The following is a 57,671-nucleotide window of genomic DNA, read 5'->3' as shown; positions in this document are numbered from 1 at the left end:
ACCGCCTTCTGCGGTCCGATCGGATTCCTCGGCCTCGCCGTCCCGCACCTGTCCCGCCTCGCCGTCGGCACCTCGGACCATCGGTCGCTGATGCCGACCGTGATCCTCATGGGATCGGCCGTGGCCCTCGCGTGCGGCATCGTCAGCCAGGTCCCCGGCAGCGACGCAGTTCTTCCGCTCAACGCGGTCACCGCCCTGATCGGCGCACCCATCGTCGTGACGATCCTCGTCCGCAGCCGCCGCGGCGTAGGAGGGGCACTGTGAACGACGCCGTCCTGGACCTCTCCGACGTCGCCGTCGGCTATCACGCCCGACGCGCACTGCGCCCGACCACCACCCGGATCGTCGCGTCGAACATCGACGCCGTCGCACGCCGCGGAGAACTGACCGTGCTACTCGGCCCCAACGGCAGCGGCAAGTCCACGCTGCTGCGTACCCTGTGCGGCCTCCAACCCGCCCTCGGCGGCTCGATCACACTGTCCGGCAACGACCTGCACGCCATGCCCGCCGACGAGCTAGCCCGCACGATCGCCGTCGTACTCACCGACCGCGTCGATCCCGGCATGCTGTCGGCCCGCGAACTGGCCGGACTCGGCCGCACCCCACACCTCGGACTCGGCGGCCGAATGCGCGCCCGCGACCACGCCATCGTCGCGTGGGCACTCGACGCGGTCGGCGCCACCCCTCTGGCCGACCGGCCCGCCAGCGAACTGTCCGACGGCGAACGCCAACGTGTGCTCACCGCGCGGGCCCTCGCACAGGAGCCGACACTGCTGGTCCTCGACGAACCCACCGCGTTCCTCGACGTCCCGTCCCGTGTCGCGCTCGTCGAACTGCTCCGCACCGCGGCGCGGGAACATCATCTCGCCGTGGTGATGTCGACACACGACCTCGAGCTGGCGCTACGCGTCGCCGACCACGTCTGGCTCGTCGATCGCACGGGCCGACTGCGCACCGGAACACCCGAGCGCCTCGCACTCGACGGCCGGATCGCAGAGGTCTTCGATTCGCAGTCACTGCGATTCGACATCGGCTCCGGAGTGTTCATACTCACCCCTGCGCACGAGTCTGCGCTCCAGGCGCGTGTGCGGGCACCGGAACCGCCGGCGTCGGCGATCGGGCGATTACTCGGCCGCGAAAGCGTAGTGGTGGTCGCCGACGACCAGCCGGCCGATCTGCTCATCGACACCGGCGACAGCCTCACGGTTCTCCACGCCGGAAAGGCGCATCCCGTGGACGGCCTCGATGCTCTCCCTCACGTCCTGCGTGACCTGCCGCGCACCGATCTATACCTACCCCCAGGCAGTGCGGTCACCTCGACACTCGAAGCCCTGGCCGGCATCAGCCCGTACTTCACCGCCACGACGGGCGATCCCGGCCCGGGCAGGTGGCGTCCGGTGCGCGACCTCTACGACGACGCCGACACGCTCGCCGCCACCGTCGGACACATCGGCGCCCGGATCGGCACCACCGAATACCGAGTGGCGGCGTCGACGCTGCACCTCGGCTACGCCGCCCGCCTGTGGTCACTCACGCTCGGCGGCATCGTCCGCACCGGAATCCTGCCCGACATCGAATGCCTGCTGTGGCGTGACGTGGACGGCCGGATCGATCTACACCTGCCCGAAGCCGTCGGCTGGGCGTGCGACGATCTAAACGAGCTGGTCGAGGTCGCGCAGGAGACGGTCCTGGGCCGCCACCTGGAACCGATGATCGCAGCAATCCGCGCCGCCGAGCCCATGTCGGATCGCCTGCTGTGGGGCAACGCCGCGTCGGCGCTCATCGGCGCAGCCCGAGTACTTGACGGCGAGGCCGGAACAGTCGCCGTGAAACTCGCGGAGACGATCCTCCTCGACCAGCGACTGGTTGACACAGTCGACCGGGAGGGCACCGGGTTCCGGCGCCGCAGCTGCTGCCTGTTCTATCGCACGCCCGCCTCCGGATACTGCGGGGACTGCGTACTCACCCGCCCGAACGCACCCGAGGAGAAGGAGGAATCGGCATGACCACCGCACAACCCGAAGAGGTCCAGCCCCCGATCATCGTCACCGAAAGCGGAGGGCGCGAACAGCGCTGGCCCATCCCCGCGGATGAAGAATCGCTTCTGAAGCTGATCCACATCCTGTTCGACGAATACTGGGACGACATCTGGTTCGGCATCATCATGGAGGGCGCCGCATGGGAGGTCGCCGCACCCAACGCCCCCACACGCATCTCAATGTTCGACGGCTACGCCACGATCGACTTCGGCCGCTGGCACTTCCACCTGTGCATCGGCGAACACAACGACAGCGGACCGGAACTCGGCCGGATCCGCCGCTGCTCGCGCGCTGAGCTGTACCGCAGCCTCAGCTCCGACGGCACCCCACACTCGTGGGGCATCCGCATGTTCAACGGCCGCGACGAACAGATGATGACCGCGATGCTGCCCAACCCGTTCCTGACCAAGACCCAGCAGATCCGCGACGAACTCGACTTCTCCCAGCTCGAGCTGTGGGACCGGCTGCGCGAGCAGTGCCTCGGCCTCGGCCCCGACAAGTTGGACCGCCAAGGCAAGGGCTACCGCCGTCAGAGCTAGCGCTTGGGTGCGTACCACGTTCATCGAGCACCCAAGACCCGGACAATGATCTACTCAGTCGGTGGGCGGGGGGTCGTCGAGCAATCTCGATGTAGATCCTCGCGAATGCGATTCACGACTGCATTGGTCGACCAGGACGCGTCGAAAACCGTCTCGTCAGCGAAAGGCAGTGGCTGGTGCCCGCGATACCATCCGCGCATGTCCTCCGGGGTGAACTCAGACGCTTCCGGGCGTGTGGCATGTCGGGCCAGGGTCTGCTTGTAAGTCAGGCTGAATGTGTAGAAGAGGGCTCGATTGGCCGCGGTCGCAAGGCGCTCAAGCATCCCGGCATACCGGTCGGTGTCAAGGATGCCCTCGACGATGGTCACCCGGCCCCTCGCCATGCATTCCCGCGCGATCATCTCGATGAGGTCGATGTTGAAACCGCCAGCCTCGTCGTGCTCGCGCAAGATAGTGCGCCGAACGTTGTCCTGGGCGACGACAGCGCACTCTGCCTTGCCGAATCGGTACTGCACCGCCCTGGCCACCGTGCTCTTGCCCGACCCGGAATCGCCACGAATCACTACTAGCGCTGGCCCGTTCAGTGCGGTCACGGGATCACCGTAAACGCGCCGTCGTCGTACTGCTACTTGCGCCGGCTGCCTTCGGCACTCAACTTCCGTGCGGCACGGGCAACTGCTCTGACAACTGGTCATGGGGAACTTCCCCGGTAGGTGCCAGGCTGCTCCGACGTTTGGGTGGAGCTGAGGTCGAAGGGGGAGCCGAACCCTGACCGCTGCCGGTCCCGCCCCGGCTAGGCCCCGTTGCGACTCGACCGTGTTGACTGAATCAACCGAGTACCAAAAACCGCCGGACCAGGCAGCTCCCATCATTGAGTGCGATAACTACACTTATCGGCGCCCACTCACACAGAACCACGAGTGACTGGTACTGCTTCCCGAATCCTGGCTCGCGAGCTCAGTGCGCGCTGGCCCGCGGCGCCCGTGCGTCTCGTCAAGGCCGATGCCGGCTTCGTCGTAGCCGCCAGTCAGGCATACAGGTCGGGTGGCAGGTTGCCTCGAAAACCGCTGGTGGGGATGTCGAGTCCGTCGAAGACCTCCAACAGTCGTTCGAGCTCCCGGTCGGTACGGCACCCGTGCCGCATGAAAGTGAACAGGGAGCGAGCAGCCTTCGGATCGCGGCGGGCTTCGTCGATCGCGTCGGCGAGCAGGAAGTCCATCCGCTCGCCAGCAGTTCGACGTTGATCGCGGTCGACGGCAATGCGACGTACCCGAGCATGCTGATTCCGGCGGGCATGTCCGGGTGGGAAGTCATCGCCGACGCGTTCGGGGATGAACAGGCACCCGTGGTCCCCGTCTGGGGTGATGTCGCCCGCCGCAAGGTGGGCGATGGTGTCGGCGGCCACGGTCAGTAGTTCGGCTTGCGCGGTCCAGGGCAATGCTTCGAAGGGCCTGCAGATCAGGATCGGTGGGCGCCCACCGTGTTGCGCCCATGCTTCCTGGACGGCGGGGCCAGCGCGGTGGACCGGCGCGCACAGTTCGTCAATCAGGGTGCGGAGCAGCCGGAACCACATCCCGCTGTGGATGGTGCGGCGGGGCAGTCGCACGGTCCCGGAGGTCAATGCCTGGTCGGTGTAGCGGTCGAGGATGACCACCGCTGGTGAGGCCGGACGGGGCAGTTGGTTGTCGGTGTCCCAGTACAGGTGATCTGGATACCCGAAGCAGGGTTCAAGGAGGCAGCGGTGTGTGGGGCAACTGACCTGCAGCGGTAGTCGGGCCGCGAGTATCCAACGCTGCCGGTGCGGGTCGGCGGCGCACTGTGGGCAGGCCCGCCGCCCGCCGGGCTCGGTGGGCAGCCAGGGCCGCCACCCAGGACTGGGTCGTCGGCGTCCGCCGCGGCCGCGGCGGTGCGTGGGCATCAGGATCGACAGCTGGCGTACGTAGGTATCGAAGTTGTTGGCGTGCGGGTCGATTGAATCCAGCAGCCACGGAACGTGCCCGGAGATGCTCATCCGGCGTAGCCGGTCGTGGTCGAGGCCGCTGCGGCGGGCAAGCTCGGCGAGCAGGCCTGCGGGTGGGGAGAGGTCGAGTACATCGGCATCGACCGGTCGGTGGCCGGGATCGTGTTCGAGTAGCTCACCCACGGTGAGCTGGTAGACGGCGGCGATCCGGTAGAGCCACGACGACAAGCTCTCCCCGTGCCGTGGCGGCGGGTGGATCGGCCACCGCTGGGTTGGCCTCACCCGGCGATCTCGCGTTCGAACTGGCGGCGCCGTTCGGTGGGGCCTGTGTAGCCGGCCATCGTCAGGGTGCGCCGGTTGATCGCTTCCTCGCCGGATTCGACCGCGGCCACCGCGGCCTCGGTCAGCAACAACGCCAACTCCCCGATCGTGCCCTCGCTGCGGGCGAGCAGGTAGTGGGCCATGTCCTCGCCGGCCAAGTGGGAGGGCCGCCGCAGCGGGAAGGAGGCGGCGAAGCTGGCCAGGAGGGATCGGGTGTCGTCGCCGGCTTCCCACGGCGGCAGCGACATCGGGGCGAACCGGTTCTCGAGCTGGTCGTCGCTGCGGATCGCCAGATACGCCTCCCGGGTGCCGACGCCGACCAGCGGGATCTGTAGCTCGTTGCCCAGGTAGCGCAGCACGTTCAGGAATTCGCGGCGCGCGCTGTCACGGCCGGCGAGCACGTTGTGCAGTTCGTCGATCACCAGCATCCGGACCCCGGTCGCCCGCAACATCCCCAGCGCGAGCTGCTCGAGTTCCGCGACCCGTCGCCCAGGCCGGATCGGGGCCCCGAGCGCAGCGTGCAGGGCGACGTAGAACCGCGGCACCGACGGATCCGACGGCATCTGCACGCACAACACGGGGACCGTCTCGTGGTCCTCGGCGGCGACCAGGGGATGCCGGCGCCGGAACTTCTCGATGATCATCGACTTGCCGTTGTTCGTCGGCCCCACCAGCAGCAGGTTCGGCATGCGCTGCCGCCGCGGCCAGGTATAGAGCGATTCCAGACGCTCGAGCGTCTGAACCGCACGCGGGTAGCCGATCCACCGGTCGGTGCGGATGTGCCGGATCCGCTCGGCCGCAGGCAGCCGCGCGAGGTCTTGGGCGCTGGCCACCAGATAGGTCAGGTCCTCCGGCTCGTCCATGCTCACCATTCCTCGATGTCCTCGAACGGAGCCACCGACACGGGCGTCGCGCTCACGGTGTCGTCCTCCGGTGGCAGCAGCGGGACACCGGTGGTCGCGGCCGCGGGCAGATGCCGGCGCCGTTCGCCGTCCCGTCGGGTCCGGCGGGTGCGTGTGCGGGCGGAGTCGACGATCTCCCGCATCTGGTCGATCATCGCGAACAGTGCTGTCTCGTCGACCTCCCGGCGTCCGCGTTCACGCAGCCGGGCCACCGCTTGGCGCTGCTCCCACAACGTCACCGCCGGATGCGACAGCGTGCGGTAGGGCACTTCGAGATAGCCGCCGCCGTGCGGGTCGAGGACCCAGACGCGGCTGATGTCCCGCGGATCGCGGCGGATCACGAACTTGCCCAGCGTCTCTCGCCGGGCGACCCACGGCTTGAGCGCGTTGGAGAAGTAGTGGACGTGGTCGATGACGAACCCAGTACGCGTCACCCGGCGTCGAACAACGGGCAGGAAGTCGATCAGAAACGCGGTCGGACTCGCCGCCAGCGCCGGCACGCCGCTGAGCGAGACTTTGTGCGCCCATCGTCCGGCCGGGGTCTGGCTCAGTCCCGCGTGGACAGTGCCGTGGTACCGGGCAACCGCCAGGGTCAGCCAGCGTTCGAGTTCGGCCAACGTCAGTACCGCGGTGGCCTGCGGATCGTAGGCGCCGCGTTCGGCCGGATTCGAAAACGTGGTGCCCGGCAGTTCGTGCACCATCGTCATCGCCGTGCCGATGACCCGCTCGACGATCCCGCCGTAGTGCGGGCGCCCCGGCGGCCGGTAATCCAACTCGATGCCGTGCTGCTCGCAGCCGCGGCGCAGTGCCTCGCTCTTGAACTCGGCGGCGTTGTCCAGATACAGCTGCCGCGGCTTGCCGCCCATCGGCCAACTCATCTGATTCGCCAACCCCAGCGCCTCAAGTCGGACGCGTTTGTCGCAGCACACATGCGCCAGACACAACCCGACCGACACCGCCGACGGCGCCTCGAGCGTGAGCACCATCCCGAGCAGGCACCGGCTGTGCACGTCGATCGCCACCGTCAGATACGGTCGGCCGATCGGCTGCCGGTCCCGCTCGTCGACAACCATGACATCGACCACCGTGTGGTCGATCTGCACCCGCTCAAGCAGCCCGTCCACCACCGGCGGCGTGCCTCCGGCCGCCTGCACGACGCGCACGGCGTCCGGACCCTGCCGGCTCCGTGCGACTCGTCCCGGATGCAGCGCTGCGACCCGAGCTGCGACCGTGTTCCGTGCCGGGACAGGTAGACCCTGCTGCCGGCAGGCCATGGTGATCTGCCGGTACACCACCGCGAGACTTGGCTTCTGCCGCTTCATATATGACTTCCGCACAAACTCGGCGAGCAGTTCCTCGACCTCGACCGGTAGCCGGCTTCGGCCCCTGCCGCCGCTCGACCACCCCGGCAACAGATCGCTGACCACACCCGACCCCTGCCGGCACCGGTCGATCAGCGTGTAGACGTGACGCCGCGAAATCCCAAGCCTCGCCGCCGCTTCATCAGCCGCAACACCGCCAACCGTGTCCGCGGCCGCCAGCGGCGCGATCACCGCAAACCGCTCCCGCGCCGTCGACCACTCCGGCTCAGACGCCGTCAACACACCAGATTCGGTGACCGCCTTCCCCTCCACGGTCACCAGCACCACCACCGGCGCTCCCAGCGCATGCGCCGACGATAGTGCAGATCACTTCTGACAGAAGCCGATCAGAAGACCTCGTCACAACACGCTGTTCTCCCAGGACACCGTGCAGTCGACTTCTGAAACTGACATCGGGGTTCGGCGCCCGCTTCGCAAGCAAAGGACGCGTACTCGGCGCCACCGGCCGAAGCGGCAGTCAACGTCATATAGACGCTGTGGGGATCGTCCCGGTAATCACCGAAGGGCCCACAGACGACGAAGCCCGCGCCGGCATACAGTGCCCGCGCCGGAGCGAAGAACTCCGTGCTTCCCGTCTCCAGCGAGACTTGCCGGACACCGCGTGAGACCGCGTCGCCGAGCAGATGGCGCAGCATCGCCCGGCCCACCCCGCTTCCTCGCCGGCGAGGGTCCGTGCGCATGGACTTGACCTCTTCGTGCTCCTGCCCGAGTGCGGCGAGGGCACCTGTCGCTGCGATTCCGTCGTCCCACTCGCCGACCCAGAGCCGTACACCCGGCTGCCGGAGACCGGACAGGTCCAGGGCGTGCCTGCTCTCCGGGGGCGCAGTCGGGGCGAGCTCGTCCAGATGAGCCTGGAGGAATGCGGCCAGTCGGGGGTCGGAGAAGTCGGCGCGATGGATGCGGAGGGTCACGGCGCAAGGGTAGTCAGGGGGACGCCGACGGCCGAATGCCGAGATCCGGTCCTCGCCGGCGTCATCTATCCCCCTTGGCGCGGAGACACCGCCGCCGACCAGCCGACCCGCGCGCCGACTCGCCGCCCGTCGGGAACAAGTCCGGTATGCGGTGTGTTGACCCCTTCGGACGTGCCCGCCGGCGCGACCGCTGTTGCTCGAGGATCGGAGACCCTGTTGGCAATCCTTTGCCCGCCCCGTCCGGCTACGGCAGGACCGGTAGCCTTCACGGAGAACGTCGGTGAAGGGATCGGTGTGGTCGAGGAGTCTGTCGAACAATTGGCCGAACGGTTCGAGCGTGAGGCACTGCCGCTGCTCGACCAGCTCTACGGTGCTGCGTTGCGGATGACCCGCAACCCGGCCGACGCCGAAGATCTCGTCCAGGAGACGTATATCAAGGCGTTTTCCGCGTTCGCGTCCTTCCGTGAAGGCACGAACATCAAAGCCTGGCTGTACCGCATCCTCACGAACACCTACATCAACTCCTACCGGAAGCGGCAGCGGCAGCCCGCGCAGTATCCGACGGACGAGATCACCGACTGGCAGCTCGCGGCGACCGCGGAGCACTCGTCGACGGGGCTCCGTTCAGCGGAGGTCGAGGCGCTCGACGCGCTGCCCGACGACGACATCAAGGCGGCGTTGCAGGAACTCCCCGAAGACTTCCGCATGGCGGTGTATTACGCCGACGTCGAGGGATTTCCGTACAAGGACATCGCCGAGATCATGGGAACCCCGATCGGGACGGTGATGTCGCGCCTGCACCGCGGCCGCAAGCAACTGCGTGGCCTGCTTGGCGACGTGGCTCGCGAACGCGGCTTCAATCGCGGCGGTGGAGTCGATGCGGCAGTGGATGTGGAACCGGGCGCGGGTGAACCGTCCGGGAACAGCGAGAACAGCAAGAACAGGAAGGGAGTCTCGCAGTGAGCGAGCCGACAGACTTCGAGCGGGTGGACTGCTCTGCGGTCATTGCGGACGTGTATCTGTTGCTGGATTCCGAGTGTGACGAGGATGCGCGAGCGAGACTCCAGGGGCACCTCGACGACTGTGGTGCCTGCCTCGAGGCCTACGGCATCGAGGAGAAGATCAAGTCCCTGCTGAGCCGCAAGTGTGGCGGAGAGCATGCGCCGGCGGGACTGCGGGAACGCCTGGTGCTGGAGATCCGCCGGAATGTGGTGGTGCACCACCACCGCGACGCCCAGAACTGACCGACTCGGCCCCCGAGCAAGAAGGACCGGAAAGCAACGCTTTCCGGTCCTTCCGTGTTTCCGAACGCCTCAGGCGTTGGGACGCTTGCCGTGGTTGGCGGCGTTCCCCTTGCGGCTACGCTTCTTGCGGCCTCGCTTACCCATGGTTGGATCTCCTTTCTCTTTCATTACAGTGTTTCACGTGCGGTCGAGTGGTCCTGTCGGCAGGTCCACCGTCCGGTTCGCGGAATGAGGTGTTCGATGGCAGAGGACGTACGGGCCGAGATGGTATCCACGGTCTTCGAGGTGGTGGTGAGCGAGGGACAGGTCGTCGCGGAAGGCGACACCCTGGTCATCCTCGAGTCGATGAAGATGGAGATCCCGGTGCTCGCGGAGACCTCGGGCACGGTGACGTCGGTCGGCGTCGCCGTGGGAGATGTGATCCAGCAGGGCGATCTCATCGCGGTCATCTCCTGAACAAGAAGGCGGCCTCCGTGTCCACCCTCAGTGCCCTTCTCGCCACCCACACCGATCTTCCCGGTGCCGCTGTCGACCACCTGCAGCGCGTCGTCGGGGAGTGGCAACTGCTCGCCGACCTGTCGTTCGCGGACGTGTTGCTGTGGGTGGACGCCGCGCCCGACGGGATCGTGTGTGTGGCGCAGTGCCGTCCCACCACCGCCTCGACCGTCATCCCGGAGGATGCGGTGGGGACCGTCGTGTCCGACGACGAACATCCTTATGTCCGTAAGGCTTTCAAATCGGGCGAGATCGTCACGGTCCGTCGCGGATCCAGCGACTCGATCCATTTGCGTCAGGCCGTGCCGGTGCGGTGGGCCGGGCAGGTGGTCGCGGTACTGAGCCGGGACGCCGCGCGGGTGTCACGGCGCTCGGCGAGTGCGCTCGAGACGGCATATCTCGAATGTGCCGATGCGCTCTACAGCATGATCAGCGAGGGAACGTTCCCCACTCCGGAAGCACGGTCGGACACGAAGTCCAGCCCCCGCGCCGGTGACGGTTTCATCCGTCTCGACCGTGAGGGCCGCGTCGTCTACGCCAGCCCGAATGCGTTGTCCGCGTACCACCGCATGGGATTCAATTCCGACCTGCTGGGTCAGGACCTCGTCGAGACGACCCGCTCCCTCGTGACGGATCCGTTCGAAAGTGCGGACGTCTCCGAATATCTCAGCGGGGCCGTGCACGGACGGCTGGGACAGCGCATGGAGGTGGAGGCGCGCGGAGCGACGGTGCTCATCCGTGCTCTCGTCCTGTCGCCCGGCGGCCGCATCGAGGGCGCCGCTGTGGTCATACGCGACGTCACCGAGGTCAAACGCCGTGACCGTGCCCTGCTCAGCAAGGACGCCACGATCCGGGAAATCCACCACCGGGTGAAGAACAACCTGCAGACGGTCGCGGCGCTGCTGCGGCTGCAGGCGAGGCGCACCGGCAATGTCGAGGCCAAAGAGGCGCTCGGCGAAGCGGTGCGCCGGGTCACGTCGATTGCGCTGGTGCACGAAGCCCTGTCGATGTCGGTCGACGAAGAGGTCGACCTCGACGGTGTTTTCGACCAGTTGATCCCGATCGTGGTGGATGTCTCGGCGGTGGGCAGCCAGATCCGGGTGCGCCGTGAGGGAAACCTCGGTGTGTTCCCCGCGGATCGCGCTACCCCGCTCGTGATGGTGCTCACCGAACTCGTGCAGAACGCCGTCGAGCACGCATTCGACCCCGGTGTTCACGGCACGGTGACGGTCCGGGCGAACCGGTCGGCCCGGTGGCTCGACGTCGTCGTGCGAGACGAGGGCAAAGGCCTGCCCGAGGGGTTCCGTCTCGAAGATTCCGACCGTCTCGGGCTGCAGATCGTGCGGACGCTGGTCGCTGCCGAACTCGGCGGCACGCTCGACCTGGCCGCGAACGAGACCGGCGGAACCGACGCGCGCCTGCGACTGGCACTCGGCAAGGTTGCCGGAACCTGATCCACGTTGTCGGCGAGACACCTACGACGTACGAAGGCCCGGTCCCCTCGGGGGCCGGGCCTTCGTACAAGTCGCGATCGTCAGACCGTGGTGCGAGCCCGGGTGCGGGCGTTGCGGCGCTTGAGTGCGCGTCGCTCGTCTTCGCTCATGCCGCCCCATACGCCGGCGTCCTGACCCGATTCGAGGGCCCACGAGAGGCACTCGGCGGTGACGGGGCAGCGGTTGCACACGAGCTTGGCATCGGCAATCTGCGCGAGAGCCGGTCCACTGTTGCCCACAGGGAAGAACAGTTCCGGATCCTCGTCGCGGCAGATGGCTTCGTGGCGCCAGTCCATGCTTCTACTCTCCTTCGATGGTGCTGTGCACCGGATGATTGTCTGTGCGTGTTCACGCTTGCGGCGCGAAGTATTTCCGCGCGGTTACTTGTGAATGCTTTCACGAACTTGCGTGAAGTCAAGAGAATCGACCGCGACCGTGTGGAAGCTCACGCCGACGAAGGGGCGAAGCATTCGTCAATCCTTCTTTCTACACCTGTTCGGCCGAAAAGTAAGCAGAATCACAACATTCGAGCACGCTGCTCACTGTGCAGGAGCGACGACTTCGAGTATCGAAGGCACGGACACGAACTCCACATCGGTGCGAAGCCCCAGGTAGTCGCCGTCCACCTGCAGGCCGATCGGTCGCGTCGACCGGGCGCGCACGTGCGTGACGTCGTCCGCGCGCAGCAGATACGGAGACGACGGATCTCCCTGCTTCGCGAGCAACTGCCGCACGACGCGCAGGCTCGGCACGACCCGCATCGTCGCCATCGCGAAGACCCCCAGGCCCGTGCCGAACGACGTACCCGGGTTCGTGTGCACCGGGCGCCTGTCGAGAAAGGTCCACGGGCTCGAGTTGGACACGAAGGCGTAATACACCCCGGCGACCGGATCCTGCCCCGGCACTTCGAGCGTGAGTGCCGGTTCGATCCGCTTCGACGCGAAGAACTGTGTGATCGCATGTCGCACATACCGCGAACTCGTCGCCTTCTTGCCGCTGAGACGACTCAGATCGACCGCTTCGCACACCTGCGCGTCGAGACCGAGCCCCGCGTTGAATACGAACCACCGCCCGTCGCAGTGGCCGAGCCCGATGCGGCGGGCCGTGCGATCGGCGAGCAGGGCGAGCAGTTGTTCCGTCGCCTCCATCGGGTCCGGTGCGATCCCGAGAGAGCGAGCGAACACGTTCGCCGATCCGCCCGGCACCACGGCGAGGCGGGGCAGCGTCGGATCGGGACCACGGTGGGGGGAAGGCCCCAGCAGGCCGTTGACGATCTCGTTCACGGTGCCGTCGCCACCGTGAGCGATGACGACATCCATCCCGTCCGCGTGCGCGGAACGGGCCAGGTCCGCGGCATGCCCCCGGTGCGTCGTATGCGCCACGGTGAGCTGCGTTCTGCCCGACAGCGCGTGAGCCAGCCGGTCACGACCGGCCGGAGTGGTGGTCGTCGCGTTCGGGTTCACGATCAGCAGGGCACGCACGGAGCATCAGCCTAAGTGCTATCGCGCCGGTCCACTACGCTGGTCGGGTGCCCACTGAAACACCTCGTACCCGTACCCCGTCGACCGTCAAGGTTGCCGGGTCGCTCGTCGTGCTCGAAGGCGTCATCGCCATCGGGTTCGCGGTGTACTCGGTCATCCGGGCATGGTCGGGTAACTACGACCAGTCGGTGAGTAACGGCTACGGCCTCGCGCTGTGGCTGTCGATCCTCTTCGGCGGCGTCCTGGCCGCGGGCATCGCGCTCCTGCGCGGCGCGCACTGGGGACGTTCGATCGCTGTCGTCGCGCAGCTTCTGCTGTTGCCCGTGGTGTGGTCGCTCCTCACCGATTCCCATCAGGTGTTCCTCGGTGCGCTCATGGGGCTGATCGTGGTGCCGGCGCTCGTGCTCCTCTTCAGCCCCGCCACCACCCGGTGGCTCGCCCGCGACTACGTGCCCGAGGACGAGCACTGAACCGGGCCGCGTCGGAGGCCGGTCAGGCGCCGAGCTCGCGCAACGCGTCACCGCTGAGACGGAACGTCGTCCACTCGTCCTGAGGGACCGCACCCAGCGACCGGTAGAAACCGATGGACGGCTCGTTCCAGTTCAGCACAGACCAGCTCAGCCGGGTGTAACCGCGCTCCACGCATTCGTGGGCCAGTGCGGCGAGCAGCGCGCGCCCGTGTCCCGCACCGCGATGTTCCGGCCGGACGTAGAGGTCCTCCAGGTACACGCCGTGGACCCCGTCCCACGTGGAGAAGTTCCGGAACCACAGCGCGACCCCGACGACGGTGCCGTCCGCCTCTTCCGCCACATGGCCGAACACCGACGGTTCCGGACCGAACAACGCGGACCGGATCTGTTCCGTCGTCACGGTGCACTCGTGCCGGGCTTTCTCGTAGTCCGCAAGGTCGTAGATCAGGCCGGTGACGGCTTCGACATCGTCGGGACGGACTCTGCGGATCACGGGCGGTACACCTTTCGGGAGCGTCGGAGGGGTCTGCACGATGTGCCGGGAAGATGCCGCGCCGTTACCGCACACCGGAGCGCCGAATACGCGAGGATCGACCCGTGACAACCGTACTTGCAGTGGCAAACCAGAAGGGTGGCGTCGCCAAGACCACCACCGTCGCGTCGCTGGGGGCCGCCCTGTCCGCGCTGGGACAGCGGGTGCTCCTCGTCGACCTCGATCCCCAGGGATGTCTCACCTTCTCCCTGGGCCACAACCCGGACCGGCTCGACAAGTCGGTGCACGACGTCCTCGTGGGAGAGACCAAGGTGCAGGAGGTGCTGGTCGAGGCGGGAGAAGGCATCACGCTCATGCCCGCGACCATCGACCTGGCCGGTGCCGAGGCGATGCTGCTCATGAAGCCGGGCCGTGAGTACACCCTCAAACGCGCACTGGCGACGGTCGCGGACGACTTCGACGTGGTGATCGTCGACTGCCCTCCGTCCCTCGGGGTCCTCACCCTCAACGGGCTCACCGCGGCAGACTCCGTCCTCGTCCCGCTGCAGTGCGAAACGCTCGCCCACCGTGGCGTCGGTCAGCTTCTGCGGACGGTCCAGGAGATCAAGCAGATCACCAACCCCGAACTCGAACTCCTCGGCGCACTTCCCACGCTGTACGACTCGCGGACCACACACAGTCGTGACGTGCTCGCCGACGTGTCGGATCGGTACGACCTGCCGGTGCTCTCGCCGCCCATCCCGCGAACCGTGCGGTTCGCCGAGGCGTCTGCATCGGGTTCGACCGTGCTCGCCGGTCGGAAGAACAAGGGCGCGGACGCCTACCGGGAACTGGCCGAGAACCTGCTCGCGTCATGGTCGAAGGGCACCGCTCTGCCCACGCTGGACTGACCCCGGCGTCGTCAGCGCAGCGCGACGACCTGGTCTCCGCGTTGCTCGAGCACGAGTTCACCGGTGACCGCGACGTCCACTTCCGGTGCGTCGCCCCGTTGAACGGGAATCTGCCGCCGGACGTTGCCGGACGCGGGATCGACCGCCGCGACCGCGTCGTCGACCGGCAGGAGCAGTGAGCCGGCCATCGCCGCTCCGGTCCCGAGGGTGTCCTCGACGGTCCATGCCGGCGCGAAATCCTCAGGGGACAGGGCGACCGTGTCGAGACCCGTCCACCAGACCAGTACCCCCTCCTGTTCGGTGGCGGGTGCGGTGCCGTTGCCGGCGACACGTCCGAGGTCGTGGGTGTCGACGAGTGCGCCCGAGCCGTCGTACACCGCGATGCGTGGGCCGCCGCCGGGTCCCGGCGGCATGTACACAGCGGTGCGCTCACCGAGCACGGCGACGATGCGTGCGCCTGCTCCGGTCTGTGCTTCCGGCAACACCGACGACGCGTATTGCTCGGGTTTCTGGCTGTCGTCGGGCGTGGGGTCCAGCAACGTGAGGCGATTGGCTGGTTCGTTCGGGCACTGCTCGAGTACCGCGAGACGGCTCGTCCCGGCGTCGGCGGAAAGTAGTTCGCAGCCGGACCGGGGCTGGGCCCGCGGGTTGACGGGGGCGTCGACGTACCCGTATTCGACGGTGCGCACGAGGTCGGACCGCCACATCTCGAGCCGGGTGTCGCCGAGTGCGATGACGTGGGAGCCGGCGTCGATGAGCCGGATCTCCTCGTCTGCGTCACCGGTTCGCTGCGCCCCGCGCGCTCCGCTGTCCGAGTCGAGCGCGGTGACCTGGCCGCAGCCGCGTGCGTCGCGGTAGACCGAGACCACCGAACCCCACGCACCCGTTGCGGCGCACAGCGGACGGTTGCGCTCATACCGCCATCGTTCGTCGCCGGTGACCGGATCCCGGCCCACCACCGTGTTCGCGTCGGCCGTCGCGACGGTGCCTCCGAGCGCGACGGGCGCCGACGTGGCCCCGCTGGGTGCCTGCCACACCTCGGTGAGGGTGTCGGGCAGCGTGCCGGCGAGCGGGGGAGCGGACACCGGCTCGTCCCACGTGATCGAGGTGGTGCCGCGCGCATCGGACCGAAGCCAGACGACACTCGCCGCCACCAGGACGGTGACGACGAGTGTGGCGGCGACGAGCAGATCCGTGCGTGTGCGGCGCTCCGGCGCGAGCACGGGTCCTACTGAGCCGGCGATGCCGCGACGGTGTCCGCGCTCGAGGCGTCCTGTGAGGCCGTGTCGTGGCCCGCGGCGCCGTTGCCGCGACGACGGCGACGACGCCGTGCCGGGGAAGCGGGTGCGTCGGAACCGGCGCGCTCGGATGCGCCCTCGGCCTGCGGGTCCTTCTGTTGGCCGTTCGACGCCTTCGGCTCCGTAGCGTCGGCGCCCGAGGCGGCAGCGGTGTCACCGTCGGACGCCTTGCCGCGGACGGTGCGGCGGCGCACGCGGTTGCGCTTGGGCCGGGACGCCGTCTCCTCGCGATCCTCACGCGGGCGACGTTCGGCGGGCTCGCTCTCGGCGGACCGCGCCGGAGCCTGCTTGTGCACGCGCCCCGTGGTGCCGGCAGGAATGCCGAGTTCCTCGAAGAGGTGCGGCGAACTGGAGTAGGTCTCGACCGGATCGGGCATGTTGAGGCCGAGCGCCTTGTCGATCAGTTGCCAGCGGGGAATGTCGTCCCAGTCGACGAGGGTGATCGCGATGCCGGTGCGGCCCGCGCGACCCGTACGGCCGATGCGGTGCACGTACGTCTTCTCGTCTTCGGGGCACTGGTAGTTGATGACGTGGGTGACGTCGTCGATGTCGATGCCGCGTGCCGCGACATCGGTGGCGACCAGCACGTCGATCTTGCCGGCGCGGAACTTGTCGAGCGCCTTCTCGCGTGCGATCTGGCCCAGGTCGCCGTGCACGGCGCCGCAGGCGAAGCCACGCTCGACGAGATCGTCGGCGACCTTCTGTGCGGTGCGCTTGGTACGGGTGAAGATCATGGTCGCGCCGCGGCCCTCGGCCTGCAGCACGCGCGCGACGAGTTCGGCCTTGTCGAGCGCGTGCGCACGGTAGACGTGCTGCTGGGTGCGCTCGTGCACGGCCGACGACTCGGCTTCCTCCGCGCGGATGTGCGTCGGGCGGTTCAGGAAGGTGCGGGCGAGCGTGATGATCGGGCCCGGCATGGTGGCCGAGAACAGCATCGTCTGACGCTTGTCGGGCACCATCGTCAAAATGCGCTCGATGTCGGGCAGGAAGCCCAGGTCGAGCATCTCGTCGGCCTCGTCCATGACGAGTACGCCGATCTTGCCGAGGATCAGGTGACCCTGGTTGGCGAGGTCGAGCAGCCGGCCCGGGGTGCCGACGACGACGTCGACGCCCTTCTGCAACTGGGAGATCTGCTGCTCGTACGGGCGTCCGCCGTAGATCGAGAGGACTTCGAGGCCCTTCTTGCCGCTGCCGGGCAAGTACTTCGCGGCGCTCACCAGGTCGCCGGTCACCTGGACGCACAGTTCGCGCGTCGGGACGATGACGAGCGCACGCGGGGTGCCGTCGAGGGTCGTGGTGCCCGAACCGTCGGTGGTGATGCGGTTGAGCAGCGGGACCCCGAACCCGAAGGTCTTGCCCATGCCCGTGCGGGCCTGGCCGATGAGGTCGTCGCCCGCGAGGGCGAGGGGGAGTGTGAGCTCCTGGATTGCGAACGTACGGTCGATGCCGACCTCGGAGAGTGCCCGGACGATTTCGTCGCGGACGCCGAGCTCTCCGAAGGTGGGGGGAACGTGGGTGGAGTCGAGCTGTGCGGAGACGGTCGTTTCGGTCGCGTCGTCTTCGTGGTCGATTGTGATCTTGCTCAGGGGTCCGGCCTTCCTGGTCTCGGCACGCACGCACGAGGTCGGGCAGGGGACCGGCCTGCGCCTCAGCACGAGCATTGTCAGAAGCTCGGCGAAGCGCGGCGATCCGCGGTCGGGTGCGCGCACATTATCGGTGAAGCTCGCGGGCTGCGTTCAGCAGCTCGAAGCGCGAACTTCAAAGACCATTGTACCGGTTCCGGCGGATTCGCCGAGGTAGTACTACGCTTTGTCGTCATGGGAGCCGAATCGTCGCCGTCCACAGCATCATCCAGCCCGACCCTCGTCCCCGCCGACCATCCCGGCGTCGCCGAGTTGTTCGCGGTGATCGCCTACGGCGAGATCGCCGCGTTCTACCGTCTCGCGGAGGATGCCAAGTTCTCCCCGTCGGTACGGGGGCGTGTCGCCCTCGCGAGCATGGCAGCGGCGGAGATGAGCCACTTCGAGACGTTGAACGCGGCGCTCGACGACCGTGGTGTGGAGATCTACGCCGCGATGGAGCCGTACCGGCAGGCTCTCGACGCCTATCACGCGTCCACCACCCCGTCGACGTGGCTCGAATCCCTCGTCAAGGCGTACGTGGGGGACGGGATCGCCGCCGACTTCTACTGTGAGATCGCCGACCGGCTCGCCCCGGAGGTAGCCACGGTGGTGCGCGACGTGCTCGCCGCGACCGGGCACTCCGAGTTCGTCGTCCGTGAAGTCCGTGAAGTCGTGGAACGAAGCCCACTCCAGAAGGACCGCCTGATGTTGTGGGGGCGCCGGTTGCTGGGCGAAGCCATCACGCAGGCCCAGTACGTGCTCGCCCAGAACGAGGAGCTTGCCGAACTGGTGATTCTCACCTCGGGCGACCTCGCAGGCATTGCCGCCCTGTTCGACCGGATGCAGGTCGAGCACACCAAGCGGATGGCAGTGCTCGGACTGCATTAGCCTGGCGGTGACAAGCAGTACAGCCTGAGATTTCGGAGGTCCCCAGTGGAGGTCAAGATCGGCGTTGCGGACAGCCCGCGTGAACTCGTCCTCGTCAGCGACCAGACGCACGACGAGGTGGAAAAGCTTGTGACCGACGCACTGAGCGGCAATGGCAGCGGCGTGCTCGCTCTCATCGACGAGAAGGGCCGCAAGGTTCTGGTGCAGGCGGCGAAGATCGCGTACGTGGAGATCGGCCCCTCCACCATCGGGAAGGTCGGCTTCGCAGCCATCTGACCACCGGACCGATACGGCGAGAGGCCGGGGCGACATCGCCCCGGCCTCTCGCCGTATCGCTGTACTCCCGGCTGCGTCCGCGACGTGCGGCCGGCCGGGACGGCCTCGTCAGCGCAACCGTAGTTCGGGCTGGAGCGGGACGTGCTTGAGTCCGCCCCATGCGAGCGCGACCGTCGTGTCGACGGCGTCGTCCTTCGGGATCGGCCGCGCGGCGTCGAGCCAGTAACGCGCCGTGAACTGGCTGGTGCCCACCAGCCCGACCGCGAGGATCCGCGCACGGTAGGGGTCGAGACCGGAATCGTGACTCACCAGATCGAACACGGCGTCCACACACGCTTCCGTGGCCTGCTCCACGCGGCGCGACACTTCCGGCTCACCCATCAGGTCCGATTCGAAAACCAGCCGGAACCCCTGGCTGTCGTTGTCGACGAAGTCGAAGAACGCCTGGACGGCGGCGCGGACGCGCTGGCGGTTGTCGGTGGTGGACCGAAGTGCCTGCCGGACCCCGTTGATGAGGACGTCGACGTAGTTCTGGAGGACGGCGCAATACAGCTCGAGTTTCCCGGGGAAATGCTGGTACAGCACCGGCTTGCTCACCCCCGCGCACTCGGCGATCTCGTCCATGCCGGCGGAGTGGTAACCGCGTGTGACGAACACTTCACTCGCAGCCTCGAGCAGCTGGGCACGCCGTTCGTCCCTCGGCATCCGGGCACCACGCTTGTTGCCGTTGTTGCCGCGGCCGGATGCCCGGTCGGCCAGTTCGGTCATGCTTGCTCCAGTCTGCGCACTTTCGCCGACAGTGAGCAGCGCCACTTCGGCTTCGATCGTCCTTGCAGGTTACAGGCCGCCGCGCTTTTCTCCTGGTCGGCCCCACGCCCAGTATCCGCTTTTCCCCTCACCCTCCGCAGGACTGCCGGGACCGCCCGTCGGATTCTCGTGGATGTGACATTCTGTCAACCGTGATAGACCGAGGAGGAGCGCGACCGAGCCGGTCCGCGGAGGACTCCACCCGGACCCCGCCATCCGGTTTCCCGGCACAGCGACCGCCGTCCGGCTCCCGGCAACCTCCCGAACCGCGACACCCGTCCGAACCGCGCCGCACTTCCGGTGCGTCGCGGGTATCCAGGCGCGATGCGTACCAGCCGCTGCGAGCCCAGTGGGACCCGGTGGGTGGAGACGACCCGGCGCGGGAACCGCGCAGGCCCCGGCCCGTCCGAGAGGTCCGGAAGCAGAGCCGGCTCGGCAAGTTCGTCGCAACATACGGATGGCGCGCGTACGTGGTGCCCGTGCTCGTCGTGGTGACCGTCGTGGTGCTGTGGGATGCGTTCAGAGGAACCGGCGACGACGGCGCAGCCGAAGAACAGAGCATGGTGGACGCGGGCGAGATCGTCGCGGAAGCGCCGCGGGCGGACGGGCTGTTCCCGGCGGATCTCGCGTCCGGCACCCTTCCCGACGGCGGACCGTTCACCGAGCGGGGTGCGCAGAGGTGGCGTGTGCTGCCCGGCACGACCGCGCGAGTGGGCTCGGAGGCGGCACGCACCTTCACCTACACGGTCGAGGTCGAGGACGGGATCGACACCGCGGGTTACGGCGGTGACGACGCCTTCGGACTCCTGGTCGACCAGACGCTCGCCGACCCTCGGAGCTGGGTCGGTGATCCCCAGTTCGCTTTCCGCCGGATCGACGTCGGCACCCCCGACTTCCGTATCTCGCTCACCTCGCAGATGACCATCCGGGAGGGATGCGGGTACGACATCCGGCTCGAAGGGTCGTGCTTCAATCCGTCGCTCGGGCGGGTCCTGCTCAACGAAGCGCGCTGGGTTCGCGGAGCGGTCGCCTTCCAGGGCGACCTCGGCTCCTACCGCCAGTACCTGGTCAATCATGAGGTCGGGCACGCCATCGGCTTCGCTCAGCACGAGCGGTGCGGGGTGCAGGACGGTCTCGCGCCGATCATGATGCAGCAGACCTTCGGCACGAACAACGACGACATCGCCCGGCTCGATCCCGGCGGGGTGGTGCCGGCCGACGGGCTGCGGTGCCGCTTCAACCCGTGGCCGTACCCGAGGGCGTGACGCCGCCGCGACTGTGAGCGGTGGAACAATGGACCACGACCGTCCCGCCGGCCGAGGAGTATCCGTGACCGTATCGACGCCCTCGGTGGATCCGAGCGCCTTGCAACCGCTGGTGGAACCGGCTGCCGACCTCGATCGTGACGAGGTCGCCCGATACAGCCGGCACCTGATCGTTCCGGACGTCGGTGTGACCGGACAGAAGCGGCTCAAGAACGCGAAGGTGCTGTGCATCGGTGCGGGCGGCCTCGGTTCACCGGTGTTGCTGTATCTGGCCGCGGCGGGTGTCGGCACCCTGGGCATCGTCGAGTTCGACGAAGTCGACATGTCGAATCTGCAGCGGCAGGTGATCCACGGCCGCTCCGATGTGGGCAGGGCGAAGGGCGAGAGTGCCCGCGACAGCATCAACGCCATCAACGAGCACGTCGACGTGCGGTTGCATCCGACCCGCCTCGATTCCGGCAACGCGGTGGCTCTGTTCGAGCAGTACGACCTGATCGTGGACGGCACCGACAATTTCGCGACCCGCTACCTCGTGAACGACGCCGCGGTGCTCGCCGGCAAGCCGTACGTGTGGGGATCGATCTTCCGTTTCGAAGGCCAGGTGTCCGTGTTCTGGGAGAACGCTCCCGGCGGGCGCGGCCTGAACTACCGCGATCTGTATCCCGAGGCGCCGCCGCCGGGCATGGTGCCGTCCTGCGCCGAAGGCGGTGTCCTCGGTGTCCTGCCCGGCACCGTCGGCACGATCATGGCGACCGAGGCCATCAAGCTGATCACCGGGATCGGTGAGCCGCTGCTGGGACGGCTGATGATCTACGACGCACTCGCGATGTCGTTCCGCACCGTGACGTTGCGCCGGGATCCCGGCCGCGTACCGGTCACCGAACTGATCGATTACGACGTGTTCTGCGGCGTCGTCCCGGACAACGCGGCGGCAGCCGCCGATGCGACGATCACGCCGGGCGAGTTGCGCAGGATGCTCGACGAGGGCCGCGACGTCGAAGTGATCGACGTCCGCGAACCGGTGGAGTGGGACATCGTCCGCATCGACGGTGCCCGGCTGGTTCCCAAGGGCCGCATCCTGTCGGGCGAGGCCCTGGCCGAACTGCCGCAGAACCGGCCGATCGTCCTCTACTGCAAGACGGGCGTGCGGTCGGCGGAGGCGCTCGCCGTGCTCACGCGCGCGGGGTTCTCCGATGCCACCCACCTTCGCGGCGGTGTACTCGCGTGGGCGCAGCAGATCGATCCCTCCCTGCCCGTCTACTGACCGCCGGCGCCGGGCCGTTGCCGCATCCTCCGGCCCGTTGTCGCCGAGCTGTGACCGGAAAACAGCGGAGTGCCTCCCGGGACCCGGCAGGGTACGCCGGTACCGTGTGGGCGTGAGCTCACTCGAACCACCGCAGCACGTGTGCTCTACGTTCGGCCTTCGCGACGTCGAGCCGGTCGCCCTCGGCGCCGACTGGGACGGCGGTTTCCGGTGTGGAGACGTGGTGCTGTCCCGGGTCGCCGACCACGCCCGCGCGGCGTGGTCCGCGAAGATCAGGGAGACGCTGACCGTCGACGGAGTACGGCTCGCCCGGCCCGTCCGCTCGACCGACGGGCGTTACGTGGTGTCCGGATGGCGCGCCGACACGTACATCGTCGGGACTTCCGAACCCCGGCACGACGAGGTGGTCTCGCTGTCGCTGCGGTTGCACGTCGCGACCTCACAACTCGAGCGCCCGCGCTTCCTCATGCAGCCACCGGTGGCACCGTGGCAGGACGTCGACGTGTTCGTCGCGGCCGACCGCGCGGCGTGGGAAACGGTGCCGCTGCGGACCGCGCGCGCTGCGGGTGCCCCCGAGACGGTCACCCCCGACGGACTCAAGAGCCTCGACCTCATCGGGCAGCTCGCCACGTTCCGGAAGCCGGTGCACCTGCCCGACCAACTCGTGCACGGCGATCTCTTCGGCACCGTCTTGTTCGCGGGACGAGCCGCGCCGGGCCTCACCGACATCACGCCCTACTGGCGTCCCGCGTCGTGGGCGGCCGCGGTGACCGTCGTCGACGCGTTGTCGTGGGGCGGCGCCGACGACGGTCTCATCGCACGGTGGGAAGACCTTCCGGAGTGGCCGCAGATGCTGTTGCGCGCCGTGATGTTCAGGCTCGCGGTCCATGCGCTGCACCCCCGATCCACCGAAGAAGCGTTCCCCGGGCTGGCGCACACCGCCGACCTGGTCCGATTCCTTCTCTGATATCGGTTACCGCCACCTCACACCGTCGCCCGTCACCGGGTGAGCATCTCTTGACGCGACGGTCATCGCGGGCAGCACCGCGGCAACACCCGTTGCCTACCTTGGGTTCATCACACACCTGAGAAGGGCGGCCGGCATGGCGGATTCGGTCCGGAACGAGACTCTCCGAGAGAGATTCGCGCGCAAGCACTACATCGAGAGCTGGGACGCCGAAGACGTCGAGGCGTGGGAGTCCGGCGGCAAGCAGATCGCCAAGAGAAACCTGATCTGGTCGGTCATCGCCGAACACGTCGGATTCTCGGTGTGGTCCGTGTGGTCGGTCATGGTGCTGTTCATGCCCACCGACATCTACGGCATCGACGCCGCGGGCAAGTTCTTCCTCGTCGCGGTGCCCACGCTCGTCGGTGCCGTGCTCCGCATTCCCTACACCGTGGCGACCGCACGATTCGGTGGCCGTAACTGGACCGTCTTCAGTGCGCTCGTGCTGTTCGTCCCGCTCATGGGCGCGCTGTATCTGATGCTGAACCCGGGGCACTCGTACAGCACGTTCATGCTGGTCGCGGCGCTTGCCGGCGTCGGCGGCGGTAACTTCGCCTCGTCGATGACGAACATCAACGCGTTCTACCCCCAGCGACTCAAGGGCTGGGCACTCGGGCTCAACGCGGGTGGCGGCAACATCGGGGTGCCGGCGATTCAGTTGATCGGCCTGCTGGTCATCGCGACCGTCGGCAATACCGAACCGTGGATCGTCTGCGCCGTCTACCTGGTGCTGTGCGGTGCGGCCGCGATCGGTGCGGCCCTGTTCATGGACAACCTCGGCGACCAGAAAGCGGACCTGCGTGCCATGGGCCGCGCGCTGAAGTTCAGTGACTCGTGGGTCATCTCCTTCCTGTACATCGGCACGTTCGGTTCCTTCATCGGCTTCAGTTTCGCGTTCGGCCAGGTGCTTCAGATCAACTTCCTCGCCGGCGGCGACACACCCGCCCAGGCTGCTCTGCACGCCGCCCAGATCGCCTTCATCGGCCCGTTGCTCGGCTCGCTCTCGCGTCCGATCGGCGGGAAACTGGCCGACCGTATCGGCGGCGGCCGCATCACGATGTACACGTTCGTCGGTATGGCGCTCGCCGCCGCGGTACTGATCGTGGCGGGAACCCTCGACGACGCGAGCGCCGGCGCAGCGTCCGGCGGCGTCCTGACGGCCATGGTGCTCGGGTTCATCGCACTGTTCCTGTTGTCCGGCTTGGGCAACGGCTCGGTGTACAAGATGATCCCCTCGATCTTCGAAGCGAAGGCCCAGGGCCTTGCCGGTGCCGATCGTGCCGAGAAGGCGGCGTGGTCGCGCAGCATGTCCGGCGCCCTCATCGGATTCGCCGGTGCTATCGGCGGACTCGGCGGCGTCGGTATCAACCTCGTCTTCCGCGGTTCGTACGGCGGCGAGGCACAGTCCGCCACCATGGCGTTCTGGGTCTTCGCGATCTTTTACCTCGTCTGCATCGCGGTGACGTGGGTCGTCTTCCTTCGCCGCCCGCAGCAACCCGTCGAGTCGTCCGCACCCACATCGCCCGCACCGGTGACCCCGGCGACGCGACTGTCCGACTCCACCGTCTGACACCGATCCGCCTGCACGAACAGAGAGAGACTTCCCATGAGCCGCAAGAACGTCGTCGTCGTCGGACACGGAATGGTCGGGCACCGCTTCGTGGAGGCATTGCGTTCCCGCGACGAGCACGACGCGTGGAAGATCACGGTCCTCTGCGAGGAACCGGACCCCGCCTACGATCGCGTCGGATTGTCCTCGTACGTCGGAACCTGGGATCGCAGAGAACTCGCGCTCGCCGGAAACGACTATGCGGCAGACCCTCTCGTCGATCTTCGGGTTTCTTCCCGCGTCGTGTCGGTCGATCGGGCGGCGCGTACGGTGACCACCGATGCCGGTGACGTGCTGGCCTACGACGCGCTCGTCCTCGCGACCGGTTCCTACCCGTTCGTGCCGCCGATCCCCGGCAACGCACTGCCGGGGTGTTTCGTCTACCGCACGCTCGACGATCTCGACGGCATCCGGGCGGCGGCCGACGCCGCGTCCGTGCACGGTGACGCCCCGGTCGGTGTGGTGGTCGGCGGCGGCCTGCTCGGGCTCGAGGCCGCGAACGCTCTCCGCCGGCTGGGAATGTCTCCGCACGTGGTGGAGTTCGCGCCGCGTCTGATGCCGCTGCAGGTCGACGAGGGCGGCGGACGGGTCCTCGAACGGCTGGTGACCGACCTCGGGCTCACGGTGCACACCGGGGTGGGCACGGCCGGAATCACCGAGGGGCCTTCCGGTCTCGTCGTCGAACTGTCCGACGGATCGACGATCGACGCCGCGGTGCTGGTGTTCTCCGCCGGAGTGCGCCCGCAGGACACGCTCGCTCGCGACGCCGGTCTCGAGGTGGGCGCGCGCGGCGGTGTCCTGACCGATCTCGGCTGCCGCAGCACCACGGACGACGCGGTCTATGCCATCGGAGAGTGCGCGGCCGTCGAGGGCACGTGCTACGGGCTGGTGGCCCCCGGGTACAGCACCGCAGAGGTGGTCGCCGACCGACTGCTCGGCGGCGCTGCCGAATTCCCCGGTGCGGATCTGTCGACCAAACTCAAGTTGCTCGGTGTGGACGTCGCCAGCTTCGGCGACGCGCACGGTGTCACGCCCGGTGCACTCGAGGTGGTGCTGTCCGACTCGGCGAAGGGCACCTACGCGAAGCTGGTCGTCTCGGACGACGCGAAAACGCTGCTCGGCGGAATTCTCGTCGGCGACGCGTCGGCGTACGGCACGTTGCGTCCACTCGTCGGCCGCGAACTTCCGGGCGACCCGGCGACGCTCATCTCCCCGGCAGGTGAAAAGCCCGGCGCCGGAGCGCTTCCCGACGATGCCGAGGTGTGTTCGTGCAACGGCGTCACCAAGGGCGCGATCTGCGGGGCGATTGCGGACGGGGCGTGCGACATCGCGCAGGTCAAAGCGTGCACCAACGCCGGCACCACGTGCGGCGGGTGCCTGCCCACCGTCAAACAACTTCTCAGCAGTTCCGGTGTGCCGATGTCGAAGGCACTGTGCGAGCACTTCGAGCAGTCGCGCGCCGAGCTGTTCGAGATCGTGCGAGCCACGCAGATCCGCACCTTCTCGGCACTGATCTCGCGCTACGGCACCGGCCGGGGCTGCGACATCTGCAAGCCCGTCGTCGCGTCGATCCTCGCGTCCACCGACTCCGACCACATCCTGCATCGTCAGCAGGCAGGGCTCCAGGACACCAACGACCACTTCCTCGCCAACATTCAGAAGAACGGTACCTACTCGGTGGTGCCGCGGATGCCCGGTGGCGAGTGCACCCCCGAACAGCTCATCGTCATCGGGGAGGTCGCGCGCGATTTCGGGCTGTACGTCAAGATGACCGGCGGCCAGCGTATCGACATGTTCGGTGCCCGGGTGGAGCAACTGCCGGCGATCTGGAAACGGCTCGTCGACGCCGGGATGGAGTCCGGGCAGGCCTACGGTAAATCGCTGCGCACGGTGAAGAGCTGTGTCGGCTCGACCTGGTGCCGGTACGGCGTGCAGGATTCGGTCGGGATGGCGGTGGATCTCGAAATGCGATATCGCGGTTTGCGAGCGCCGCACAAGTTCAAGTTCGGCGTCTCCGGTTGCGCGCGCGAATGCGCCGAAGCGCGCGGCAAGGACGTCGGGGTGATCGCCACGGAAAACGGCTGGAACCTCTACGTGTGCGGTAACGGCGGGCAGTCCCCGAAGCACGCGCAGTTGCTCGCCGGTGGGCTCGACGACGAGACCCTGGTCCGGTACATCGACCGGTTCCTGATGTTCTACATCCGCACCGCCGACCGGTTGCAGCGCACGGCGCCCTGGCTCGACGCGCTCGACGGCGGGCTCGAGCACCTGAAGGACGTCGTGTGCGGCGACAGCCTCGGCATCGCCGCCGAACTCGAAGCCGCGATGGCAAAGCATGTCGCCGGGTACAAGGACGAATGGGCGGGAGTGCTCGAGGATCCCGAACTGCTGGCGCGTTTCGTCTCCTTCGTCAATGCCCCGGAGCAGCCGGACCCAACCATCCGATTCGACGACTCCGGCAAGCGGAAGGTACCCGTCCTGGTCGGCATGCCGAAGATCGGGCGGGGTGCGTCCGCGTGACGTGCCTGCTTACGTGGAGGGAATCGGTGGGTAACGCGCGTGAAACACCGGGGCCACAGAATGCCAGGACGGAAGTTTCGAGGAGGGACCATCCCATGACCGTCATCGAGTCGCATACCGCTGGGGGTTCGACGCGTGAGAGCGTGTTCGACGGGCGCCTGGAATGGACGTCGGCCTGTCCGCTCAGCCACCTCATTCCCGGCCGCGGAGTGGCCGTCCTGCTGCGCGGGGGCGAACAGGTCGCGGTGTTCCTGCTCGACGACGGCACGCTGCGCGCGGTCGGGAACTTCGATCCGTTCGGCCGCGCCGCCGTGATGTCCCGCGGCATCGTCGGGGACCGCGCCGGCGAACCCACCCTTGCCTCACCCCTTCTCAAGCAGGTGTTCTCGCTCGACGACGGTCGCTGCCTCGACGACCCGTCGGTGCGGTTGCCGGTCTACGACGTGCGAGTGTGGGCGGGTGTCGTGCAGGTCCACAGCCACCTCACCAGCGCGCGCTCCGACGACGGTCCGGCGACCGGCGCAGAGCTTTCGTGAACCAGGACAACACGCCGCTGCGCGGTTTCACCGTCGGAGTCACGGCGGCGCGACGTGCGGACGAGTTCGCGACGTTGCTCACGCGGCGCGGCGCCGACGTGGTGCACGCACCGGCGATCCGCATCATCCCGCTCTCGGACGACACCGAACTCGAGCGGGTGACCCGCAGCATCGTCGCCGGCCCACCGGACATCACGGTCGCGACGACCGCGATCGGATTCCGCGGCTGGATGGGAGCAGCGGACGGGTGGGGGCTTTCCGACGATCTGGCGCGCTCCCTTGCGGGCAGCCGCATCCTGGCCCGGGGACCGAAAGTCACCGGGGCGATCCGCGCCGCGGAATTGCGCGAGGAGTGGTCACCGGCGTCGGAGTCGTCCGCCGAGGTGCTCGAACACCTGCTCGCCGAAGGTGTCCGGGGCCGCCGGATCGCGGTCCAGCTGCACGGTGAGCGCACCGAGTGGGAGCCGGGAACGGATGTGTGCGAAGCGCTTCGGGCCGCGGGTGCGGATGTCGTCGCGGTCCCCGTCTACCGGTGGACTCCGCCCGACGATCCCGCGACGCTGGACCGCATGATCGAGCAGGTCGCCGATTACGGACTCGACGCGGTGAGCTTCACGAGTGCACCGGCGGTGGCCTCGATGCTCATGCGCGCCAAGGACACCGGAATGCTCGAACTGATGTTGCGAGGGTTTCGCACCGGTGTCGCCGCGGTGTGCGTCGGCCCGGTCACCGCGGCGCCGTTCGTCGCTCTCGAGGTGCCGGTGACGATGCCCTCGCGTGCACGGCTCGGCTCGCTGGCGCGGCACCTCGCCGAGGAACTTCCGCGCCGCGCCGTGCGGATCGAAGCCGGAGGGCATGTCCTCGGAATGCGCGGGCGGTGCGTGATGGTCGACGACACCACCCGGTGCCTGGCCCCGGCGGGGATGGCGCTGATCCGGACGCTCGCGTCGCGGCCCGGACGCGTCGTCTCCCGCGAAGAACTGCTCGCCGCGCTTCCCGGAGGCGGCGGAGACACCCATGCGGTGGAGACGGCGGTCGCGAGGTTGCGGTCGGCCCTCGGAGCGCCGTCGATCGTTCAAACCGTGGTCAAGCGCGGCTACCGCTTGGCGGTCGATCCGGAAGGACCCTGAGCCATGACCGATCCCGCTCTGCTGCTCGTCGCCCACGGCACCCGCAACCCGCGCGGAGTCGAGATGATCGCCCGCCTCGCCGACGCGGTGTCCGGCCGGGTCGGCGCGACCCGGGTGGCATTCGTCGACGTACTCGGTCCGTCGCCGTCCGAGGTGCTGCGCGAGGTCGCGGGGCCGGTGGTGCTGGTGCCGGCATTCCTCGCCTCCGGATATCACGTGCACGCAGACGTGCCACGGGAGGTCGCCGACAGCGGTCACGGCAGAGTGCTGGTCACTCCGGCTCTCGGCCCCGACCCGGTCCTGGCGCGTGTGCTCGTCCAGAGGTTGCGCGAGGCCGGGTGGCGTCCCGGGGATGCCGTGGTGCTCGCGGCGGCCGGGTCGTCCGACCCGAGGGCACTGCACGACGTGCACCGCGCAGCCGACATGCTGTCGGCCCTGACGCACCGGACCGTGTCCATCGGCTACGTCGCGACCGGAGAACCGCGCGTGCCGCAGGTGGTCGAGGAGCTGCGCGAGCGAGGAGCCCGGCGGGTGTTCGTCGCGTCGTATCTGTTGGCCGAAGGACTGTTCCACTCCCGTCTGTCCGGCGCCGGCGCCGACGGGGTCACCGCCCCGCTCGGCGTGACGGCGCCTGTGGTCGATCTGGTCGCCCGCCGGTACTACGCCGCCGTTCCTGCGCTGAGGGCAAGCGCGGGGGTGCGCCCGGCGCGGTGATACGGCCGTACGCCGGACGCGTCAGCGGGGGAGCGGCAGCAACTCCACGACATCTCCGTCGGAGCACCGGGGCGGCACCAGCGCTATCGCGGTGCGGCCGATCAGGCCGGCGAGGTGGGCGGTGCGGATCGCGTTGTCGCACAACCACTGTCCATCCTCACGCTGGCGAGCGGGTAACAGGCGTGTGCGATCGCCCTCCACCTCCGACGCGTTCGCCAGAGGGCCGACCAGGCGTGACGGCGGCGTGCGGCCGGTACGGCCGTCGACGACGGCCGGAAGCATCACCAGCAGCGTCGACAACGCCGCAACCGGGTTTCCCGGCAGGCCCAGCACCGCGCGGCCGTCGGGCAGCACGGCGGCGACCTGGGAACCGCCGGGCTTGCACCGCACACGTTCGACGACGATGTGCGCACCTGCCCGGTCCAGAGCGCCGCGCAGCTGATCCGCGGCGCCGCCGCCCGTAGCCCCCACGATCACGAGCACGTCGACGTCCTGTGTGCCTGCGAAGAGGGCCTCGAACCCGCCGGGGCTGTCGTGCAACAGCGTCTCACCGACCGGTTCGGCGCCACACCACCGGACGAAACGGGGGAGCACAGGGCCCAGAGAATCCCGGGTCCGGCCCTCGAGCAGCGGACCGTGGCGCACGATCTCGTCGCCACTGATGACGAGGTGCACCCGGAGCGGGCCCCGGACGTCGATCTCGGCGACCTCGCCGCTCAGTGCCGCGGACAGGACGGCGGGGGTGACGGTCTCGCCGCTTTCGGCGAGCACGAACCCGGCATCCCAGTCTTCGCCCCGGCGACGGGTGTCGTCACGCACCGGGCACTCCGGAAGCCGGTGCACCACACCGTTGTCCACGCGGACGAACTCGTCGCGGACCGCCGCGGTGGCACCGGCCGGGAGATGGGCGCCGGTCGCGATCCGGACAGCCTCTCCGTCGGCGAGCGTGAACACTGCGGGATCACCCGCGCGGCGGACCTCGGGACGCAGGGCCCACGGTCCGTCACCTGCAACGGCGTACCCGTCCATCGCGGACGTCGGCAGGGGCGGCAGGGCCGCTTCGGCAACGAGCGGGGCGGCGAGTGTCGCGCCCTCCGCCGCGCCGACGGGTATCCGTCGAGCGTCCAGCGGGAGCAAGGCCTGACGCACCAGCGACCGTGCGTCGTCCGGGCCGGATGCGACGCGTCCCGGGGCGTGGGCGACGCGCGCACGGTGCAGATCTGCCGGAGTGTCGCAGTCGGCGGTGCCCGTCACGGTGACCGAGGCGTACCGGTCGGGGAGCAGAGCCTTCATCGGCCGGTCGGCCACCTCCTCGCCGAGATGCGCGAGGCGTGCAGAGAGCGCGGGGCCTCGCCACACCGCGAGCAGGTACTGCGTCCTGCCCTCGTCGTCCACCGCAAAGGCGGCATCCGCGGACAGATCGGCGTCGAGGGCCGCGATCAGTGTTGCCACGGTGGCGGCGGTGACGAAGGGCAGGTCCGCCGCCAGCGTCACCACGACGTCGGCCACAGGGCTTGCGGCGGCGAGCGCCGCGACGGGCCCGGCGCCGGCCGGGTGTTCCTGGACCTGGATGATCGCGGGGTCGAGGTCGTCGCGCCGGGGGCCCACCACCGTGATCCGCGCACACCCGGTGACGGAGGCGAGGGCGGTGTCGAGGAGGCGCCGCCCCCCGACCGCCAGGGCGGGTTTGTCGACGCCTCCCATCCGGGTCGCGCGGCCGCCCGCGACGATCACTGCCTCCACGTCGGTCAGTGCACTCATATCCTCATGCTGCCCCATGACGCCGCAGCTTTCGCAGGGGCCGGTGTCCTGCCGAATGTCGATCAGTAGTTCTTGGGCATCGAGCCGAGTCGGGCGAGCAGAGGCGCGGCCTCGATCAGGGTGTGCGCTTCCTCGGGGCTCAGTGTGGTGAGCAGATCGCGTATGCCCCGTGCCCACATGGCGTCGATCAGCGCGTTGTTGCGCCGGGCCAGGTCGGTCTGGTGAATCCGGTGCGATCGCCCGTCGTTCGGATCGGCGCGTCGCTCGAGCAGTCCCCGATCGACGAGGCGGCTGACGGTGGTGCTGACGTTGCTGTTCTGCAGGTCGAGCGCGCGCGCGATCTCCGAAATCGAACTGCCGGGGCGCTCGGCAACCGCGCGCAGGACCTCGATCTCGGAGTTCGGCATGGCCGACAGGCCCGCCTCGCGCTCGCCGAATCTCCGGAGCGCCCACACCAGCGAACGAGAGGTCCGGGCGAGGCTGTCGACGTCGCTGTCGCTTACGTCCCGTGGATTCACCATGCTACGATACTAGCTCTTAAATGTATATATACATTTAAATATACATCGGCAATGAAAGGCACGTATGCCCCAGCATGACTCCGCGACCACCCAGGCGCCGGATCTCCCCGAGAGCACCGAGACCGGTGACGACACCGGCGGCACGCCGTTCTCGGCGAAGTTGATCGCGGTCCTGGCTCTCCTCGCGGCAGTGGCGCCGCTGGCGATCGACATGTACCTCCCGGCCTTTCCGGAAATGGCCGAGGAATTCGACACGAGCGCGTCGGCGATTCAGCTGACCCTCACGACATTCCTGCTCGGAATGGCCATCGGCCAGCTCGTCTTCGGCCCCTTGTCCGACCGGTTCGGCCGCCGCCCGCTCCTGCTCGTCGGCACCCTCGCGTGCGCGGTGTTCAGTGCCGCGAGTGCGCTCGCGCCCACCATCGAATTGCTCGCGGGCGCGCGGTTCGTGCAGGGCTTCGCCGGTGCGGCGGGCATCGTGCTCGGCCGCGCCGTCATCGCCGACCGGGCCGAGGGCGTCGCGGCTGCCAAGCTGTTCAGCCTGCTCGTCGTCATCAACGCGGTAGCTCCGATCATCGCGCCTCTCGTCGGCGGTGTGATCGTCACGAACGTCGGCTGGCGTGCCGTCTACTGGGTGCTCGCCGGCTTGTCCGTCCTCATGTTCCTGGCCGTGCTGCTTCTGGTGGCCGAGACCCATCCCGTCGAGCGCCGCACCCAAGGCGGCGCCACCGCGATGCTGCGGGATGCCCGGGAAGTACTCCGGAACCGCCGGTACGTCGGATACACACTCGCGTACGCCTTCGCCTTCGGTGTGATGTTCGCGTACATCTCCGCGTCGCCGTTCGTGCTGCAGAACGTCCACGGCATGTCCACCGGCTGGTACACGGTGGCGTTCACCGCCAACGCGATAGGTCTCGTGATCGGCAGTATCGCGAACGACAACATCGTCCGCCGGATCGGCTCCGGCCGAACGTTGCGGATCGGCCTCACGATCCTGGCGTCCATGTCTGTCCTGATGCTCATCAACAGCCTTGCCGGACCGGCGATGTGGGTGACGCTGATCCTGCTGTGGTGCACGATGAGCAGCCTCGGACTCATCATCGCGAACGCCACCACCTTGGCCCTGGGCCAGGCGCAGCGCGCGGCGGGCACCGGCTCGGCGTTGCTCGGTGCGCTCCAGTTCCTGCTCGCGGCAGCGATCGCCCCGCTCGTCGGAATCGGCGGAGAGGACACCGCGGTGCCCATGGCGGTGGCGATGGTCGTCAGCGGCGTCATCGCGTTGGGTGCGATGGCGTTGGCCAGGCCCGAACGCGCCTGAGCACCAGCGAATCACGCACCTCGCCGGTGGGTCCGGATGGCCGGACCGACCGGCGAGGTCGTTGTCACGGGGCGGGGAAGAGGTGGCGTGCCTGCGCCAGATCCACTCGGTCTCCGCGGATCGGTGTGCCTTCGAGCGCCAGCCGGGCCAGTTGCCGGTAGGCGAGGTGCGCGGCAGGTCTGCCGGACGCCGGCACCACGCGATGCCACGGCAGGTCGGCGGTATCGGTACGCATGATCCAGCCGACCGTACGCGGGCTGGAAAGCTCTGCGGCATCGGCGATGTCGCCGTAGGTGGCCACGCGCCCCTCCGGGATGGACGCGACGAGAGCGCGCACCTTTTCGATCTGGTCGTCGGTGGTCGCGGCCATCTACAGCACCCGGGAGATGAGGTCGGCGGTCTCGGCGGGGCGGGCCTGCTCGATCATGTGATCGCAGTCGATCTCGACCTCGGTCAGGTTCGATCCGAGCCGTTCGGCGAGGGCGGCGCGGAACTCGGGCGAGGTGTATCCGGGCTGGACTTTTCCGGCCCGCGCGAACACCGTCCGGATGTGAGCGGGGGGCAACACGTAGTCCCGGGCGAGTTCGCTCCACGACGTCACCGTCGCGGCCACGCACACCCGCCAGGCGACGCGCCCCGAATCGAGCGCCACCAGATGCTCGTCGACCTCCGCGTCGAGCAGTTCCGGATCGACTTCGGCCCAGTCGGCGCCGACTTTCTCGGCACGCGCCTCCGCCTCGTCGGTGTAGTCCGGGTAGCGGGCAGTCGAGTCGGCGACCTCGAGCATCCGCTCCGGTGGCAACGCAATCGCCGGATCGAGCAGGACGAGCGCTCGCACGCGTTCCGGTGCCGTGGCGGCGAGATGCAGCGCCAGGGCGCCCCCGAAGGAGTGACCCACCACGGTCACCGGACCGGAGGCATGCGTGTCGAGCACGCGGAGCAGGTCGTCGACGTGGCGCTCGAACGTCCAGGGAGGTGTCCACGGCGATCGGCCGTGACCGCGAAGGTCGGGTGCGAGGAACCGGGCGTGGGGGAGATGACTCTCCGCGAGGTGCCGCCAGCGCCGGCCGTGACCCGTGAGCCCGTGCAGAGCAAGGATCTGCGGCCCGTCGGCGGGGCCGAACAGGTGGGTGCGGAGGGTCTCGGCAGCGTTCACGCGACCACTATCGCAGCACGGCTACCGGTAGTAGACGGCCAGCGGGCCGTTGGGGCCGTCCACGCAGGTCACCGGGGTGTCGAACACGCGGGTGAGCGTGTCGTCGACCACGATCTCCTGCGGGGTCCCGAACTCGACGACGCGCCCGTTCTTCACCGCGCAGATCCGGTCCGCGTAGTGCGCGGCAAAGTTGATGTCGTGCAGGACGATGACCACCGTCCTCCCGAGTTCGTCGGCGGCACGGCGCAGGTGCTGCATCATCAGGACCGAATGCCGCATGTCGAGATTGTTGAGCGGCTCGTCGAGAAGGACGTAGTCGGTGTCCTGGCACAGCACCATCGCGACGTAGGCGCGCTGGCGCTGCCCGCCGGAGAGCTGATCGAGATAGCGGTTCTCGAGCGGGCCGAGGTCGAAGAACTCGATCGCGCGGCTGATGATCTCCTGATCCTGCCGGGTGATGCGGCCCTTCGAATGCGGGAACCGGCCGAAGCCCACGAGCTGACGCACCGTCAGCCGGGTGACGAAGTGGTTCTCCTGACGCAGGATCGAGACGATCTTCGCGAGGTCTTTCGACGGGGTGCGGGCGATGTCGTATCCGGCGATCTCGATCGAACCGGAATCCGCACCGAGCAGCCGGCCGATGATCGTCAGCAGCGTCGACTTGCCGGCTCCGTTGGGCCCGACCAGTGCGGTGATACCGCCCGCCGGAATCTGGAGATCGACGGGGCCGATCGACACCCCGTCACCGTAGTCCTTGCGGACGCCCTTGAGCTCGATCACAGTCTGCCCTTTCGGAGGAGGACGTAGAGGAACACCGATCCGCCGACGGCTTCGATGATGATCGACACCGCGCCCTCGGCGTAGAAGATGTTCTTGAGAACGAAGTAGGCCCCCGTGAGGACGACGAACCCGGTCAGCACCGCGACGGGAAACACGTATCGGTGGTCGTAGGTGTTCGCGAACTGGTACGCGAGGGTGGCCACGAGAAAGCCCAGGAAGGTCATCGGTCCGATGAGGGCGGTGGAGACGGCCATCAGGACCGACACGAGGAACAGCACGATCATGATCTCGCGGCGGTGATTCAGGCCGAGGTTGGTGGTGATGTCGCGTCCCAGCGCCACCAGGTTGAGTTTCCGTGCACGCCACCACAGTGCGGCGGCAGCGGCTAGACACAGGGGAATCGCGACGGGGAGGTAGGAGGCGTCCGCGTTGGACACGGACCCGAACAACCGCGCGGTGAGGATGTCGAATTCGCTCGGGGTGAGCAGTCGCTGCATGAAGGTCGAGACGGAGCCGAGCCCACCGCCGAGGATGATCCCGACGAGCAGCATCACCTGCAGGTTGCCGTACTTACCCGACAGCAACCACCCGTAGAGCACGAGCGAGAAGAAGACCATCAGCGCGATCTGCAGGAGGAACTGCGGAGTTCCTTGCAGTGCAACGACTCCGACGGCACCCAGAAAGTACACCGCGGCGGTGGAGATCGCGACGTACAGTGCCTCGAATCCCATGATCGACGGTGTGATGATCCGGTTGTTCGTCGCCGTCTGGAACGCGACGGTGGCGGTGGCCTGGCACACCACGACGATTGCGATGACGACAAGGCTGGTCGCCCGCATCTCCGTGATCCGCCAGAAGCCGGAACTCCCGAACGGCATCGGGTTGTTCCATACCAGCGTTCCCACCGCGAAGAAGCACGCGAGCAGCGACAGGCCGGCGAGCAGAATCCAGTAGCGCCGGCGCGCCTTCGGGTTCGGAAAGACGTCCGACGCGGGAAGTTCCGCCGGCGGTGCCGCGACCGCCGGTTCCGCGCTGACGGGCATGGTTTCAGGCATGACGACGGCTCCGCAGCAGTAGAGCGATGAACACGACGGCGCCGACCACGCCGAGGATGAGCGAGACGGGGACCTCGAACGGGGCGATGATCGTCCGCCCGATGAGGTCGCACACCGTCACGATCGCGATGCCCAGCAAGCAGACCCAGGGCAGATTGCTGCGCAGGTCGTCGCCGCGGAACATGGAGACGATGTTCGGGACGATGAGGCCGATGAACGGCAGATTTCCCACGACGACGGTCACGACGCCGGTGGCCACAGCGATGAGGCCGGTGCCCAGGAAGATGATCCGGGTGTAGTTGAGCCCGACGTTCGTCGCCACGTCTTCGCCCAGGCCGGCCACCGTGAGGCGGTCCGCGACCAGGAACACCGCGACCGCAACCGCGGCGACGATCCAGAGCACCTCGTACTGTCCCCGCAGGACGGAGGTGAAGCTTCCGGCGAACCACACGCCCAAGCTCTGGAGCATGTCGGTGGCCAGGGCGAGGTACGTCGTGATCGAGCCGACGACGGCGCCGAGCATGATGCCGACGATCGGCACGATGAGGGACGAGGACAGCGAGACGCGGCGGAGGAACAGGAAGAAGATCATCGTGCCGACGAAGGCGGCGGCGATCGCCCCGATCATCCGCGGCACGAGTCCGGATCCGGGCAGGAGGATCATCATCAGGATGAGGCCGAGGCCCGCCCACTCCGTCGTGCCGGCGGTGGTCGGCTCGACGAACCGGTTCTGGGTGAGCAACTGCATCACCAGCCCCGACATCGCCATTGCCGCGCCCGCCAGAACCAGCGCGATCGTCCGGGGGATGCGGGTGATCTCGAACATCTCCCAGCCCTGTTCGCCGCCGAAGATGTCGTACACCCCGGTGAACAGCGACATGGTCAGCAGGACACAGACTCCGAGGATTCCCAGGAGGAGTTTCCAGTCGAACAACCGGCCCTTGCGGGTCGGGGAAACCGTCGTTGTGCTCATCGATGCTGCTGTCTTCCGTGAGGCATTCATGCCTGGGCCCGCGGGACGAACCCGCGGGCGCCAGGAGTGACGAAGATCAGGACTTCTGCTGCTCGAGCAGGTCCGCGAGGGAGTTGAAGAACTCCGTGTACGTCTGGATGCTCTCGTTGGTGTAGGTATCGGTCGGCAGGAAGATCACCTTGCCGTCCTTGACGGCGGTGACGGACTTCAGCGCTTCGGTGTTCTCGATGATGTTCGCCGCCGGGACGAATCCCTCGCCGCCACCGTTGGCGGTTCCCGCGTCACGGTCCATCACGATGATCAGGTCGGGGTTGGAGGCTGCGACGGCCTCGACCGAGATGTCGTCGCCCTGGTGGTTGTCGGAGCTCTCGGGCACCTCGAGCGACGGGGTGAAACCGAAGATGTCGAACATCGGGCCGATCGTGCGGCCGGTGCTCGGCGCGACGTAGCCGATTTCGCCGCCGGAGGTGATCAAGCCCATCACGGACGTGTCGGGGGAGTAGGCGGCTTTCACGCGCGCGATCGAGGCGTCGAACGCGTCGTTGAGGGCCTGGGCTTCGGCCTGCTTGCCGAAGATCTCGCCGAGAACGGTGGTGCCGCGCTTGAGCTCGGCGTCGAACGGCTGGTCGTCGCGCGGAGTGACCTCGACGATGGCGGCGTCGGGCGCGAGGCGCTCGAAGTCCCCGCGGAACTGCGCGAACCGGCCGCCGTTGATGATGAGGTCGGGCTCGGCCGCGACAACCGCCTCGAGGTTCGGCTCGCGGTGGGTGCCGAGGTCGACGACGTCGCTGTCCTGCTTGTACCCGATCGTGCTCGGCATCAGGCTCACGGCGCCGGCCGACAGGTCCACGCCCCACGAGTCGAGCGTCTCGAACGTGCTGTTGTCCGTCGCCACCACGGACTTCGGCGGAGTCGTCACGGTCTGCTCGCCGAAGTTGTCCTCGATCGCGACCGTCTGGGCTGCCGCGGTGGTGTCGGCGTCGTCGGTCGTGGAGGTGGAGCACCCGGCCAGGGCGATGACGGCCAGGGCGCCGATTGCGGCGCGCCGGTAGTTACGGATGGCGTTCATAGCTGTGATCCTCGTTCTGCGTCGACAGTCGGCGGCGTGGTGCCGCAGCCGAGCAGAGCTTAACCTAGCCTTACCTACCCGTTGCTTCCGGCCGCTAACGATTCTTCGGGCAGGGAGACGGCAGATGCCACCGGCCGGTTGTCGGGGGGTTCTGGTGGGATGTCGATATGCCCGACCTCGACCTCCGTGCGCCCGACCGCTCGCGACGACCTGCCGCGCGACTGGTCCGGCGACCGGATGTCGCACCGGCCGCCAGGACGTGGCCCGACGATGTGCGGGCAGTGTTCGCCGACGCACCGCCCGCCCCGCGATGGCGCCCCTGGCAGGTGCTCGGCGGGCCCGGTACCGGCAAAACGTCGCTGCTGGTCGACCTGGTGGTACATCGCATCTCCTCCGGGGTCGACCCCGAGTCCGTCCTCGTACTCACCCACTCCCGTCGCGCCGCGACAACGCTGCGCGAGGCGATCACCGCCGGGCTGCTGGGTGCCGGTGCACGCGCCACCCGAGAACCGCTGGTCCGCACCGTCCACTCGTACGCGTTCGCGGTATTGCGCTTACAGGCAACTGCGCACGGCAACCCGCCGCCGCGACTGATCACCGGCGCCGAACAGGACGCGGTCCTACGCGAACTGCTCCGTGGCGACATCGACGACGGTGCCACCGGGTGGCCCGAGCGACTCCGCCCCGCCCTCGGTATGACCGGATTCGCCGTCGAACTCCGCGATCTGATGCTGCGTGCCAGCGAGCGCGGGCTCGGTCCCGAAGACCTCGTCGCACTGGGCGAGCGGCGTGATCGCCCCGAGTGGGTCGCGGCCGGGCGATTCGCGCAGCGGTACGAGCAGGTCATGCTGCTGCGCGGCGCCGTCGGTCTCGAAGCACCCGAAGCGACCGCGCCCGCGCTCGACGCGGCAGAACTCGTCGGGGCGGCGCTTGCCGCCTTCGCGACCGACCCCGACCTGCTCGCGTCCGAGCGCAACCGGATCCGTCACCTGCTCGTCGACGATGCGCAGCACCTCGACCCGCAGGCGGCTCACCTCGTGCGGGTGATCGGCACCGGTACCCGGACGAGCACCGTCGCGGGCGACCCCGACCAGAGCGTGTTCGGTTTCCGTGGCGCCGATCCCACCTTTCTCGAACGGTTGGCCGACGACGATCCGTCCCGCCGCATCGTGCTCGGTACCAATTACCGGGCCGCGCCCGCGGTAGCGGCGGTGACCCACCGCATCGCGCGCAGAGTGCCCGGGCTGCCTCCGCATCGCGGCGCCGCCTCACCCGATGGCACCTCGCCCGATGGCATCTCACCCGAGGCCGCAACCGAACCCGGCTCGGTGCGGGTGGTGGTGCAGCCGTCGCAGGCGAAGGAAGCCGCGCTCGTCGCCGACACCCTGCGCCGCGCCCACCTCGTCGACGGAGTGCCCTGGTCCCGCATGGCGATCGTCGTCCGATCGGTGCCGCGAGTCCTCGCACCGCTGCGACGCGCGCTGCTCGCCGCCGGCGTCCCCATGACCACCGCGGCCTCCGAGTTGCCTCTCGCCCGGCAGCACAGCGTGGCAGGTCTGCTGCTCGTGCTGCGGGCAGTGTCCGGTCGCCGGTTCGGCGGCGAGGAGGCGCTGGCGCTGCTGTCGGGTCCGGTCGGCGGTGCCGAACCCGTCGCCCTGCGTCGTCTGCGGCGAGGTCTGCGCCGCGTCGAATTGGCGTCCGGGCGCGACCGCGACTCTGCGGAACTGCTGCGTCTGCTGCTCACCGACGGCGACGGCGGTGACCACGGTGACAAGGGCGGCGAGACCGCTCACCTCGTCCGCGGCCTGACCGAGGTGGAGTCCGCGCCGCTGCGAAAGGTTCTCGGCGTGCTGCGCAAAGCCCGCTCCGCGGCCCTGCGGGGCGGCGGACTCGAGGACGTGCTGTGGGAGGCCTGGCAAGCCACCGGTCTCGAACGACGCTGGGCCGCCGCGTCGGCCCGCGGCGGACCGGTCGGCGCGCAGGCCGACCGCGACCTCGACGCTGTCGTGGCATTGTTCGACGCCGCCGCCGACTACGTCGACCGCCTACCCCGCGCGCAGATCGCAGGATTCGTGGATTACCTGACCGAGCAGGAGATTCCCGGCACCGTGCGCACGCGGTTGGTCGCCGAGACCGAAGCGGTGACGGTGGTCAGCGCGCATTCCGCCGCCGGGCGCGAATGGGATGTCGTCGTGGTCGCCGGTGTGCAGGAAGGCTTGTGGCCGAGTCTGCGGGCGCGGGGCACCCTGCTCGGCATCGAATCGCTCATCGATGCGGTGTCGGGTGCCGACGGTGGCGAGCATGCGTCGGTGCGGTTGTCGCGCATGGCACCACTGCTCGCCGACGAGCGCAGGCTGTTCCTCGTCGCCTGCAGCCGAGCCCGCACACACCTGCTGGTCACCGCGGTCGACTCGGTGAGCGGCGATACCGAACTCGTACGTTCGCGGTTCGTCGACGAACTGCTCGGCGGCGACGATCCCGACGCCGTGCCCGACTCCGAGATGCCCGAAGAGGTGCGCATCCGGGTGCTCGCGTTGCCCGCGCTCGTCGCCGAGCTGCGCAGCGTGGTGTGCGATCCGCTGGTTGCCGAACACGAACCGGAGCGGCAGCGCACGGCGGCCGCGCAACTGGCCCGGCTCGCCCGCGCGGGCGTGCGCGGTGCCCACCCCGACGAGTGGTACGGCACTTCCGATCCCAGCACCGCGGCGCCGTTGTGGGATCCCGGCGACGACGCGGTCCGGTTGTCGCCGTCCACCGTCGAACAACTCGTCACCTGCCCGCTGCGATGGATGTTCGAGCGGCACGGAGGTGCCGACGGCGAGAACAGTCACGCCGTCACCGGCACGCTCGTCCACACGCTCGTGCAGGCCCTCGCCGGCCGTATCCCACCCGAGCGCATCGATCAGGCTCTCGAAAAAGCCTGGGATTCAGTCGATTTGGGGTCCGAGTGGTATGCGAAACGTGAACTCGAACGCACCCGCCGCATGCTCGACACGTTCTCGACCTGGCTGCAGGGCACGCGCAACGACCTCACCGAGATCGGCGTCGAGGTCAGTGTCGACGGAATACTCGAACCCCCCTCCGACGACCTGCCGCGCGTGCGGCTGAAAGGTCGCATCGACCGGCTCGAACGCGACCCCGATGGGCGGCCCGTCGTCGTCGACGTCAAGACCGCGAAGAATCCCGTGTCCAAGGACGCCGCGCGCGACCACGCACAGCTCGCCGCGTACCAGGTGGCGGCTGCTGCCGGAGCGATCGAAGGGGAACCGGCGTCGTCGCCCGGCGGTGCCCGGCTGGTGTTCGTGGCCAAACCTCACAACAAGGAAGGCGCGACCCAGCGTTTACAGCCGCCCCTCGACGAAGAGGGCCTCGCCCACTGGCGCGAGGTGATCCACGAGGCGGCCGCGGCGACGCAGGGACCGCAGTTCCTCGCGCAGGTCAACGACGGCTGCCGGCATTGCCCGGTGCTGTCCAGTTGCCCTGCCCACGACGAAGGAAGGCAGGTGACGGACGGATGACCACCCCCGCAGTGAGTGCCGCCCGGCTGGCCGAGGCGCTCGGACAACATCCACCGACCGCCGAGCAGGCCGCCGTCATCGAAGCGCCCATGGGGCCCGTGCTCGTCGTGGCGGGTGCCGGAGCAGGCAAGACGGAGACGATGGCCGCACGGGTGGTGTGGCTCGTCGCCAACGGGCTTGTCGAACCGGAACAGGTGCTGGGCCTCACCTTCACGCGCAAGGCCGCCCAACAGCTCACCGCCCGCATCCGAACCCGTCTCGCGAAACTCGCAGGCTCGGCCCTGATCCGGGATCTGGACCCGGAGGGAGGCCTGCGCGCCCGCATCCTCGCCGGTGAGCCCGAGGTGGGTACCTACCACGCGTACGCCGGCCGGTTGCTCGGCGAGCACGGCTTGCTGCTGCCGATCGAACCGACGGCAACGCTCCTGTCGGAAACGGAATTGTGGCAGGTCGCCCACCGGGTCGTCAGTGCGTGGGACGGCGAACTCGATACCGACCGCAGCCCGGCGTCGGTGACGGAGGCGGTGCTCGCGCTGTCCGGCCAGCTCGCCGAACATCTCGTCGAGCCGGAAGACCTTCGCGAGGCGCACACCGAACTCGACAAGCTGATCCATACGCTGCCGGCAGGGCCGGGCCAGCGCGGCGGACCGTCGAAAACGCTTCTCGGATACCTGGAGACACAGCACGACCGGTTGCAGTTGCTCCCGCTCGTCCAGCGACTGTCCGACACCCTCCGCAGGGAAGGCGCCCTGGACTTCGGCAGTCAGATGTCGCTCGCCGCGCGGGTCGCCCGCGATCATTACGAAGTGGGCGCCGGGGAACGCGAACGGTTCCGGGCCGTGCTGCTCGACGAATACCAGGACACCGGTCACTCGCAGCGCGTGCTGCTCGGATCGCTGTTCGGAGGTGCTCAGGACCCGAATCTCGCGGTCACCGCCGTGGGCGACCCGATGCAGTCGATCTACGGCTGGCGCGGCGCCTCGGCGGCGAACCTCCCGCGATTCGCCACCGACTTCGCGTTGCCGGGCGGGCGTCCCGCGCCCACCCTCGAACTGCTGACCAGCTGGCGCAATCCTCCCGAAGCCCTGGACCTCGCGAACGTCTCGTCCGAACCCCTGCGCGATCGTGGCGTGGCGGTCAGCCGCCTGCGGCCCCGGCCCGACGCCGTGCCCGGCGACGTGCGGTTGGCGCTGCACACCGACATCGACGCCGAGCGCAACTGGGTCGCCGACCGCATCGCCGCGGAGTACGCAGCCGCGCGCGAGGCCGGAAAACCACCGCCGAGTGCGGCGGTGCTGGTGCGGCGCAACGCCGACGCCGCCCCGATCGCCGAAGCCCTGCGTGCCCGCGACCTGCCGGTGGAGGTCGTCGGCATCGGGGGCTTGTTGCACACGCCCGAGGTCGCCGACCTGCTCGCCATGTTGCGGCTCGCGGCCGACCCGCTGGCCGGCAGTGCGGCCGTGCGTGTGCTGACCGGTGCCCGGTGGCAGATCGGCGCGGCCGATCTGAAGGCACTGTGGCGACGCGCCCAGACACTCGCCATCGCCGGTCGCTACGGAGTGGCCGGTGCCGTCACCGACCCCGAGGCGCTCGACGAGGCACTCGATTCCTCGCTGCCCGGCGAATACGCCGACCAGGCGGGCCTGGCAGACGCCATCTCCGATCCGGGTGATCCGGGCCAGTACTCGGAATTCGGGTTCGCGCGCATCACCGCGCTGGCCCGCGAACTCGCCTCGCTGCGTGAGCGTCTCGGCCAGCCGCTCACCGAACTCGTTGCCGAGGTCGAACGGGTCCTCGGAATCGGTATCGAAGCGGAAGCGCGAGTCGGTGGTCGCGGCGGTATCGCCGGCCGTGAGCACCTCGACGCGTTCGCCGATGTGGTGGCGTCGTATGCGGCGCGCACCCACGCGACCCTCGGTGGACTGCTCGGCTACCTCGCGGCCGCGGAGGAGATCGAAAAGGGGCTCGCGCCGGGTGAGGTCGAAGTCGACCCCGAACGGGTGCAGATACTCACCGTCCATTCGGCGAAGGGGCTCGAATGGGAGGTCGTGGCGGTTCCGCACGTCACCGCGGGCGTCTTTCCGTCCTCGTCTGCCGCCGCGACGTGGCTGGGGTCCGTCACCGAATTGCCCCCGCAGCTGCGTGGCGACCGCGCGATGCCGGGCGACGATCCAGGGTCGAGCACCGACGGGGTGCCGGTGCTCGAACTCGACGACATCTTCGATCGCAAGATGCTCGAGAACGCCATCGACCGCCACAAGGGTGCCCTCAAGAGTCGCAAGCTCGACGAGGATCGCCGGTTGTTCTATGTCGCGCTCACCCGCACCGAGCGTGCCCTGTTCGTGTCGGGTCACCACTGGGGCGATACGGGGGCCGAACCGAAGGGCCCGTCCGAGTTCCTCGAGGAGATGCACGAATTGGTCTCGGCGCGAAGCGAACTGGGGACGATCGAGGTGTGGGAGCCGGCACCGGAACCCGGTGCTCGTAACCCCATGACGGAGTCGCCCCGCAGTGCCACCTGGCCTCGCGACCCGCTCGGTTCGCGTCGTGCCGACGTCCAGCGGGGAGCTGCGCTCGTGCTCTCGGCACTCGACGCCGGCGAACCGAATCCGCCCGGCAGCAGCGAGGACGATCCGGACGACTGGGCAGCCGACGTCGATGCGTTGCTCGCCGAACGGGAACAGCGGTTCGAACGGGCCGCCGAGGTGATGCTCCCGGCCCAGCTGTCGGTCAGCCAACTGGTCGACCTCGCGACCGACCCGGAGGCGCTGGCAGCACGTCTGCGTCGTCCGCTGCCGTTCCGGCCGAACCCACTGGCGCGCCGGGGTACCGCCTTCCACGCGTGGCTCGAACGCCGTTTCGGCGCAACGCGTCTGCTCGACCTCGACGAACTTCCCGGCGCCGACGACGAAGGCGGCGACGAATCCCACTTCGAGCGGCTGCAGGAGGCGTTCCTGCGGTCGCCGTGGGCTGCCCGCAACCCGGTCGAGGTGGAAGTCCCGTTCGAGACGTCGCTGGGCGGCACCGTCATCCGTGGTCGCATCGATGCGGTGTTCGAGGATCCCGACGGAGGCTGGACGGTCATCGACTGGAAGACCGGTGCCGAGCCCGACGCGGACGCACTGGCGTCGGTCGGTCTGCAGCTGGCCGCATATCGGCTGGCGTGGGCGCAGCTCATGGCGGCCCGCATCACACGCATCACCGGGCGACCGGCCGAGCCTCCATTGAACAAGGTGCGTGCGGCATTCCATTACGTCCGTACGGGCCGCACCGTCGCACCCGGAGATCTCCCCGGCGCGGCCGCGATGGAACAGCTCGTGCGGGGTGCCGGGGACGACTCTGCCCGGGACGATTCTGCCGGGGATGCCGGACAGCGGGGGGAGCCCGCCTCCTAGCCGGTGTGGGGCGGCGGCGCGCTGTCGGAAGGTGCAGCAGCGCCGGAGGAGGCCGCGGCGTGGTCGAGGAGGGACAGGTAGGCGTCGAGTGTCCCCGCGCCGGCAAGGAGGTCCCGGCTGCGCACAGCCAGCCGCGCCTGCCAGGAGTCGAGGAACCGGCTCAGTGCGTCCGCACCGCCCGCGTCGCGCAGCGATGCGAGGAACCGGGCGACCTGGCGCAGCGGGTAGCCGCCCCGGCGCAACTGTCGTGCGATCTCGGCGTCGTGCACGGACTCGGCACCGAACATGCGGTAACCGGTCGCGCGATCACGTTCGGGCCGGAGGATTCCCTGGGACTCCCACGCCCGCAGCGTCGCCGCGTGAACTCCGAGCCTTCGTGCCAGTTCGCCCACCGTGAGGGGCGCACCCGGGACGGAAGCAGGTGCCGTCGCGGTGAGACCACCGAGAACCGTCGCGACCTCTGTTCGGGTGTCGCGTTCGGCGAGCACCTCGACGTGTGTCGCGTCGATCAGCCGGTAGGCGGACTCGGTGTCGTGCCGATTGACCGCACGCATGATGTCCGTCGCTCGCCGGTGCCCGTGTCCGCGCCGCAACGTGAGGAAGGTCCGCAGAGCCTGCGCGTGAAGAGGGGTGTAATACCGGTAGCCGGCCTCGGTGCGCCCGGTCGGCGGGAAGATGCCCGCATCGTCGTAATTGCGGATCGCCTGTGCGGACAACCCGTGTTCGCGGGCGAGGTCGACGGGCCGCATCGTATTTCCTTTGTTTGAGGCTTGGATCTCCCTGTCGTGGGCCGATAGGAGACAACCTTCACCCGATTCTTCAACGATAGCGTCGAAGGCAGGTTTTCCTGGAAGGAGAATTCATGTCTACGACCACGTCGCCGACCGAGATCTGCCGGCAATTGGACACGCCCGGAGATCTGGGAAGCGCGTTCGACGAGTTGCTTGCCACGCGGCAGGAACCCCCGAGCCTGCTCGCCCTCGGCGAGCCGACCCACGGAATCGCTGCATTCCCGTTGCTGCGCAACGAACTTCTCTGTCACCTCGTCGAACGCGGATACCGCTCGATCGTGCTGGAGACCGATGTCCTCGCCGCTTCTGTCGTCGACAACTATGTCGGGGGCGGGGCAACGGAGATCGACGATGTCCTCGAGCGCGGTTTCAGTCATGGTTTCGGCCGCGTCCCCGGCAACCGCGAACTCGTCGAATGGCTCCGCGGTTACAACACCGGTCGTCCCGCGCGGGATCGGGTGCGCTTCTACGGATTCGACGCCCCGGTGGAATTCTCCGGCGCACCCAGTCCACGACACGCACTGTCCGTCGTTCTGGAGTACCTACCCGCTGCGCTGCATCCGGACTCGGCCGGGGACATCGACGGACTGCTCGGCGACGACACGGCCTGGACGAACCCGGACGCGATGCGCGACCCGGCCGCGTCCATCGGGGACTCCGAGCGTGCTCGCGCCCTGCGCCTGGTCGCGGACGACCTCGTCAGCGTGCTGCGCCGTGCAGCGCCCGTCCTCGCTCCCGCCGATCCGGTGGCGTACGACGATGCCCTCGCGTACGCGCACACCGCGCGGGGTCTGCTTCGCTACCACGCGGCCATGGCGCACACCGCGTCGGACCGCATCGCCACCCTGCTCAGCCTGCGCGCCGCCATGATGGCCGAGAACCTTCTCACGATCGTGTCCAAGGAGAAGGGCCGTGGGCCGAGCCTGGTGTTTGCGCACAACGCCCACCTCCAGCGAACGCAGTCGTCCATGCCGGTCGACAACGAGGGAGCGATAGGGCCAAGTGCCGGTGCGCTCGTCGGCTTTGCTCTCGGAGAGCGCTACATGTTCGTTGCCGCGGACGCCGGGCTGCACCCCCGTCCAGGCACCCTTCAGGGCACACTCGCCGAGGCGACCGCACGGCGCGCCATGTTCCCTGCGAAGCCCTTGCACGCTGCCCTTCCGCGCTCGCTCGGCACGGGCGAACCCATTGTCCGAGGACATATTCCGCTGAGTCCGGCCGACGTGGAGCGCGCCGACGCGATCGTCTTCGTTGCCGACACCGACGGGCACCAGCACCAGTACTGGTAACGCGCCACATCGATGACGCGCAGACCAGAGGCACATCCGCGGTCTGCATCAGGTGGACACGAGGCTCAGGCCCGTGAAAACCCGCCGGCCTGTGAAACCCGCTGTGCGGGGCCCCCGCGCGCCGTTACGCTCGTAGGCACCGTTCGACGGAAAGGGGCGGCCGTGTCGACCTTTGTGCTGTTGCCGGGAGCAGGGTCGGACTCCTGGTACTGGCACCGGGTGGTGCCGATGCTCGAGGGACGCGGGCACGACGCGCTCGCCGTCGATCTCCCGTACGCCGACGACAACGAGAACCAGGACTCGTACGCAGACTTCGTGGTTGCGGCGCTCGGCGATGCTCCCGGACCCCTCGTGGTGGTGGCCCAATCGATGTCGGCGTTCACCGCCGTTCGTATCGCAGAGCGGTGTGCTGTGGACGAACTCGTGCTGGTGGCACCGATGATCCCTGCGCCCGGCGAATCACCGGCGCAGTGGTGGGGCGACGTCGGGCACGAGGATGCTCAGCGGGAGCAGGCCGTCGCGGACGGACGGGACCCCGATGCACCGCTCGACATACGGGAGTTGTTCTTCCACGACATCCCGGACGCCGTCACCGAGGAAGCGTTCGCCCACGAGGAGACGCGCCTGTCGGACGCGGCGTTCGAACCCGCCTGGGATGCCGAGCGCTGGCCCGACGTTCCGGTGCGGGTTGTCGCAGGCCGGCGCGACCGGTTGTTCCCGCTCCCGTTCCTGACGGCACTGTCCCGTGCGCGCGTCGGTGTCGAGCCGGTGGTCGTCGACTCGGGACACCTTGTGGCACTTGCGCGCCCGTCCGAACTCGTCGACATTCTCCTCGGTGCGTAGACGCACGGGTCAGCGGCGGTGCGCCCCCGGGGCGAGGCGACGCACCTCGAGGGCCGCGGTGACGAGAGGGATCTGCAGCGGCAGCCGTGCCACCGCGACGGCCTTTGCCACCGGTGAGATCCGGTCGCTGCGCAGCCACGTGACGGCCATCTGCGCGTTCGCAGGGAACACCGCGAGAAACAGCGCAGCAGCCAGCGCGCCACCCGTCCGGCGGGTACGCGGCACCACGAGCGCGAGCCCGACCCCGATCTCGGCGACTCCCGAGACGTAGGTGTAGGTGCGGGCGGAACCGGGCAGCGCGCGGGGGACGATGCCGTCGAAGGGTTGCGGTCGGACGAAGTGCATCGTGCCTGCGCCGAGGAGCAATGCGGCGAGCCGCAACGCCGGTCGTCGGGACGGTTGGGTGGACATGGGCGCCACAGTAGCGGGCGGCGCGTAGGCTGCGATCCGGAATCGATGGCCGTCCGGCATCGCTACGGTGTAAGTGAGGTCCCCCCTGGGGACCGAGACGAGGTGGAGTAGGCACGATGCCCGGTAGATTGCGTGCGAGGTTCAGTCGCTCCGATCAGCTCACCGAGCGTCCGGACTTCGCGTTGGTGGGCGTCCTCCGGGTGCCGGAAGAGCAGACGAGTCCCGGAATCGCGATTGCGCGTCGCATCGGTTACGCCTTCGCGGCGCTGCTGTTCGCGGTGGTGGTCGTCTACCTCGACCGCGACGGGTACCGCGACGCGCAGGGCAACGCGTTGTCGTTGCTGGACTGCCTGTATTACGCGACCGTGTCGCTGTCGACCACCGGGTACGGCGACATCACTCCGTTCACACCCGAAGCGCGCCTGATCAACGTTCTCGTGATCACCCCGCTGCGGGTGTTCTTCCTGATCGTGCTGGTCGGAACGACGTTGTCGGCTCTGACCGCGAGTTCACGACAAGCATTCAAGATCCAACGATGGAGGCGCCGCGTGCGTAATCACACCGTCGTCATCGGCTACGGCACCAAGGGCCGTACCGCCGTCGACGCCATGCTGGGCGACGGTGTCGCCCCATCCGACATCGTGGTGGTGGACACCGATCCCGTCGTCCTGGAATCCGCGGCCGGGCAGGGGTTGGTGACGGTCCAGGGTTCGGCGACCAAGTCGGACGTTCTCCGCCTCGCGGGTGTGCAGCACGCCGCCGCTGTCATCGTCGCCGCGAACCGCGACGACACCGCGGTGCTGGTGACTCTGAGTGCCCGCGAGATCGCCCCCAAGGCCAAGATCGTCGCCGCGATCCGCGAGTCCGAGAACACGCACCTGCTGCGGCAGTCCGGTGCCGACTCGGTGGTCATCTCCTCCGAGACCGCGGGCCGCCTGCTGGGTATCGCTACGACGACACCCAACGTGGTCGAGATGATCGAGGACCTGCTCACCCCCGAAGCCGGATTCGCCATCGCCGAACGTGACGTGGAACCGTCGGAGATCGGCGGTTCGCCGCGACACCTCAAGGACATCGTCCTTGCCGTGGTGCGCGACGGCCGGATGTGGCGGATCGGCTCGCCCGAGGTGGATGCGGTGGAGGCCGGCGACAAGCTGCTCTACATCCGGCTCGTGGGCACGCAGCCGGGCGCGATGCGCGGCTAGTGTGCTCGAAGTGACCAGTTTCTCTCTGTCCGGTACCCCACTCCTGTCGCGCACCGTCGTCGAGCGCGCCGAAGAGCTTCGCTCCGACGAGGACGCGCTGCGGGCGGGGTGGGCGGACGCGAAACTCCTGAAGGTGGACCGACGGGGACAGGTGCCCGTGGCGGACGGGGCACTGGTGTTCCGTGCCGCCGCGGAACTCGGCCCCGAGCCGGCCCCCGGGGCGGTGTTTCTCGGTGTGCGCGACGAGCGGCACGTGTGGGCCGTCCGCGTACTCGCACAGACGGGAGAGGTTGCGGACCTGCGCAAGGTCGGCGACGCACTCGACGACGCGGACGCGGACCTGATGGTGAGTGCGGTGGCCTTGCTCAACTGGCACGACCGGGCAGGGTTCAGCGCGGTCGACGGTTCCGTCACCGAACCCACCATGTCCGGATGGTCGCGGATCAGTTCCGAGACCGGGCACGAGGAATTCCCGCGCACGGACCCGGCGGTCATCTGCCTGGTGCACGACGGCGGCGACAGGGTGCTGCTCGGGCGTCAACCCGTGTGGCCGGAGCGGCGCTTCTCCGTCCTGGCAGGATTCGTGGAGGCGGGCGAATCGCTGGAATCGTGTGTGGTGCGGGAGATCCGCGAAGAAGTCGGCGTCGACGTGCGTGACATCCGCTACCTCGGAAGCCAGCCGTGGCCGTTTCCGCGGTCGTTGATGCTCGGGTTCGCGGCCGTCGCCGACCCCGCTCAGCCCCTGGAATTCCGGGACGGCGAGATCGGCGAGGCGCGATGGTTCACTCGCGACGAGGTGCGGAACGCACTCGAGGCCGGCGACTGGGCGTCGGCCGACGAGGTGCCTCTGCTGCTGCCGGGCTCGATCTCCATTGCCCGGGGCATGCTCGAAGGATGGGCCCGGGGCTGATCCGGGCTGTTACAGACCGAGCGCGCGCTTGACCGCCGACAGCGGCGGGTTGGTGGCGGTGGTGCCGTCTGCGTACTTGACGGTCGGCACGATGTGGTTGCCGTCGTTGACACTGCCGACGAATTCCGCTGCCGAGGGATCGGCCTCGATGTCGATCTCGGTGTAGGCGATGCCGTTCTCGTCGAGCTGCTTCTTCAGACGCTTGCAGTAGCCGCACCACGTGGTGGAGTAGACGGTCAAGGCGGGTGCATCGGTGGTGGTCATGACTTCGAGAACATCACAGCCGCCGCGATCTGTTCCGACCGGTCCCCGAATGTGGTCGCGGACACACCGGATATGCCTGCACAGGATGTGCGGCGTCGCGTTGTCGGTTCGCACTGTCATGATGGAGGCCATGCGTGTGGATGCGGTTGCGGACGGCCTGGACCCTCAACAGGCGGCGGCTGTGCGGGCGCCGCGTGGCCCCGTGTGTGTGCTGGCCGGCGCCGGGACGGGCAAGACCCGCACCATCACCCGCCGCATCGCGCACCTCGTCTCCGACGGGCACGTCGCCGCCGGCCAGGTTCTGGCAGTCACCTTCACCGCGCGGGCTGCGGGGGAGATGCGCTCGCGGCTCCGTGAACTGGGGGTCGGTGCACCGGGACCGTCGGTGCAGGCCCGCACCTTCCACGCCGCGGCGCTGCGGCAGTTGCGGTATTTCTGGCCGCAGGTCGTCGGCGACACTCCGTGGCAGTTGCTCGATCGCAAGTTCTCCGTCGTCTCGCAGGCAGCACATCGGTGCGGCTTCCCGACCGACACCGACACCGTGCGCGACCTGCTCTCGGAGATCGAGTGGTCCAAGGGGTCGCTGATCGCGCCGGAAGACTATCCGGCCACGGTCGCGCGGGTCCGCCGCGAGCCGCCGGCCGCCGCCGAGCGCGTCGCAGCGGTGTACGAGATGTACGAATCGCTGAAGTTCCGCGGCGACGAAGGGTTCTACCTGGACTTCGACGATCTGTTGTTGCACACGGCCGCCGCGCTCGAGGACAACACCGCTGTCGCCGACGAGTTCCGCGACCGCTACCGCTGTTTCGTCGTCGACGAATACCAGGACGTGACGCCGCTGCAACAGCGCGTGCTCGACGCATGGCTCGGGGACCGCGACGATCTCACCGTGGTCGGCGACGCCAACCAGACCATCTACTCGTTCACGGGCGCGTCGCCCAAGTACCTGCTCGATTTCTCGCGCCGGTTCCCCGACGCCACCGTCGTCCGGCTCGAGCGCGACTACCGCTCGACCCCGCAGGTGGTGGAACTGGCCAACCGCGTCATCGGCGAAGCCCGCGGGCGGATCGCCGGCACCCGGCTGAAACTGATCGGGCAGCGGCCGCCCGGCCCGGAACCCACGTTCGCCGAGTACGACGACGAACCCGCGGAGGCGAAGGCGACCGCGAAGGCCATCGCAAAACTGCTGCGCGACGGCGTGCCGGCGTCGGAAATCGCGGTGCTGTACCGGATCAACGCGCAATCGGAAGTGTACGAGCAAGCCTTCACCGAGACCGGCATCCCGTATCAGGTGCGCGGCGGCGAGGGGTTCTTCAACCGCGCCGAGGTGCGGCAGGCGATCAACGCGCTTCGGCAGGTCGACGCGCGCAACGACCTGCCCGACGGAGCCGATCGCGGCAGCCATCTCGTCACGCTGGTCCGGGCCACGTTGGTGCCGCTCGGCCTGACCGACACCGAACCCACCGGTGCGCAGGCCCGGGAACGGTGGTCGTCGCTGGTGGCGCTGGTCCAGCTCACGGAAGAACTGCTCGAGCACGAACCCGAGCTGACCCTCACCGGTCTGCTGCGCGACCTCGCGGCCCGCGCCGAATCGCGGCAGCCCCCGACGGTGCAGGGCGTGACTCTGGCATCGCTGCACGCCGCGAAGGGCCTCGAGTGGGACGCGGTGTTCCTCGTCGGGCTCACCGACGGCACCCTGCCGATCACCCACGTCACCGGAGACAAGGACACCCCTCCGGACGAAGCGGGTATCGAGGAGGAACGCCGTCTGCTCTACGTCGGCGTCACCCGCGCCCGGGTGCACCTGTCGCTGTCGTGGGCGTTGGCGCGCACCGAAGGCGGGCGCCGCTCACGGCGGCGGTCCCGCTTCCTGAACGGGTTGATCCCCGACAGTTCTCCGGCGTCGAAGATCGTCGAGCCGGCCTCACCGAAGAAGAAGCGTCCGCAGTGCCGGATCTGCGGTAAGCCGCTCCTGGGCACCACCTCGACGATGCTCGGGCGTTGCGAGGGCTGTCCGTCCGACCTCGACGAGGAACTGCTCGTCGCGCTGAAGGAATGGCGCCGCGAGCGATCGAAGGAGCTCAAGGTCCCCGCCTACGTCGTGTTCAGCGACAACACCCTGGTGGCGATCGCGGAACAACAGCCGCGCGACGACCGCGCGCTCGTCTCGATTCCGGGCATCGGCGCGAAGAAGCTCGAGCAGTACGGCGCCGACGTGCTCGCGCTCGTGCGGGGCGAACGTACCGCGGCAACGCTAGATATCTAGGCCTACCGGCTCCACGCAGAGGCAGAAGTGGTGGCCTGCGGGGTCGCGGTACACCCGGAAGTTCTTTGTGCTCGACGGATCGTCGACGCGGGTCGCGCCGAGGTCGAGCGCGAGACGTTCGGCGTCCTCGAATTCGGGGACGTAGAAGTCGAGGTGGACGTGCACACTTTCGGAAGGCCAGCGCGCGGGCGTGAAATCGGGTGCGCGTTGGAATGCGAGCGAATTCGCGTCGTCGCGCGCGAGTTCGACCCAATCGTCGTCGTCCCGCGCGGTGGTCCAGCCGAGCAGGTCCCGGTAGAAGCCCGCGAGCGCGCGCGGATCGGGACAATCGAGAACCGATACACATTTCGTTGTCGACAGTGGCATGGCCGGGACTCTAGTCCCGCGTGAGGGTGCGAGCGGCGAATCGAACCACGCTCGACAAAAATTGGACAAAACCGCAGGTAGAAAATAACTTGTGCTGATCGCACCAGCATTACTATTGTGTATTGCATTGCCACGGGAGAAGCCCGTGCGTGACGACGAAAGCGAGGTGGCCCGTGATGATCAGCATCAATTATGCGGCCGTCGCTCCCGTCGTGGCGCGCGCCGCATCCGCCGCCGCCCCGCGCACATGGCGTCGGCGCGCAGTAGCCTTCTCGTCCGTGGCCGGACGACTCGTCGGGACACCTACGCGGTAGTCCCTTCCGACTCCAGGCCACGGACAACCGCCCAGCGGACCGTGGCCTTTGTCTTTTCGGCCGGAGTTCGCATCGCATCTCTTTCGATCGAACCTCTAGGAGTCCTCGTGCCGAGCGAAAACCCTTCGACCGCATCAGGTGTCGGCGAAAACACCCTCCGTGCGGGCGATCCTCTGCCCTGTCACGGTGACGATCCCGATCTGTGGTTTGCCGAGGCCCCGGCAGATCTGGAACTGGCGAAATCGCTGTGCGCCGGATGCCCCGTACGCGCGCGCTGTCTCGCCGCAGCGCTCGACCGCGAAGAACCGTGGGGAGTGTGGGGCGGCGAAATCATCCACCAGGGCGCGGTGGTCGCCCGGAAACGCCCCCGCGGGCGACCCCGGAAGACGGTCGTCGCCGAACCGCGAAAAGAACTGGTGTACGCCTGAATCGGCTGCCCGGCCCCGACTACTCCTCGGTGAAGCCGGGCAGCCATTCGGAGAGAATCGCCATATAGGGAGCCTGCGCGTCGAGTTGCGCGCAGATACCCACCGACCCGAGCAGAACGCGGAAGATGCTTGCGTATTCCGGTGGCAGGTTCAACGTCCGTGCAGTCCGGAACTGTGCACTCGAGAAATCCGTCGCGGTGCCCGCCACCTTCTGCAGCCACGCCCGCGTGAAATGGAACGACTCGGTCTGAATCGGGTCGGTGAAGGGCCGTAGGTAGTCGGCGATCTCCTGATCGGTGACAGTGCGGCCGGGGAGTACGAACTTCTCGTCGTAGAGCAGGGCGGTCAGCTCGTCGAAACGTTCCTCGAGGGCGAGTCGCACCATGCGCCCGAGCACCGGGGGGAATCCGTCCGGCATCGCGGCGGTGGCACCGAAGTCGATCACGCCGAGTCGTCCGTCCTCGAGCAACATGAAGTTGCCGGGATGCGGATCACAGTGCAGCAGACCGGCTCTGGCCGGACTGCAGAAGTGGAATTCGGCGAGGAGCGCCCCCGCGCGGTCACGTTGCTCGCGGGTGCCCTCGTTGATGATCACCGACAGCGGCGTGGCGGAAAGCCATTCCGTCACCATCACTTTCGGCGCACTGGCCACCACGCGGGGGATGAGAAACTTCTCGTCGCCGTCGAAGGCCCGCGCGAATGCCCGCTGGCTGTCGGCTTCGGTGCGATAGTCGAGTTCTTCCTCGGTGCGGGCGGTCAGTTCGTCGAGGAGCGCCCTGACGTCCGCGCCCGGCATCATGGTCGCGAATACTCCCGCGAACCGCGACAACGTCCGCAAGTCCGCGCGCAGTGCTTCGTCGGCCCCGGGGTACTGCACCTTCACGGCGACGTCGCGTCCGTCGGACCACACCGCGCGGTGCACCTGCCCGATGCTCGCCGAGGCCGTGGGCACGTCGTCGAAGGATTGGAATCGCTCGCGCCACTTCGTGCCGAGTTGCTGATCGAGCACACGGTGCACGGACTTGGCCGGAAGGGGAGGTGCTGCCGCCTGCAGCTTGGTCAGTGCCTCGCGATACGGCTCCGCGAATTCCTCCGGGACAGCGGCCTCCATGACACTGAGAGCCTGCCCGAACTTCATGGCGCCGCCCTTGAGCTCACCGAGCACCGTGAACAACTGCTCGGCGGCCTTCGCAGTCATCTCGGCGTCGATCTCGCCGCGATCACCACCTGCGAGGCGCCGGCCGAAACCTACAGCGGCGCGTCCGGCGATGCCCAGCGGGATGCTCGCGAGTTTGGCGGTACGCGAAGAGCTTCTGCGAGGGATGTCTGACACGCTCCCCATCATGCCTGAACGGGGACGGGGATAGTCGGGCAGTCGCAGTCGGGATGGCGGTGCCACCTGCGGGTGATGAGCTGTGTCCTGCGGATATCCCACTCGATCGTGCGGTCGAGGGCGAGCGCACCGGCGCCCGCGATCCGCGTGGGCGACGCAGTGTCGGCGAAGAACAGATCGAGTTGCGCCAGCGCGGCCGCGACGGTGGCGCCGATCACGGAGCGCTCGGCTCGTCCCTCCCGCCCGGACAACTGTGCCGCGAGCCGCGGCCACGACGGGTCGGCGTCGGTGCGAGCCAGGTCGGCGCAGCGCAGGCAGCTGGTACGGCCGGGAACAACGAACGGGCCGATGACGCCGCGGCCGTCACGTACGCGGACCGCCAGATGAGGGACCCGGTGGCGCATCAGGATCTGCACGAGACGCGGATCTGGCACCTGGGTGTCGGCGAGCACGACGCAGTCCGGTAGCCGGGTGGTGAGACCGGCGTCGTCGGTACGTGGAACCGACCGGAACCACCTCGTGTCCCACAGCGACAGATGCGGGGCGAGCGCGTGTGCGAGGGGCCCCGCCCCGTACAACCGCACGCACGGCGGAGACGACGCGGCCGCGATTGCGGGTCGCGCCGGCCGCACGGATCCGGCGCCGACCAGTTCGTCGAGGAGCGCCCGGACAGCGGGTGCCGGCAGGCCGCGCGCTGCGGCCGCCTCGACGACAGCCTCGTACGGCAGGCTCCCGTCCAGCAGTACGAGCAGGGCGCGGACATCGAACGCGTCCATACCGTCGGGCGGCACGACGACTGCGGCAGTGTCGGGACCCCACCCGAGCTGCACCGAACCGTCGGCTCGGTGCAGCACCAGCACATCGGGATCGAGGACGAGACCTGTGGCCGCCCGCACGGGGGATGTCATACGGGCAGCATCACAGGCATCCGGCCCGCCGCGGTCGCCCCCGACGATGTTGTCCACAGGGCGATCGCGGCTTCTATCAGCGACGACGTGGTGTCAGGAATTCTTTCCGGAATCGTCGTCCGGCTCGCGGTCGGCGGTGTCGTCCCCGCCGTCCTGATCCTTCTCGGCACGCTCGCGTTCCATCGTTTCGCGGAGCTGTGCGATCGGATCCTCGAAGGCACTGGTGCCTCCACCGATGACGCGGTCGACGAACGCGGCGGGATTGTCCAGATCCGACGAATCCGGCAACAGGTCCGGGTGCTCCCACACCTTGTCGCGCGCGTCCGCTCCGGCGTCGGTGGTGAGCCGACGCCACAGCGCGGCGGCTTCCCGCAGCTTGCGGGGACGGAGTTCGAGACCGACGAGGGTCGCGAAGGTCTGCTCGGCGGGTCCGCCGGTGGCCCTGCGGCGACGCAGCGTCTCGCTCAGCGCCGCCACACCGGGGAGCCGGTCGCCGAGGGCATCGATCACGACTGTCTCGACCCAGCCCTCGACCAGCGCGAGCATCGTCTCCAGTCGCTCGAGCGCTGCCAGTTGTTCGGGCGTGGTCTGCGGCTCGAAGGCACCCTGCTTGAGGATTTCCTCGATCTTGGACGGATCGCTCAGCGCGGACGGGTCGAGGCCTTGGGCCAGATCTTCGATCGACGACATGTCCATGCGAATTCCGCGGGCGTATTCCTCGACGATCGCGAGGAGCCGCTGGCGCAGCCACGGCACGTGGCTGTAGAGCCGCTGATGCGCGGCTTCCCGCGCGGCGATGAACACGAGGATTTCCTGGGCGGGTTGTTCGAGGCCCTCACCGAACTCCTCGATGGCAGCGGGCAGCAGGGCGGCGGTGCCGGCCGGGCCCAGCGGCAGGCCGATATCGGTGGAGGTCATGACCTCCTTGGACAGCTGGCCCAGTGCCTGACCGAGCTGGGAACCGAACGCGACCCCGCCCATCTGGGAGAACATGCCCATCATCGGTCCGGCCATCGCGCGGGCCTCCTCGGGCAGGCCCTGCAGCATCATGCCGTTGACCTGCTCGGCAATGGGATCGCACAGGCGCTTCCAGGTGTCGAGGGTGTTCTCGAGCCACTCGACGGGCGTCCAGGCGACGGTCTTGGTGGCGCCGGCGGGCAGCGTCGTCGCCGCGTCGAGCCACAATTCCGCGAGCCGCGACGCGTCGCGCACTGCGTCGGCCGTCCCCGCGGAGACAGGAGT

At 68.5% G+C, this 57,671-nt stretch carries 54 protein-coding genes (2 of these 54 only partly in view); 28 read left to right on the top strand and 26 right to left on the bottom strand.

All coding sequences use genetic code 11. The annotated features are described in order from the left end of the window. The 3 genes in view from HF877_RS03340 to HF877_RS03330 are tightly spaced (each overlapping or abutting the next) and all read left to right on the top strand, a layout consistent with a single transcriptional unit that may run on beyond the window. A protein-coding gene (locus HF877_RS03340) for an iron ABC transporter permease (protein ID WP_169619766.1) crosses the window boundary here: on the top strand, window positions 1-264 show its final stretch. The gene continues 861 nt to the left of window position 1, outside the view; only the last 264 of its 1,125 coding nucleotides appear in the window; its start codon lies beyond the left edge, outside the window; the stop codon is at window positions 262-264. Continuing rightward, window positions 261-2,006, top strand: coding sequence for an ATP-binding cassette domain-containing protein (locus tag HF877_RS03335; protein WP_169619765.1), 1,746 nt, complete (start codon window positions 261-263; stop codon window positions 2,004-2,006). Before HF877_RS03340 ends, HF877_RS03335 begins: the two co-directional genes overlap by 4 nt. Beyond that, complete coding sequence (locus HF877_RS03330; protein WP_169619764.1) at window positions 2,003-2,578, top strand: hypothetical protein; 576 nt, start codon at window positions 2,003-2,005, stop codon at window positions 2,576-2,578. Before HF877_RS03335 ends, HF877_RS03330 begins: the two co-directional genes overlap by 4 nt. A gap of 50 nt (window positions 2,579-2,628) precedes the next feature. Here the strand turns inward: HF877_RS03330 and HF877_RS03325 are convergent, their stop codons facing one another. The 5 genes from HF877_RS03325 to HF877_RS21600 all read right to left on the bottom strand — a co-directional run bounded on the left by HF877_RS03325 (window position 2,629) and on the right by HF877_RS21600 (window position 8,054). Then, window positions 2,629-3,171 (bottom strand): AAA family ATPase, encoded by a 543-nt coding sequence (locus tag HF877_RS03325; RefSeq protein ID WP_169619763.1) that lies wholly within the window; start codon window positions 3,169-3,171, stop codon window positions 2,629-2,631. Window positions 3,172-3,605: 434 nt separating this feature from the next. After that, on the bottom strand, window positions 3,606-4,820 hold the full coding sequence (locus tag HF877_RS03320; RefSeq protein ID WP_169619762.1) for a TniQ family protein: 1,215 nt from the start codon (window positions 4,818-4,820) through the stop codon (window positions 3,606-3,608). Further along, window positions 4,817-5,722 (bottom strand): TniB family NTP-binding protein, encoded by a 906-nt coding sequence (locus HF877_RS03315; RefSeq protein ID WP_169619761.1) that lies wholly within the window; start codon window positions 5,720-5,722, stop codon window positions 4,817-4,819. The genes HF877_RS03320 and HF877_RS03315 overlap by 4 nt, the downstream gene beginning before the upstream one ends. 2 nt (window positions 5,723-5,724) lie before the next feature. After that, entirely contained in the window at window positions 5,725-7,365 is a 1,641-nt protein-coding gene (locus HF877_RS03310; protein ID WP_346765051.1) for a Mu transposase C-terminal domain-containing protein, read from the bottom strand. Between the two features lie 104 nt (window positions 7,366-7,469). Further along, the gene (locus tag HF877_RS21600) at window positions 7,470-8,054 is read right to left on the bottom strand and encodes a GNAT family N-acetyltransferase (protein ID WP_169619760.1); all 585 of its coding nucleotides are present in this window, start codon (window positions 8,052-8,054) and stop codon (window positions 7,470-7,472) included. A 288-nt stretch (window positions 8,055-8,342) separates the two neighbouring features. Here HF877_RS21600 and HF877_RS03300 point away from each other — a divergent pair, with 288 nt between their 5' ends. From HF877_RS03300 to HF877_RS03285, 4 genes are all read left to right on the top strand, one after another. Next, complete coding sequence (locus HF877_RS03300) at window positions 8,343-9,017, top strand: sigma-70 family RNA polymerase sigma factor (protein WP_296550025.1); 675 nt, start codon at window positions 8,343-8,345, stop codon at window positions 9,015-9,017. Beyond that, complete coding sequence (gene rsrA / locus HF877_RS03295; protein ID WP_169619759.1) at window positions 9,014-9,298, top strand: mycothiol system anti-sigma-R factor; 285 nt, start codon at window positions 9,014-9,016, stop codon at window positions 9,296-9,298. Before HF877_RS03300 ends, rsrA begins: the two co-directional genes overlap by 4 nt. A 240-nt stretch (window positions 9,299-9,538) precedes the next feature. Then, complete coding sequence (locus HF877_RS03290) at window positions 9,539-9,754, top strand: biotin/lipoyl-binding carrier protein (protein WP_169619758.1); 216 nt, start codon at window positions 9,539-9,541, stop codon at window positions 9,752-9,754. Window positions 9,755-9,771: 17 nt separating this feature from the next. Next, complete coding sequence (locus tag HF877_RS03285) at window positions 9,772-11,247, top strand: histidine kinase N-terminal domain-containing protein (RefSeq protein WP_169619757.1); 1,476 nt, start codon at window positions 9,772-9,774, stop codon at window positions 11,245-11,247. 80 nt (window positions 11,248-11,327) lie between these two features. On the opposite strand, the gene HF877_RS03280 is transcribed toward HF877_RS03285, so the two are convergent. Further along, a complete protein-coding gene (locus tag HF877_RS03280; protein ID WP_072699424.1) occupies window positions 11,328-11,582 on the bottom strand; it encodes a WhiB family transcriptional regulator in 255 nt (84 codons plus the stop codon). 243 nt (window positions 11,583-11,825) lie between these two features. Then, complete coding sequence (locus tag HF877_RS03275) at window positions 11,826-12,767, bottom strand: diacylglycerol kinase family protein (protein ID WP_169619756.1); 942 nt, start codon at window positions 12,765-12,767, stop codon at window positions 11,826-11,828. A 47-nt stretch (window positions 12,768-12,814) separates the two neighbouring features. On the opposite strand from HF877_RS03275, the gene HF877_RS03270 reads away from it, so the two are divergent. Then, window positions 12,815-13,237 (top strand): hypothetical protein, encoded by a 423-nt coding sequence (locus tag HF877_RS03270; protein ID WP_169619755.1) that lies wholly within the window; start codon window positions 12,815-12,817, stop codon window positions 13,235-13,237. A gap of 22 nt (window positions 13,238-13,259) precedes the next feature. Here HF877_RS03270 and HF877_RS03265 read toward each other — a convergent pair whose 3' ends face one another. Then, the gene (locus HF877_RS03265; protein ID WP_169619754.1) at window positions 13,260-13,730 is read right to left on the bottom strand and encodes a GNAT family N-acetyltransferase; all 471 of its coding nucleotides are present in this window, start codon (window positions 13,728-13,730) and stop codon (window positions 13,260-13,262) included. Window positions 13,731-13,834: 104 nt separating this feature from the next. Here HF877_RS03265 and HF877_RS03260 point away from each other — a divergent pair, with 104 nt between their 5' ends. Further along, complete coding sequence (locus tag HF877_RS03260) at window positions 13,835-14,620, top strand: AAA family ATPase (RefSeq protein WP_296549998.1); 786 nt, start codon at window positions 13,835-13,837, stop codon at window positions 14,618-14,620. Between the two features lie 11 nt (window positions 14,621-14,631). Here the strand turns inward: HF877_RS03260 and HF877_RS03255 are convergent, their stop codons facing one another. Both HF877_RS03255 and HF877_RS03250 read right to left on the bottom strand, forming a co-directional pair. Then, complete coding sequence (locus tag HF877_RS03255; RefSeq protein ID WP_169619752.1) at window positions 14,632-15,843, bottom strand: PQQ-binding-like beta-propeller repeat protein; 1,212 nt, start codon at window positions 15,841-15,843, stop codon at window positions 14,632-14,634. Between the two features lie 5 nt (window positions 15,844-15,848). Next, window positions 15,849-17,534: a DEAD/DEAH box helicase gene (locus tag HF877_RS03250; RefSeq protein WP_169619751.1), complete on the bottom strand. Its 1,686-nt coding sequence runs from the start codon at window positions 17,532-17,534 to the stop codon at window positions 15,849-15,851. Window positions 17,535-17,735: 201 nt separating this feature from the next. Between HF877_RS03250 and HF877_RS03245 the strand changes: the two genes are divergently transcribed. Together HF877_RS03245 and HF877_RS03240 are read left to right on the top strand one after the other, a co-directional pair. Next, entirely contained in the window at window positions 17,736-18,428 is a 693-nt protein-coding gene (locus tag HF877_RS03245; protein WP_169619750.1) for a ferritin-like fold-containing protein, read from the top strand. A 45-nt stretch (window positions 18,429-18,473) separates the two neighbouring features. Next, the gene (locus tag HF877_RS03240; RefSeq protein ID WP_169619749.1) at window positions 18,474-18,704 is read left to right on the top strand and encodes a DUF3107 domain-containing protein; all 231 of its coding nucleotides are present in this window, start codon (window positions 18,474-18,476) and stop codon (window positions 18,702-18,704) included. Between the two features lie 108 nt (window positions 18,705-18,812). Here HF877_RS03240 and HF877_RS03235 read toward each other — a convergent pair whose 3' ends face one another. After that, the gene (locus tag HF877_RS03235) at window positions 18,813-19,472 is read right to left on the bottom strand and encodes a TetR/AcrR family transcriptional regulator (RefSeq protein WP_169619748.1); all 660 of its coding nucleotides are present in this window, start codon (window positions 19,470-19,472) and stop codon (window positions 18,813-18,815) included. 377 nt (window positions 19,473-19,849) lie between these two features. On the opposite strand from HF877_RS03235, the gene HF877_RS03230 reads away from it, so the two are divergent. From HF877_RS03230 to HF877_RS03195, 8 genes are all read left to right on the top strand, one after another. Beyond that, on the top strand, window positions 19,850-20,776 hold the full coding sequence (locus HF877_RS03230; RefSeq protein ID WP_240951980.1) for a DUF3152 domain-containing protein: 927 nt from the start codon (window positions 19,850-19,852) through the stop codon (window positions 20,774-20,776). Window positions 20,777-20,804: 28 nt separating this feature from the next. Continuing rightward, entirely contained in the window at window positions 20,805-22,040 is a 1,236-nt protein-coding gene (gene moeZ / locus HF877_RS03225; RefSeq protein WP_169619747.1) for an adenylyltransferase/sulfurtransferase MoeZ, read from the top strand. A 112-nt stretch (window positions 22,041-22,152) separates the two neighbouring features. Beyond that, window positions 22,153-23,007, top strand: coding sequence for a TIGR02569 family protein (locus HF877_RS03220; RefSeq protein WP_169619746.1), 855 nt, complete (start codon window positions 22,153-22,155; stop codon window positions 23,005-23,007). 136 nt (window positions 23,008-23,143) lie between these two features. Next, window positions 23,144-24,616: a nitrate/nitrite transporter gene (locus HF877_RS03215; protein ID WP_169619745.1), complete on the top strand. Its 1,473-nt coding sequence runs from the start codon at window positions 23,144-23,146 to the stop codon at window positions 24,614-24,616. Window positions 24,617-24,652: 36 nt separating this feature from the next. Beyond that, complete coding sequence (gene nirB, locus HF877_RS03210; RefSeq protein ID WP_169619744.1) at window positions 24,653-27,175, top strand: nitrite reductase large subunit NirB; 2,523 nt, start codon at window positions 24,653-24,655, stop codon at window positions 27,173-27,175. 95 nt (window positions 27,176-27,270) lie between these two features. Continuing rightward, the gene (gene nirD, locus HF877_RS03205) at window positions 27,271-27,711 is read left to right on the top strand and encodes a nitrite reductase small subunit NirD (protein WP_169619743.1); all 441 of its coding nucleotides are present in this window, start codon (window positions 27,271-27,273) and stop codon (window positions 27,709-27,711) included. Next, window positions 27,708-28,841, top strand: a complete 1,134-nt coding sequence (locus HF877_RS03200) for a uroporphyrinogen-III synthase (protein WP_169619742.1) — start codon at window positions 27,708-27,710, stop codon at window positions 28,839-28,841. Before nirD ends, HF877_RS03200 begins: the two co-directional genes overlap by 4 nt. A gap of 3 nt (window positions 28,842-28,844) precedes the next feature. Beyond that, on the top strand, window positions 28,845-29,555 hold the full coding sequence (locus HF877_RS03195) for a sirohydrochlorin chelatase (RefSeq protein WP_169619741.1): 711 nt from the start codon (window positions 28,845-28,847) through the stop codon (window positions 29,553-29,555). A 21-nt stretch (window positions 29,556-29,576) separates the two neighbouring features. Here HF877_RS03195 and HF877_RS03190 read toward each other — a convergent pair whose 3' ends face one another. Together HF877_RS03190 and HF877_RS03185 are read right to left on the bottom strand one after the other, a co-directional pair. Continuing rightward, window positions 29,577-31,316, bottom strand: coding sequence for an NTP transferase domain-containing protein (locus tag HF877_RS03190; RefSeq protein ID WP_169619740.1), 1,740 nt, complete (start codon window positions 31,314-31,316; stop codon window positions 29,577-29,579). Between the two features lie 62 nt (window positions 31,317-31,378). Continuing rightward, a complete protein-coding gene (locus HF877_RS03185) occupies window positions 31,379-31,837 on the bottom strand; it encodes a MarR family transcriptional regulator (RefSeq protein WP_169619739.1) in 459 nt (152 codons plus the stop codon). 64 nt (window positions 31,838-31,901) lie between these two features. Here HF877_RS03185 and HF877_RS03180 point away from each other — a divergent pair, with 64 nt between their 5' ends. Beyond that, a complete protein-coding gene (locus HF877_RS03180) occupies window positions 31,902-33,155 on the top strand; it encodes a multidrug effflux MFS transporter (RefSeq protein WP_169619738.1) in 1,254 nt (417 codons plus the stop codon). Window positions 33,156-33,219: 64 nt separating this feature from the next. On the opposite strand, the gene HF877_RS03175 is transcribed toward HF877_RS03180, so the two are convergent. The 6 genes from HF877_RS03175 to HF877_RS03150 all read right to left on the bottom strand — a co-directional run bounded on the left by HF877_RS03175 (window position 33,220) and on the right by HF877_RS03150 (window position 38,188). Continuing rightward, on the bottom strand, window positions 33,220-33,525 hold the full coding sequence (locus HF877_RS03175; protein ID WP_169619737.1) for an MGMT family protein: 306 nt from the start codon (window positions 33,523-33,525) through the stop codon (window positions 33,220-33,222). Next, window positions 33,526-34,311 carry an alpha/beta fold hydrolase gene (locus HF877_RS03170; protein WP_169619736.1) on the bottom strand — a complete coding sequence of 262 codons (786 nt, stop codon included), beginning with the start codon at window positions 34,309-34,311 and terminating at the stop codon, window positions 33,526-33,528. Window positions 34,312-34,332: 21 nt separating this feature from the next. Beyond that, entirely contained in the window at window positions 34,333-35,091 is a 759-nt protein-coding gene (locus HF877_RS03165; RefSeq protein ID WP_169619735.1) for an ATP-binding cassette domain-containing protein, read from the bottom strand. Continuing rightward, complete coding sequence (locus HF877_RS03160) at window positions 35,088-36,146, bottom strand: iron chelate uptake ABC transporter family permease subunit (protein WP_240951956.1); 1,059 nt, start codon at window positions 36,144-36,146, stop codon at window positions 35,088-35,090. Before HF877_RS03160 ends, HF877_RS03165 begins: the two co-directional genes overlap by 4 nt. Next, the gene (locus tag HF877_RS03155; protein WP_169619734.1) at window positions 36,139-37,119 is read right to left on the bottom strand and encodes an iron chelate uptake ABC transporter family permease subunit; all 981 of its coding nucleotides are present in this window, start codon (window positions 37,117-37,119) and stop codon (window positions 36,139-36,141) included. The genes HF877_RS03160 and HF877_RS03155 overlap by 8 nt, the downstream gene beginning before the upstream one ends. A 76-nt stretch (window positions 37,120-37,195) precedes the next feature. Beyond that, window positions 37,196-38,188, bottom strand: coding sequence for an ABC transporter substrate-binding protein (locus HF877_RS03150; protein WP_169619733.1), 993 nt, complete (start codon window positions 38,186-38,188; stop codon window positions 37,196-37,198). Window positions 38,189-38,355: 167 nt separating this feature from the next. Here HF877_RS03150 and HF877_RS03145 point away from each other — a divergent pair, with 167 nt between their 5' ends. Together HF877_RS03145 and HF877_RS03140 are read left to right on the top strand one after the other, a co-directional pair. Continuing rightward, entirely contained in the window at window positions 38,356-41,706 is a 3,351-nt protein-coding gene (locus HF877_RS03145) for an ATP-dependent DNA helicase (RefSeq protein ID WP_169619732.1), read from the top strand. Beyond that, window positions 41,703-45,101 (top strand): UvrD-helicase domain-containing protein, encoded by a 3,399-nt coding sequence (locus tag HF877_RS03140; RefSeq protein ID WP_169619731.1) that lies wholly within the window; start codon window positions 41,703-41,705, stop codon window positions 45,099-45,101. The genes HF877_RS03145 and HF877_RS03140 overlap by 4 nt, the downstream gene beginning before the upstream one ends. On the opposite strand, the gene HF877_RS03135 is transcribed toward HF877_RS03140, so the two are convergent. Beyond that, window positions 45,098-45,850 carry a MerR family transcriptional regulator gene (locus HF877_RS03135; RefSeq protein ID WP_169619730.1) on the bottom strand — a complete coding sequence of 251 codons (753 nt, stop codon included), beginning with the start codon at window positions 45,848-45,850 and terminating at the stop codon, window positions 45,098-45,100. The genes HF877_RS03140 and HF877_RS03135 overlap by 4 nt on opposite strands. Window positions 45,851-45,963: 113 nt before the next feature. On the opposite strand from HF877_RS03135, the gene HF877_RS03130 reads away from it, so the two are divergent. Together HF877_RS03130 and HF877_RS03125 are read left to right on the top strand one after the other, a co-directional pair. After that, entirely contained in the window at window positions 45,964-47,181 is a 1,218-nt protein-coding gene (locus HF877_RS03130) for an erythromycin esterase family protein (RefSeq protein ID WP_169619729.1), read from the top strand. A gap of 162 nt (window positions 47,182-47,343) precedes the next feature. Beyond that, window positions 47,344-48,024 carry an alpha/beta fold hydrolase gene (locus tag HF877_RS03125; RefSeq protein ID WP_346765050.1) on the top strand — a complete coding sequence of 227 codons (681 nt, stop codon included), beginning with the start codon at window positions 47,344-47,346 and terminating at the stop codon, window positions 48,022-48,024. A 9-nt stretch (window positions 48,025-48,033) separates the two neighbouring features. Here HF877_RS03125 and HF877_RS03120 read toward each other — a convergent pair whose 3' ends face one another. After that, window positions 48,034-48,435, bottom strand: coding sequence for a MauE/DoxX family redox-associated membrane protein (locus HF877_RS03120; RefSeq protein ID WP_169619727.1), 402 nt, complete (start codon window positions 48,433-48,435; stop codon window positions 48,034-48,036). 116 nt (window positions 48,436-48,551) lie between these two features. Here HF877_RS03120 and HF877_RS03115 point away from each other — a divergent pair, with 116 nt between their 5' ends. Then, window positions 48,552-49,640: a potassium channel family protein gene (locus tag HF877_RS03115; RefSeq protein WP_169619726.1), complete on the top strand. Its 1,089-nt coding sequence runs from the start codon at window positions 48,552-48,554 to the stop codon at window positions 49,638-49,640. Between the two features lie 10 nt (window positions 49,641-49,650). Next, entirely contained in the window at window positions 49,651-50,550 is a 900-nt protein-coding gene (gene nudC / locus HF877_RS03110; protein ID WP_169619725.1) for an NAD(+) diphosphatase, read from the top strand. Window positions 50,551-50,559: 9 nt separating this feature from the next. On the opposite strand, the gene HF877_RS03105 is transcribed toward nudC, so the two are convergent. Further along, a complete protein-coding gene (locus tag HF877_RS03105) occupies window positions 50,560-50,814 on the bottom strand; it encodes a mycoredoxin (RefSeq protein WP_169619724.1) in 255 nt (84 codons plus the stop codon). 130 nt (window positions 50,815-50,944) lie between these two features. Between HF877_RS03105 and HF877_RS03100 the strand changes: the two genes are divergently transcribed. After that, the gene (locus HF877_RS03100) at window positions 50,945-53,080 is read left to right on the top strand and encodes an ATP-dependent DNA helicase UvrD2 (RefSeq protein ID WP_169619723.1); all 2,136 of its coding nucleotides are present in this window, start codon (window positions 50,945-50,947) and stop codon (window positions 53,078-53,080) included. Here HF877_RS03100 and HF877_RS03095 read toward each other — a convergent pair. Further along, complete coding sequence (locus tag HF877_RS03095) at window positions 53,069-53,446, bottom strand: VOC family protein (RefSeq protein WP_169619722.1); 378 nt, start codon at window positions 53,444-53,446, stop codon at window positions 53,069-53,071. The two genes, HF877_RS03100 and HF877_RS03095, sit on opposite strands and share 12 nt — an antisense overlap. A gap of 487 nt (window positions 53,447-53,933) precedes the next feature. On the opposite strand from HF877_RS03095, the gene HF877_RS03090 reads away from it, so the two are divergent. Next, a complete protein-coding gene (locus HF877_RS03090) occupies window positions 53,934-54,188 on the top strand; it encodes a WhiB family transcriptional regulator (RefSeq protein WP_206036567.1) in 255 nt (84 codons plus the stop codon). Between the two features lie 19 nt (window positions 54,189-54,207). Here HF877_RS03090 and HF877_RS03085 read toward each other — a convergent pair whose 3' ends face one another. From HF877_RS03085 to HF877_RS03075, 3 genes are all read right to left on the bottom strand, one after another. Further along, on the bottom strand, window positions 54,208-55,533 hold the full coding sequence (locus HF877_RS03085; protein WP_169619720.1) for an AarF/UbiB family protein: 1,326 nt from the start codon (window positions 55,531-55,533) through the stop codon (window positions 54,208-54,210). Next, window positions 55,530-56,429, bottom strand: a complete 900-nt coding sequence (locus HF877_RS03080; protein ID WP_169619719.1) for a hypothetical protein — start codon at window positions 56,427-56,429, stop codon at window positions 55,530-55,532. Before HF877_RS03080 ends, HF877_RS03085 begins: the two co-directional genes overlap by 4 nt. Before the next feature lie 93 nt (window positions 56,430-56,522). Further along, on the bottom strand, window positions 56,523-57,671 hold the 3' portion of the coding sequence (locus HF877_RS03075) for a zinc-dependent metalloprotease (protein WP_169619718.1). It continues 288 nt past the right edge of the window; only the last 1,149 of its 1,437 coding nucleotides appear in the window; its start codon lies beyond the right edge, outside the window — the gene reads right to left on this strand; its stop codon occupies window positions 56,523-56,525.

Source organism: Rhodococcus sp. BL-253-APC-6A1W (assembly GCF_012843405.1).
Classification (GTDB): domain Bacteria; phylum Actinomycetota; class Actinomycetes; order Mycobacteriales; family Mycobacteriaceae; genus Rhodococcus.
This window is presented reverse-complemented; position numbering and strand designations above follow the sequence as displayed.

Bases quoted from the DNA above. Each gene is read 5' to 3' on its own strand.
- HF877_RS03330 (WP_169619764.1), top strand. From the start codon at position 2,003: ATGACCACCGCACAACCCGAAGAGGTCCAGCCCCCGATCATCGTCACC.
- HF877_RS03315 (WP_169619761.1), bottom strand. From the start codon at position 5,722: ATGGACGAGCCGGAGGACCTGACCTATCTGGTGGCCAGCGCCCAAGAC.
- HF877_RS03290 (WP_169619758.1), top strand. From the start codon at position 9,539: ATGGCAGAGGACGTACGGGCCGAGATGGTATCCACGGTCTTCGAGGTG.
- HF877_RS03280 (WP_072699424.1), bottom strand. From the start codon at position 11,582: ATGGACTGGCGCCACGAAGCCATCTGCCGCGACGAGGATCCGGAACTG.
- HF877_RS03245 (WP_169619750.1), top strand. From the start codon at position 17,736: ATGGGAGCCGAATCGTCGCCGTCCACAGCATCATCCAGCCCGACCCTC.
- HF877_RS03235 (WP_169619748.1), bottom strand. From the start codon at position 19,472: ATGACCGAACTGGCCGACCGGGCATCCGGCCGCGGCAACAACGGCAAC.
- moeZ (WP_169619747.1), top strand. From the start codon at position 20,805: ATGGACCACGACCGTCCCGCCGGCCGAGGAGTATCCGTGACCGTATCG.
- HF877_RS03215 (WP_169619745.1), top strand. From the start codon at position 23,144: ATGGCGGATTCGGTCCGGAACGAGACTCTCCGAGAGAGATTCGCGCGC.
- nirB (WP_169619744.1), top strand. From the start codon at position 24,653: ATGAGCCGCAAGAACGTCGTCGTCGTCGGACACGGAATGGTCGGGCAC.
- nirD (WP_169619743.1), top strand. From the start codon at position 27,271: ATGACCGTCATCGAGTCGCATACCGCTGGGGGTTCGACGCGTGAGAGC.
- HF877_RS03195 (WP_169619741.1), top strand. From the start codon at position 28,845: ATGACCGATCCCGCTCTGCTGCTCGTCGCCCACGGCACCCGCAACCCG.
- HF877_RS03190 (WP_169619740.1), bottom strand. From the start codon at position 31,316: ATGAGTGCACTGACCGACGTGGAGGCAGTGATCGTCGCGGGCGGCCGC.
- HF877_RS03185 (WP_169619739.1), bottom strand. From the start codon at position 31,837: ATGGTGAATCCACGGGACGTAAGCGACAGCGACGTCGACAGCCTCGCC.
- HF877_RS03180 (WP_169619738.1), top strand. From the start codon at position 31,902: ATGCCCCAGCATGACTCCGCGACCACCCAGGCGCCGGATCTCCCCGAG.
- HF877_RS03175 (WP_169619737.1), bottom strand. From the start codon at position 33,525: ATGGCCGCGACCACCGACGACCAGATCGAAAAGGTGCGCGCTCTCGTC.
- HF877_RS03160 (WP_240951956.1), bottom strand. From the start codon at position 36,146: ATGCCTGAAACCATGCCCGTCAGCGCGGAACCGGCGGTCGCGGCACCG.
- HF877_RS03155 (WP_169619734.1), bottom strand. From the start codon at position 37,119: ATGAGCACAACGACGGTTTCCCCGACCCGCAAGGGCCGGTTGTTCGAC.
- HF877_RS03150 (WP_169619733.1), bottom strand. From the start codon at position 38,188: ATGAACGCCATCCGTAACTACCGGCGCGCCGCAATCGGCGCCCTGGCC.
- HF877_RS03145 (WP_169619732.1), top strand. From the start codon at position 38,356: ATGCCCGACCTCGACCTCCGTGCGCCCGACCGCTCGCGACGACCTGCC.
- HF877_RS03140 (WP_169619731.1), top strand. From the start codon at position 41,703: ATGACCACCCCCGCAGTGAGTGCCGCCCGGCTGGCCGAGGCGCTCGGA.
- HF877_RS03135 (WP_169619730.1), bottom strand. From the start codon at position 45,850: ATGCGGCCCGTCGACCTCGCCCGCGAACACGGGTTGTCCGCACAGGCG.
- HF877_RS03130 (WP_169619729.1), top strand. From the start codon at position 45,964: ATGTCTACGACCACGTCGCCGACCGAGATCTGCCGGCAATTGGACACG.
- HF877_RS03120 (WP_169619727.1), bottom strand. From the start codon at position 48,435: ATGTCCACCCAACCGTCCCGACGACCGGCGTTGCGGCTCGCCGCATTG.
- HF877_RS03115 (WP_169619726.1), top strand. From the start codon at position 48,552: ATGCCCGGTAGATTGCGTGCGAGGTTCAGTCGCTCCGATCAGCTCACC.
- HF877_RS03105 (WP_169619724.1), bottom strand. From the start codon at position 50,814: ATGACCACCACCGATGCACCCGCCTTGACCGTCTACTCCACCACGTGG.
- HF877_RS03100 (WP_169619723.1), top strand. From the start codon at position 50,945: ATGCGTGTGGATGCGGTTGCGGACGGCCTGGACCCTCAACAGGCGGCG.
- HF877_RS03095 (WP_169619722.1), bottom strand. From the start codon at position 53,446: ATGCCACTGTCGACAACGAAATGTGTATCGGTTCTCGATTGTCCCGAT.
- HF877_RS03085 (WP_169619720.1), bottom strand. From the start codon at position 55,533: ATGATGGGGAGCGTGTCAGACATCCCTCGCAGAAGCTCTTCGCGTACC.
- HF877_RS03080 (WP_169619719.1), bottom strand. From the start codon at position 56,429: ATGACATCCCCCGTGCGGGCGGCCACAGGTCTCGTCCTCGATCCCGAT.